52 protein-coding genes and 2 pseudogenes (2 of these 54 only partly in view) are annotated in these 56169 nt (G+C 63.6%); 34 read left to right on the top strand and 20 right to left on the bottom strand.

The annotated features are described in order from the left end of the window. Positions 1-106: the final stretch of an NADPH-dependent FMN reductase gene (locus ACW5IY_RS11670; protein WP_049433755.1), read on the top strand. It extends 494 nt beyond the left edge of the window; the window shows 106 of its 600 coding nt (coding positions 495-600); its start codon lies off the left edge, out of view; it ends in the stop codon at positions 104-106. A 19-nt stretch (positions 107-125) separates the two neighbouring features. On the opposite strand, the gene ACW5IY_RS11665 is transcribed toward ACW5IY_RS11670, so the two are convergent. Continuing rightward, positions 126-1772 carry a fatty acid--CoA ligase gene (locus ACW5IY_RS11665; RefSeq protein ID WP_049433754.1) on the bottom strand — a complete coding sequence of 549 codons (1647 nt, stop codon included), beginning with the start codon at positions 1770-1772 and terminating at the stop codon, positions 126-128. Positions 1773-1901: 129 nt separating this feature from the next. Here ACW5IY_RS11665 and ACW5IY_RS11660 point away from each other — a divergent pair, with 129 nt between their 5' ends. Then, positions 1902-2558: a response regulator transcription factor gene (locus ACW5IY_RS11660; RefSeq protein ID WP_049433753.1), complete on the top strand. Its 657-nt coding sequence runs from the start codon at positions 1902-1904 to the stop codon at positions 2556-2558. 22 nt (positions 2559-2580) lie between these two features. Here ACW5IY_RS11660 and ACW5IY_RS11655 read toward each other — a convergent pair whose 3' ends face one another. Genes ACW5IY_RS11655 through ACW5IY_RS11640 form a run of 4 tightly spaced genes read right to left on the bottom strand, consistent with a single transcriptional unit; the run spans position 2581 to position 9505 of the window. Then, on the bottom strand, positions 2581-5910 hold the full coding sequence (locus ACW5IY_RS11655) for a PAS-domain containing protein (RefSeq protein WP_049433752.1): 3330 nt from the start codon (positions 5908-5910) through the stop codon (positions 2581-2583). Positions 5911-5946: 36 nt separating this feature from the next. Then, positions 5947-6423, bottom strand: coding sequence for a MaoC family dehydratase (locus ACW5IY_RS11650; RefSeq protein WP_043395926.1), 477 nt, complete (start codon positions 6421-6423; stop codon positions 5947-5949). Beyond that, positions 6420-7298 carry an alpha/beta fold hydrolase gene (locus ACW5IY_RS11645; RefSeq protein ID WP_049433751.1) on the bottom strand — a complete coding sequence of 293 codons (879 nt, stop codon included), beginning with the start codon at positions 7296-7298 and terminating at the stop codon, positions 6420-6422. The genes ACW5IY_RS11650 and ACW5IY_RS11645 overlap by 4 nt, the downstream gene beginning before the upstream one ends. Positions 7299-7330: 32 nt before the next feature. Continuing rightward, positions 7331-9505, bottom strand: coding sequence for a TonB-dependent receptor (locus ACW5IY_RS11640; protein ID WP_049433750.1), 2175 nt, complete (start codon positions 9503-9505; stop codon positions 7331-7333). 221 nt (positions 9506-9726) lie between these two features. Here ACW5IY_RS11640 and ACW5IY_RS11635 point away from each other — a divergent pair, with 221 nt between their 5' ends. From ACW5IY_RS11635 to ACW5IY_RS11620, 4 genes are all read left to right on the top strand, one after another. Continuing rightward, positions 9727-10731 carry an extracellular catalytic domain type 1 short-chain-length polyhydroxyalkanoate depolymerase gene (locus ACW5IY_RS11635; RefSeq protein ID WP_049433749.1) on the top strand — a complete coding sequence of 335 codons (1005 nt, stop codon included), beginning with the start codon at positions 9727-9729 and terminating at the stop codon, positions 10729-10731. A gap of 136 nt (positions 10732-10867) precedes the next feature. Further along, positions 10868-11179 carry an excalibur calcium-binding domain-containing protein gene (locus tag ACW5IY_RS11630; RefSeq protein WP_100049917.1) on the top strand — a complete coding sequence of 104 codons (312 nt, stop codon included), beginning with the start codon at positions 10868-10870 and terminating at the stop codon, positions 11177-11179. Between the two features lie 134 nt (positions 11180-11313). Continuing rightward, positions 11314-12129 carry a S1 family peptidase gene (locus ACW5IY_RS11625; RefSeq protein ID WP_049433794.1) on the top strand — a complete coding sequence of 272 codons (816 nt, stop codon included), beginning with the start codon at positions 11314-11316 and terminating at the stop codon, positions 12127-12129. 78 nt (positions 12130-12207) lie between these two features. Then, entirely contained in the window at positions 12208-12777 is a 570-nt protein-coding gene (locus ACW5IY_RS11620; protein ID WP_100049918.1) for a hypothetical protein, read from the top strand. Here ACW5IY_RS11620 and ACW5IY_RS11615 read toward each other — a convergent pair. From ACW5IY_RS11615 to msuE, 3 genes are read right to left on the bottom strand one after another with little or no spacing between them, the layout of a single operon-like run. Further along, positions 12734-13768, bottom strand: a complete 1035-nt coding sequence (locus tag ACW5IY_RS11615) for a methionine synthase (RefSeq protein ID WP_049433748.1) — start codon at positions 13766-13768, stop codon at positions 12734-12736. The genes ACW5IY_RS11620 and ACW5IY_RS11615 overlap by 44 nt on opposite strands. A 39-nt stretch (positions 13769-13807) precedes the next feature. Then, the gene (locus ACW5IY_RS11610; RefSeq protein WP_049433747.1) at positions 13808-14785 is read right to left on the bottom strand and encodes a DUF1852 domain-containing protein; all 978 of its coding nucleotides are present in this window, start codon (positions 14783-14785) and stop codon (positions 13808-13810) included. Positions 14786-14841: 56 nt separating this feature from the next. After that, complete coding sequence (gene msuE, locus ACW5IY_RS11605) at positions 14842-15429, bottom strand: FMN reductase (RefSeq protein WP_019337727.1); 588 nt, start codon at positions 15427-15429, stop codon at positions 14842-14844. Between the two features lie 75 nt (positions 15430-15504). Between msuE and ACW5IY_RS11600 the strand changes: the two genes are divergently transcribed. The 3 genes from ACW5IY_RS11600 to ACW5IY_RS11590 all read left to right on the top strand — a co-directional run bounded on the left by ACW5IY_RS11600 (position 15505) and on the right by ACW5IY_RS11590 (position 17958). Then, positions 15505-16419 (top strand): LysR family transcriptional regulator, encoded by a 915-nt coding sequence (locus ACW5IY_RS11600; protein WP_010485658.1) that lies wholly within the window; start codon positions 15505-15507, stop codon positions 16417-16419. Further along, positions 16419-17303 carry a methylenetetrahydrofolate reductase gene (locus ACW5IY_RS11595; RefSeq protein WP_049433746.1) on the top strand — a complete coding sequence of 295 codons (885 nt, stop codon included), beginning with the start codon at positions 16419-16421 and terminating at the stop codon, positions 17301-17303. Before ACW5IY_RS11600 ends, ACW5IY_RS11595 begins: the two co-directional genes overlap by 1 nt. A 274-nt stretch (positions 17304-17577) precedes the next feature. Beyond that, on the top strand, positions 17578-17958 hold the full coding sequence (locus tag ACW5IY_RS11590) for a hypothetical protein (protein WP_049433745.1): 381 nt from the start codon (positions 17578-17580) through the stop codon (positions 17956-17958). 61 nt (positions 17959-18019) lie between these two features. On the opposite strand, the gene ACW5IY_RS11585 is transcribed toward ACW5IY_RS11590, so the two are convergent. Beyond that, complete coding sequence (locus ACW5IY_RS11585) at positions 18020-18922, bottom strand: LysR family transcriptional regulator (protein WP_010485668.1); 903 nt, start codon at positions 18920-18922, stop codon at positions 18020-18022. 109 nt (positions 18923-19031) lie between these two features. Between ACW5IY_RS11585 and ACW5IY_RS11580 the strand changes: the two genes are divergently transcribed. The 5 genes from ACW5IY_RS11580 (at position 19032) to ACW5IY_RS11560 (ending at position 24464) form a co-directional block, all read left to right on the top strand. After that, on the top strand, positions 19032-20153 hold the full coding sequence (locus tag ACW5IY_RS11580) for a 4-oxalomesaconate tautomerase (RefSeq protein ID WP_049433744.1): 1122 nt from the start codon (positions 19032-19034) through the stop codon (positions 20151-20153). 76 nt (positions 20154-20229) lie between these two features. Next, positions 20230-21288, top strand: coding sequence for an ABC transporter substrate-binding protein (locus ACW5IY_RS11575; RefSeq protein WP_049433743.1), 1059 nt, complete (start codon positions 20230-20232; stop codon positions 21286-21288). A 14-nt stretch (positions 21289-21302) separates the two neighbouring features. Then, entirely contained in the window at positions 21303-22136 is an 834-nt protein-coding gene (locus ACW5IY_RS11570) for an ABC transporter ATP-binding protein (RefSeq protein ID WP_049433742.1), read from the top strand. Next, positions 22120-22896, top strand: a complete 777-nt coding sequence (locus ACW5IY_RS11565; RefSeq protein WP_005409726.1) for an ABC transporter permease — start codon at positions 22120-22122, stop codon at positions 22894-22896. The genes ACW5IY_RS11570 and ACW5IY_RS11565 overlap by 17 nt, the downstream gene beginning before the upstream one ends. A 134-nt stretch (positions 22897-23030) precedes the next feature. Next, positions 23031-24464, top strand: a complete 1434-nt coding sequence (locus ACW5IY_RS11560) for an OprO/OprP family phosphate-selective porin (protein WP_049433741.1) — start codon at positions 23031-23033, stop codon at positions 24462-24464. A gap of 25 nt (positions 24465-24489) precedes the next feature. Here ACW5IY_RS11560 and ACW5IY_RS11555 read toward each other — a convergent pair whose 3' ends face one another. Further along, positions 24490-25737, bottom strand: a complete 1248-nt coding sequence (locus ACW5IY_RS11555) for an arsenic transporter (protein WP_049433740.1) — start codon at positions 25735-25737, stop codon at positions 24490-24492. Between the two features lie 266 nt (positions 25738-26003). Between ACW5IY_RS11555 and ACW5IY_RS11550 the strand changes: the two are divergent. From ACW5IY_RS11550 to ACW5IY_RS11540, 3 genes and pseudogenes are all read left to right on the top strand, one after another. Then, positions 26004-26216 (top strand): annotated as a pseudogene (locus tag ACW5IY_RS11550) (substrate-binding domain-containing protein); the annotation flags it as partial. A gap of 97 nt (positions 26217-26313) precedes the next feature. Further along, positions 26314-26943: a hypothetical protein gene (locus tag ACW5IY_RS11545; protein ID WP_049433738.1), complete on the top strand. Its 630-nt coding sequence runs from the start codon at positions 26314-26316 to the stop codon at positions 26941-26943. Positions 26944-26989: 46 nt separating this feature from the next. Further along, a complete protein-coding gene (locus ACW5IY_RS11540; RefSeq protein WP_239682878.1) occupies positions 26990-27436 on the top strand; it encodes a Rap1a/Tai family immunity protein in 447 nt (148 codons plus the stop codon). 124 nt (positions 27437-27560) lie between these two features. On the opposite strand, the gene ACW5IY_RS11535 is transcribed toward ACW5IY_RS11540, so the two are convergent. Then, positions 27561-27953 carry a response regulator gene (locus ACW5IY_RS11535; RefSeq protein ID WP_049433736.1) on the bottom strand — a complete coding sequence of 131 codons (393 nt, stop codon included), beginning with the start codon at positions 27951-27953 and terminating at the stop codon, positions 27561-27563. A gap of 330 nt (positions 27954-28283) precedes the next feature. Here ACW5IY_RS11535 and ACW5IY_RS11530 point away from each other — a divergent pair, with 330 nt between their 5' ends. Then, positions 28284-28508, top strand: coding sequence for a hypothetical protein (locus ACW5IY_RS11530; protein WP_049433793.1), 225 nt, complete (start codon positions 28284-28286; stop codon positions 28506-28508). Positions 28509-28528: 20 nt separating this feature from the next. Here the strand turns inward: ACW5IY_RS11530 and ACW5IY_RS11525 are convergent. Then, positions 28529-28701 (bottom strand): annotated as a pseudogene (locus tag ACW5IY_RS11525) (DUF892 family protein); the annotation flags it as partial. Between the two features lie 167 nt (positions 28702-28868). On the opposite strand from ACW5IY_RS11525, the gene ACW5IY_RS11520 reads away from it, so the two are divergent. Continuing rightward, positions 28869-31520: an excinuclease ABC subunit UvrA gene (locus ACW5IY_RS11520; RefSeq protein WP_049433735.1), complete on the top strand. Its 2652-nt coding sequence runs from the start codon at positions 28869-28871 to the stop codon at positions 31518-31520. A 79-nt stretch (positions 31521-31599) separates the two neighbouring features. Further along, positions 31600-31920, top strand: a complete 321-nt coding sequence (locus ACW5IY_RS11515; RefSeq protein WP_019336574.1) for a hypothetical protein — start codon at positions 31600-31602, stop codon at positions 31918-31920. On the opposite strand, the gene ACW5IY_RS11510 is transcribed toward ACW5IY_RS11515, so the two are convergent. Beyond that, on the bottom strand, positions 31917-32255 hold the full coding sequence (locus ACW5IY_RS11510; RefSeq protein ID WP_230080572.1) for a hypothetical protein: 339 nt from the start codon (positions 32253-32255) through the stop codon (positions 31917-31919). The two genes, ACW5IY_RS11515 and ACW5IY_RS11510, sit on opposite strands and share 4 nt — an antisense overlap. Positions 32256-32351: 96 nt before the next feature. Here ACW5IY_RS11510 and ACW5IY_RS11505 point away from each other — a divergent pair, with 96 nt between their 5' ends. Both ACW5IY_RS11505 and ACW5IY_RS11500 read left to right on the top strand, forming a co-directional pair. Next, complete coding sequence (locus ACW5IY_RS11505; RefSeq protein ID WP_019336575.1) at positions 32352-32567, top strand: hypothetical protein; 216 nt, start codon at positions 32352-32354, stop codon at positions 32565-32567. Between the two features lie 589 nt (positions 32568-33156). After that, positions 33157-33456, top strand: a complete 300-nt coding sequence (locus ACW5IY_RS11500; protein WP_019336576.1) for a hypothetical protein — start codon at positions 33157-33159, stop codon at positions 33454-33456. A 45-nt stretch (positions 33457-33501) separates the two neighbouring features. Here ACW5IY_RS11500 and ACW5IY_RS11495 read toward each other — a convergent pair whose 3' ends face one another. Both ACW5IY_RS11495 and ACW5IY_RS11490 read right to left on the bottom strand, forming a co-directional pair. Continuing rightward, on the bottom strand, positions 33502-33813 hold the full coding sequence (locus tag ACW5IY_RS11495; protein ID WP_099560612.1) for a hypothetical protein: 312 nt from the start codon (positions 33811-33813) through the stop codon (positions 33502-33504). A 237-nt stretch (positions 33814-34050) separates the two neighbouring features. After that, positions 34051-35004 (bottom strand): alpha/beta fold hydrolase, encoded by a 954-nt coding sequence (locus tag ACW5IY_RS11490; RefSeq protein ID WP_049433734.1) that lies wholly within the window; start codon positions 35002-35004, stop codon positions 34051-34053. Between the two features lie 168 nt (positions 35005-35172). On the opposite strand from ACW5IY_RS11490, the gene ACW5IY_RS11485 reads away from it, so the two are divergent. The 8 genes from ACW5IY_RS11485 to ACW5IY_RS11450 all read left to right on the top strand — a co-directional run bounded on the left by ACW5IY_RS11485 (position 35173) and on the right by ACW5IY_RS11450 (position 42834). Continuing rightward, complete coding sequence (locus ACW5IY_RS11485) at positions 35173-35742, top strand: TetR/AcrR family transcriptional regulator (RefSeq protein ID WP_049433733.1); 570 nt, start codon at positions 35173-35175, stop codon at positions 35740-35742. Between the two features lie 62 nt (positions 35743-35804). Beyond that, the gene (locus ACW5IY_RS11480; protein ID WP_049433732.1) at positions 35805-36281 is read left to right on the top strand and encodes a nuclear transport factor 2 family protein; all 477 of its coding nucleotides are present in this window, start codon (positions 35805-35807) and stop codon (positions 36279-36281) included. A gap of 80 nt (positions 36282-36361) precedes the next feature. Next, on the top strand, positions 36362-37093 hold the full coding sequence (locus ACW5IY_RS11475; RefSeq protein WP_049433731.1) for a hypothetical protein: 732 nt from the start codon (positions 36362-36364) through the stop codon (positions 37091-37093). Between the two features lie 269 nt (positions 37094-37362). Then, positions 37363-38010, top strand: coding sequence for an aldehyde dehydrogenase iron-sulfur subunit PaoA (paoA, locus tag ACW5IY_RS11470; RefSeq protein WP_019659694.1), 648 nt, complete (start codon positions 37363-37365; stop codon positions 38008-38010). Beyond that, a complete protein-coding gene (locus tag ACW5IY_RS11465) occupies positions 38007-38957 on the top strand; it encodes an FAD binding domain-containing protein (protein WP_049433730.1) in 951 nt (316 codons plus the stop codon). Before paoA ends, ACW5IY_RS11465 begins: the two co-directional genes overlap by 4 nt. Then, a complete protein-coding gene (gene paoC, locus ACW5IY_RS11460) occupies positions 38957-41161 on the top strand; it encodes an aldehyde oxidoreductase molybdenum-binding subunit PaoC (RefSeq protein ID WP_049433729.1) in 2205 nt (734 codons plus the stop codon). Before ACW5IY_RS11465 ends, paoC begins: the two co-directional genes overlap by 1 nt. Before the next feature lie 9 nt (positions 41162-41170). After that, positions 41171-42232 carry an XdhC/CoxI family protein gene (locus ACW5IY_RS11455; protein ID WP_049433728.1) on the top strand — a complete coding sequence of 354 codons (1062 nt, stop codon included), beginning with the start codon at positions 41171-41173 and terminating at the stop codon, positions 42230-42232. Beyond that, on the top strand, positions 42208-42834 hold the full coding sequence (locus ACW5IY_RS11450; protein ID WP_049433727.1) for a nucleotidyltransferase family protein: 627 nt from the start codon (positions 42208-42210) through the stop codon (positions 42832-42834). The genes ACW5IY_RS11455 and ACW5IY_RS11450 overlap by 25 nt, the downstream gene beginning before the upstream one ends. A 104-nt stretch (positions 42835-42938) precedes the next feature. Here ACW5IY_RS11450 and ACW5IY_RS11445 read toward each other — a convergent pair whose 3' ends face one another. The 3 genes from ACW5IY_RS11445 to ACW5IY_RS11435 all read right to left on the bottom strand — a co-directional run bounded on the left by ACW5IY_RS11445 (position 42939) and on the right by ACW5IY_RS11435 (position 45945). Then, positions 42939-43409: a hypothetical protein gene (locus tag ACW5IY_RS11445; protein WP_197638399.1), complete on the bottom strand. Its 471-nt coding sequence runs from the start codon at positions 43407-43409 to the stop codon at positions 42939-42941. Next, positions 43410-43766, bottom strand: a complete 357-nt coding sequence (locus ACW5IY_RS11440; RefSeq protein ID WP_044570193.1) for a hypothetical protein — start codon at positions 43764-43766, stop codon at positions 43410-43412. Between the two features lie 778 nt (positions 43767-44544). After that, positions 44545-45945, bottom strand: a complete 1401-nt coding sequence (locus ACW5IY_RS11435; protein WP_152906229.1) for a hypothetical protein — start codon at positions 45943-45945, stop codon at positions 44545-44547. A gap of 866 nt (positions 45946-46811) precedes the next feature. On the opposite strand from ACW5IY_RS11435, the gene ACW5IY_RS11430 reads away from it, so the two are divergent. From ACW5IY_RS11430 to ACW5IY_RS11420, 3 genes are all read left to right on the top strand, one after another. Beyond that, on the top strand, positions 46812-47579 hold the full coding sequence (locus tag ACW5IY_RS11430; protein ID WP_457326774.1) for a hypothetical protein: 768 nt from the start codon (positions 46812-46814) through the stop codon (positions 47577-47579). A gap of 1499 nt (positions 47580-49078) precedes the next feature. Then, positions 49079-51016 carry a Mu transposase C-terminal domain-containing protein gene (locus ACW5IY_RS11425; protein ID WP_160314056.1) on the top strand — a complete coding sequence of 646 codons (1938 nt, stop codon included), beginning with the start codon at positions 49079-49081 and terminating at the stop codon, positions 51014-51016. An 11-nt stretch (positions 51017-51027) separates the two neighbouring features. Further along, positions 51028-52038: an ATP-binding protein gene (locus ACW5IY_RS11420; RefSeq protein WP_160314055.1), complete on the top strand. Its 1011-nt coding sequence runs from the start codon at positions 51028-51030 to the stop codon at positions 52036-52038. 1888 nt (positions 52039-53926) lie between these two features. On the opposite strand, the gene ACW5IY_RS11415 is transcribed toward ACW5IY_RS11420, so the two are convergent. Both ACW5IY_RS11415 and ACW5IY_RS11410 read right to left on the bottom strand, forming a co-directional pair. Next, positions 53927-54622 (bottom strand): type 1 glutamine amidotransferase domain-containing protein, encoded by a 696-nt coding sequence (locus tag ACW5IY_RS11415; protein ID WP_049433721.1) that lies wholly within the window; start codon positions 54620-54622, stop codon positions 53927-53929. 174 nt (positions 54623-54796) lie between these two features. Beyond that, on the bottom strand, positions 54797-55627 hold the full coding sequence (locus ACW5IY_RS11410; RefSeq protein WP_049433720.1) for an alpha/beta fold hydrolase: 831 nt from the start codon (positions 55625-55627) through the stop codon (positions 54797-54799). A 115-nt stretch (positions 55628-55742) separates the two neighbouring features. On the opposite strand from ACW5IY_RS11410, the gene ACW5IY_RS11405 reads away from it, so the two are divergent. Next, positions 55743-56169: the 5' portion of a MerR family transcriptional regulator gene (locus ACW5IY_RS11405; protein ID WP_065428021.1), read on the top strand. It continues 80 nt past the right edge of the window; 427 of the gene's 507 nt are visible here — the first part of the coding sequence; the start codon lies at positions 55743-55745; the stop codon falls past the right edge of the window.

The following is a 56169-nucleotide window of genomic DNA, read 5'->3' as shown; positions in this document are numbered from 1 at the left end:
CGATGCGGACGATTTCGACGCGGCGACGCGCAAGCGCCTACAGCGCTTCCTGGAGGGATTCCAGGCCTGGGTCCAGCTGCTGCAGGGCAGGGCATCGCGCGGTTGAGCGGTGCCGGCAGAGGGTGTCAGCGCCCGCTGGTGCCAGCGCCCGGATCATGCAGCCCGCGCAGCTTCTTCTTGTTGATCTTGCCCACGCTGGTGCGCTCGATCGCATCCACGAAGCTGACACGCTCCGGAATCGCATAGCGTGAGACGTCTCCGGAACGGCTGCGCGCTGCGACAAGTTCGATGATCTCCGCCTCTGACACATCACGGCCGGGCAGCCTGACCACCAGTGGCAGGGGCCGTTCGCCCCATTTCGCATCGGCGATACCGATCACCGCGACTTCGCTGACCGCAGGGTGCAGCGCGATGATGTCTTCCAGCGCGAGCGACGAGATCCATTCGCCACCGGTCTTGATCACGTCCTTGATGCGATCGGTGACGCGCAGGTAGCCACCTTCGTCGATGTTGCCGATGTCGCCGGTGTGCAGGTAGCCGCCCACCCACAATGCTGCCGAAGCGTCGGGATCGTTCAGGTAACCCTGGGTCAGCCAGGGTGCTCGTGCCACCACTTCGCCGGTGGCGACGCCATCGTGGACGACATCGCCCATGTCCGGGTCGACAATCCGCAGGTCCACCAGCGGCACCGGAATGCCGGCCTTGGTGCGCAATGAAAGCACCTCGTCGGCATCGGTCACACTGTCCACGTCGATCTGGGCGATGGTGAGCAGAGGGCAGGTCTCGGACATGCCATAGCCGCCGAAGATGTCGACGCCCCGTGCCAGCGCACGCTGCGCCAGGGCACGGGGCAGGGCGGCACCGCCGATGATCACCTTCCAGCCCTCCAGGTCGGTCTGCGCCGCGTCCGGGTGCTCCAGCAGCATGTGCAGGATGGTTGGCACGCAGTGCGAGAAGGTCACCTTTTCGCGGGCGATCAACGCCAGCAGCTTCGCAGGCAGGTAACGCCCCGGATAGACCTGCTTGATGCCCATCGCGGTAGCCACGTAGGGCAGGCCCCACGCGTGCACATGGAACATCGGGGTCATGGGCATGTAGACATCGTCACGATGCAGGCCGCCCTGGCGGGATGCGCCGCCGAGCGCGGCCATCGCCGCCAGCGAATGCAGCACCAGCTGCCGGTGGCTGAAATAGACGCCCTTGGGCAACCCGGTGGTTCCGGTGGTGTAGAACACCGTGGCACGGGCATTCTCGTCGAAGTCCGGGAAGCGGATGACCGGCGTGGCATCGCGCAGGCCCGCTTCATACTCGGTGGCGAAGCCTGGCGGCAGCGCGCCATCGGCATCGTCCAGCAGAATGCGGGTGCGCAGGTCCGGCAGCTGCTCGTCGATGGCGTCCAGCAGCGGCAGGAACTCGCGGTTGGCCAGGATCACCCGCGCGCCGCTGTGGTTCAGCGTGTACGCGATCTGCTCGGGGGCCAGGCGCACGTTCACCATCATCAGCACCGCACCGATCATCGGCACCGCGAAGTAGGCCTCCAGGTAGCGGTTGCTGTCCCAGTCCATCACCGCCACCGTGTCGCCGTGGCCGACTCCCAGCGAGGTCAGCAGGCCGGCCAGCTGGCCGATGCGCGCGTGCAGGGTGCGGTAATCGAACCGTACCTGGTCGCCGTAGACGATTTCCTGTCCAGGGCTCACTGCCAGCGGCATCAGCAGCAGCTGCTTGATCAGCAGTGGATAGGCATGGGCATCGGGAGTGGGGGCGGATGACATGGCATTTCCTCGTGGGCGGCGTTGCGGTCGCCGGCCTTCTCCGCCCCACACTAGCAAGCCCTTCCCGCTGTACCAGCGTACCTAGGTACCTGTTCCCGCGCGCACCCGATTTGATAATCTCGCCAGGACATGCCCACCCTGCTCATCGCCGATGATCACCCCTTGTTCCGTGCGGCACTGCATCGCGCGGCGGAAGAGGCGGTCGCCGATCTGCAGATCAGCGAGGCTGATTCGCTGGACGGCGTGCTGGAGGTGATCGAGAACCAGTCGATCGACCTGATGCTGCTGGACCTGCACATGCCCGGCAACCATGGGCTGGCCGGGCTGGCCACGATCCGTGCCCTGCAGCCGGGCCTGGCGATCATCATCGTCTCCGCCAACGAGGAGCCGCAGGTCATCCGGCGTGCCATCGACCTCGGCGCCGCAGGCTACCTGCCCAAGAGCTCGGGCTTGAACGAACTGCAGTCCGCGCTGCAGTGCGTGCTGGAGGGTGAGCGCTGGGTTCCAGCGTTGCTGCGCGAGCCGGTGGCGCGGGTGGCACCGTTCAGCAGGGATGCCGACCTGGCCGCACGCCTGGCCAGCCTGTCGGCACATCAGTACAAGGTGCTGGGGCTGGTGGCCGAGGGCCTGCTCAACAAGCAGATCGCCGACCGGTTGGGCGTACAGCTGCGCACGGTCAAGGCGCACATGACACGCATCATGGAGCGGCTGGGCGTGCGCAACCGCGCGCAGGCCATCCGCGTGCTGCACGAAATGGGGTTGGCCGATCCGTCCCGGCAGATCTAAGAGCTTCCCGAGCCCTGATGGGTCAGGGCGTGGCAGTGGCCGCCAGCAGGTGGTTGATCGCCCAGCGCAGCGCCAACGGCTTGAATGGCTTGTTGAGCAGGGACAGCCCAACGCCGCGCACCGCCTCGCGCGTATCGCTGCCGGTATCCGCGCTGAGGATCACCGTCGGCCGCGGCCCATGCATGCCCACCATCCGCTTCCACAGCGCAACACCGGTATCGCCGTCATCCAGGTGGTAGTCGAACAGCCAAAGCGCCGCCTCGTGCGCTGAGGGTCCGATGTCATCGGCGTTGCCTGCCGCGATCACATCGCAACCCCAGGAATGCAGCAGCTGCCGCATCGCCGCCAGTGCGTCCGGGTCGTTGTCCACCACCAGTACGCGAATTCCCTTCAGGGCGCTGCTGCCGCCCGTCGGTGGTGAACTGCGCGGGGTCACAGGGGGTGCTGCGCGTTGCACGCTGATCGAGAAGGCCGAGCCATGCCCGGGTACGCTGCGCAGGTGCAAGGGTGCATGCAGCAGGTCGGCGATGCGGTGCGCGATGGTCAAACCCAGGCCCAGTCCTTGCCCGTTGCTGCGATCGACCCGGTGGAACTCCTCGAACACCACCGCCTGCTGCTCCGGAGCAATGCCGGGGCCGGTGTCCTGCACGCCGATCATCAGTGCCTGCCCCTGGCGCCGTACACCCAGCAAGACACCGCCATGGCGGGTGTAACGAATGGCGTTGGCCAGGAAGTTCTGCAGCACCCGGCGCAGCAGCAGCGGGTCGCTATGGACCCAGGCCTGGCTCCGCACGTGGCGGAACTGCAGGCCACGCGCCGCCGCAAGCACCGCGAACTCCTGCGCAAGCGGATCCAGCACGGTCGACAGCGCGAAGGGGCGCGGATCGGCCACCAGCCCACCGGCTTCCAGTCGCGAGATATCCAGCAGGCCGGACAGCAGGTCATCAGTGGAATCCAATGCGCCGCGGATCTGCCGCAGGAAACTGTCGAGGAACTCGGACTCGATGTGCTGCGACATCGCCTCGGTCAGCAGCTGGGCCGCATGCAGGGGCTGGATGAGGTCATGGCCGACCGCCGTCAGGAAGCGCGTTTTTGCCGCGTTCGCGCGCTCGGCCTCCTGTACCGCCTGCTGCAGCCGCGCGGTGCGGTCCTGTACTCGGCGTTCCAGATTTTCATTGCTGCGCTTGAGCGCATCCTCCGCGCGGCGGAACGCCGTGACATCCGTGAAGGTGGCTACATAGCCGCCGCCCGGCATCGGGTTGCCGCGGATCTCGACGATGGTGTCATCGGGGAAGATCCGTTCGGACAGGTGCGGCGTGCCACGGCGCATATGCGCGACGCGGCGCTGCAATGCCTTGGTGGGCGTGTCGCCGGGGCCATCGCCGATCTTCAGCTGCCCCAGTGCCCATGCCGTGAGGTTGACCACCGGCTGCCCGACCTGCAGCAGCTCAGGCGGGAACTTGAACAGCGCGGCGTAGCGGCTGTTCCAGGCTACCAGCTGCAATTGCGCATCGACCACGCTGATGCCCTGGCTCATGTTCTCCAGCGCGGCTTCCAGCAGGCGCTGGTTGAAGCGCAGCACCTGGGTGGCCTCGCCGACGGCGCGGGTCACCGCATCCAGCGGCGCGGCGCCGCCTTCGCGTGCGGCTTCGACCAGAAGTCGTGCCATGCCTGCGCCGACCACGGCAGTCAGTTCACGCTCGACGGCGGTGACCCGGTCGTTATCCAGCATCTGCCCGGCGTAGCCCTCCAGCAGCTGGCGCGCACGCTCCTGGCCAAGGAAGCGTCCGGCGGTCCTGCGCAGGGACGCCGCAGCCACCGCATCCCGCCTCCGCGGCAACGACGGACGCACGGCCCGCGACACCAGTGCCACGGCCAGCAGGTTGACCGCCAGGCTGGCACCCATGCTGATGGCGATATGCCCCGGCTGCACGCGCAGCGAGACCACCGACAACCAATGCAGCCCGTCGACGCCGACCGATGGCGTGGCGGCCGGGATCACCATCGGCAGCAGTACCAGCCACAGCCAGGCCAATGAGCCCAGCACGATGCCGGCCATGATGGCCGCGGAGGGCGTGCGCGGGCGATATACCGCCAGCAGCACTGCCGGTGCCAGCTGCGAGAGAGCGGTGAAGGACATCAGGCCGAAATCGCTGAGTGCCTCGGTGTCGCTCATCGCGCGGCTGTACAGCCACGCCATCAGGAACACGGCGAGGATGCCGGCACGGCGGAACGCCAGTACGCGGGGGCGCAGATCGGCATTGGCCACGCTGCCCTCGATGCCGCCGAGCAGGCGTGAACCGAACCCATGGTTGCCAAGCATGATCGACAGGGTCAGCCCGGACAGGATCATCATGCCGGTGGCCGCGCTCAGGCTGCCCAGATAGGCCAGCAGCGCCAGCAGATGATGGCCACCGGCCTTCGGCAGCGCCAGCACGTACAGGTCAGGTGATACCGAGGCCGGCAGCTGCGCGGCGCCGGCCAATGCCATCGGCACCGACGGCAGGCCGATCAGCAGCAGGTAGACCGGGAACATCCAGCGTGCCGTCTTCAGGTCCGAGGTCTGGCGAAGCTCGACCACGCCGACGTGGAACTGGTGCGGCAGGGTGAACGCGGAGATCGCCCCGAGCGCGACCATGGTGAGATAGTCCGGCACGATGGCCGGGGGCGGCAGCTGCACCATCTTCTCCAGCAGCGGTGTGCCGGCCGTGTGCACGGACAGCGCCGCATACAGGCCAATGGCCAACAGCGCCACCAGTTTCAACACCGATTCCAGGCCCAGCGCGACCACGATGCCGCGGTTGGGCTCGGTGGCCGAGGCCTTGCGTGCACCGAACAGCAGGGTGAACGCAGCCATCGTCAGCGCGAACCAGAACGACATGTCCAGCTTCGCACCGGCAGGCGCGAAGCGATCACCGAGCAGGGCGCCCAGTCCCTGGCTGACGGCTTTCAGCTGCAGTGCGATGTAGGGAATGATGCCGAACAGCGCCACCAGGGTGATGGTGAAGCCAAGACCACGATCGGCACGCAGTCGTGCAACGACCAGATCGGCGATGGTGGCACTGTTGTGCTGTTTGGCCAGCCGCCCCAGGCGGAGCAGGAACGGCAGGCCCAAGGCGAAGATCAGCGCCATCCCGGCCAGGGTCGGTGGAATCGGAAAGCCCCATTGCAGCCCCTGCGAGGCCGCGCCGTAGTAGGTCCACGCGGTGCAGTGCACGGCCAGCGACAGTGCATAGATGAGCGGCCATGCCCTCGAAAGCCGGTGCCCCCGGCGCTCGCCCCACAGCGCCACGCCAAACAGCAGTGCGGTCCATGCAATGCAGGCGAAGAGGACGATGGAGGGCGTCAACATCGCTCCAGTGTAGGGAGAGAAGCGGGGAGGGTGGTGCTAGGAGGCGATCACGATCAGTGACAGCTGCTCAGCGACCAGTGCCAGCTCGCCATCAGCAACCCGCTCGACGGCCTTGCGCTGGGTCAGCAGCCATTGGCCGGGCTGCCGCGCGTCCAGTGACACCAGCTGCGAGCGTACCCGCACCTCGGACCCGCTCGGCACCGGCGCCAGGAAGCGGACCTTGTTCAAGCCGTAGTTGAGCACGTGGGCGATGCCGGGGAAGCCAGCGAGGGCGGCCACATCGTCCTCCACCGTCAGCGAGAGCAGCAGGAAGCCGTGTGCGATGGTCTGCCCACCCGGCATCTGGGCCTGCGCCCGCGCTGGATCGACATGGATCCAGTTGTGGTCGCCGGTGGCGTCGGCAAAGGCATCGATACGCGTCTGGTCCACGCGGGTCACGCCACTCAGCCGCTCGCTGGCTGCCCACTGCTGCAACGCCTGCAGGGCGGGAGGCAGGTCGCTGTCCGCACTCACGCCACACGCTCCAGCAAGGTCAGGATCGCGTCACGTGCCTCTGGTTCGGACAGCATCGGAGCGTGCCCCACATCGGGCACTTCGACCAGACAGGTACTTTCCGAGGTGGCCGCCATCTGCCGCGCGACATCGGCTGGCAGGATGTCGGACAGCGCACCGCGTACCACCAGCACCGGCACCCGGGCGGTCAGTCCGCGAACCGCGCGCCACAGCACCGGACGCAACAGCCACAGCAGCCATGGCCGGGTGGTGCGGATCACCGCCGGGTCGTAGTCCAGTTCCAGCAGGCCATCGCTTCGTGGGCGGAAGGTGCGCACCGCCATCTGCCGCCAGTCGTCGGTGCTGAAGCGAGGGAACGCGGCCTTGCCGATGGATTCCACGTAGGCCGTGGCCTGCACCAGGTCCATCGGCGGGACCGGCTTGCCGGCGTACTTGCCGATCCGTGCCAGCGCCTCGCGTGGCACCTTGGGGCCGGCATCGTTGAGCACCGCGCCCGCGATCCGCTCGGGCGCGCGCGAGGCGAGGGTGATGGTCACCAGCACGCCCAGCGAGGTGCCGACGAACACCGCCTTGTCGATGTTCTGCGAGCGCAGCAACGCAACCATGTCATCCGCATAGGCACGTGGGTTGTAGCTGGACGGGTCATATGCGCGTTCCGATCCTGCACGACCACGCAGGTCGACCGCGATCACGCGCCAGCCCTCGGCGGTGAGTACATCGGCAAGCGCATCGAAATCGGCGCCATTGCGGGTCAGTCCTGGAATGCAGACCACTGTGCCACGCGCTGCCTGCCCCGCATCGGGTGCATGGTCGCGCGCATGCAGGCGCAATCCATCATTGCTGTTCCAGTACAGGTCGTCGTAAGACTGCGTCATGCAGAAGCTTCCTGAAGATCGTAACGGATGCGCTAGAAATCGTAACGGACGCTGAGGCTATATTGGCGCGGTGGGCCATAGAAGCCAATCAGCGTGCCGACCGCCGGGATGTTGTAGCCGGTGGTGCGGTATTCCTTGTCGGCCAGGTTGGTGCCCAGCAGCGAGAAGGTCCACGCATCGTCCAGGCGCCAGATGACGCCGGCATTGACCAGCCCGTAACCCTGCTGTCGGATCACCGGGCTGAGGTCAGTGGTCGGCCACACTTCGCTCTGGTAGCTGTAGCTCACCCGTGCCGACAGGTTGCTGCCGTTGGCCAGGTCGGTGCGGTATTCCACATTCAGCGCCCCCGAGAATTCCGGGGCATTGGTGAACTTCATCTGCCTGGCCACGTTGATGCCGCGGTCCATGTACTCGTCGTACTTGGTATCCAGCCATGCCAGGTTGCCGGAAATCAGCCAGTGCTGGCTGGGCAGGTACTGATACTCGACTTCCAGGCCTTTGACGGTACCGGCGCCGGCATTGGTGAAATCACCGAAGAATGAATCGTCGATGCCATCGCCGTTGGTATCCAGACCGGTGAACACCGACAGCTGGATGTCCTTGTACTTGTTGTAGAACGCCGACAGGTTCAGGAACAGGCGCTGGTCGAGGAAGGCCATCTTGCTGCCGACTTCGTAGCTGTCCACGGTCTCGTCATCGAACGGCTCCGCCGAGCGCGGTACCGCCACCGCGTTGGCGCGGATGTTGTAGCCACCGGACTTGAAGCCACGCGTCGCCAGGCCATAGACCATGATGTCCGGGGTGATCTGGTAGTCCAGCGAGACCTTGGGCGAGACGTTCTTGAAGTTGGTCTTCTTGTCGAAATCGGCGGTCACCGCCACCGGCCGGCTGAAGCCCGGGTCGGCGTAGAGGCGGTTCAGCACGATCGCGCGCTTGTCCTCGTCGGTGTAGCGGGCGCCGACATCGAGCTTCAGTCTGCTGGTCAGGTCGAAGGTCCAGTCCGCGTACAGCGCGATGCTGTCGGTCAGCACCTTGCCCTGGTTGTCGGCGAACTGCGCACTGAAGTAGTTGTTCTGGATCTGCCCGCCAGCTTCGCCGCTGAACTGGTACAGGCCGACCACGCCGCGCACCCGGCCGCCGGCATCGTAGTTCACCTGCACTTCGTTGCTGACCTGGTCGTCGTGGTAGGTGCCACCCACGTCGGCGAGCTTGACCGGCGCGGTATCGAAGTCGATGTTGGCCTCGCTGTCCGATTCACGCTTGGCGATCACGTACTTCAGTGCGATGTCTTCGTTCGGCCGCCAGTTCACCGTGGCCGAGGCGCCCTTGCTCTCCACGTTGTTGAGGTTGCGCATGCCCGAGCGGATGTCATAGCGGCTGTCCATCGGCGGGTAGGCGCGCAGGAACGGATTGGGCGCCAGCATCTTCGAGCCGCGCATGCCGGACTGATCGTCGATCCAGTCCAGTGCGAACTGCACGTCGAAGTCATCGCCCGCATACGCGCCCAGGTTCAGGCGTGCCGCGTTGATCTGCTTGTCGCTGACCGGCTGGCCGTTGAAGGTGTTCTCGCCAAACCCGTCGTGGTTCATGCTGGCCACCGCTACACGGGCGCGCAGGCCGCTGTCGGCACCGCCGATCGGGCCGCCGATGGCCGCCTTCGCATCCAGCTGGCTGTAGTTGCCCACGGTGATCTGGGCGAAGCCCTCGGCCTGGGTGGGCAGGCCGCGCGAGATGTACTTGATCGCGCCGCCGATGGTGTTCTTGCCATACAGCGTGCCCTGCGGGCCGCGCAGCACCTCGATGCGCGAGACATCGAACACATCCAGCAGCGCACCCTGCGGGCGCGCGATATAGACGTCATCCAGGTAGATGCCCACGCCCGGATCGGCGCCCCAGGTGGGATCGGACTGGCCGATGCCACGGATGTAGGCGGTGACCGTGCTGCTGGCGCCGCGGGCAGCGTAGATGGTGAGGTTGGGCACCTGCGCATCCAGGTCGCTGATGTCCTGGACATTCATCTTGTCCAGCGCCTCGGAGGTAAACGCAGTGACGGCAACCGGCACCTCCTGCAGGGTTTCCTCGCGCTTGCGTGCGGTGACCTTGATGCTGTCCAGGTTGATGGGTGATGCAGTCCTGTCCGCCGTCGGCGTGGCCTGGGGCGCTTCCTGGGCCAGTACCGGCCCGGAAGCCAGCAGCGCGCCGATCATGAGACTCAAACAATTCCGTTTCATTCGGTCCTCCCCCAGACAGGTGCTTGCAGATGGCCCATTGCCACCCCTGCAGCCAAGGCTAGCGGTGTCATCGGGCAGCGGCGAGTGGACCTAGGTCCAGTCGGCAGCGGCCGCCGGATGCGGATACTGGGCGCGCCCCCAGCCGGAAGCGCATCCCGGTACCCCTTCATCCACGACTCACCCATGAGGATCTGGCCATGAAATCCGGAATCGATTCGATCAAGGTTGTACTGCTGGTGCTGTGCAGTTGGCTGGCAATGGCGGGCAGTGCCCTTGCTGCAGGCCCGGCCGGGCATTGGGACATTGGCCTGTACGGCAATCTGTTCGGCGCCCGCGAATACCAGGTGTGGGTGCCCGCCGGCTACGACGACACACAACCGCTGCCTTTGCTGCTGGTGCTGCACGGCTGCGTGACCGGACCGAACCTGATGGGCGAGGCCTCGGGCTTCAACGATGTGGCCGACACCGAAGGCTTCATCGTGGTCTACCCCCGGCAGAACGTCACCTCCAATCCGGCCCGCTGCTGGAATTGGCAGCTGCCGATCAACCAGGCACGCGACAGTGGCGAGCCCTCGCTCCTGGCCGGCATCGTGGAGAAAGTGAAGGCGGCTTACAGCGTTGATCCGCATCACGTGTACGTCACCGGCATTTCGGCGGGCGGCGCGATGACCTCGATCATGCTGGCCTGCTATTCGGATGTGTTCGCCGCAGGTGCCATCCATTCCGGTGGCATGTTCAAGGGCGCGACCACGATTTCCGGTAGCGCCTACGCACTGTTGGCCGGCAGCATCTACTCGCCGGACAGCAACGGTCGCCTGGCATGGCAGTGTTCGGGCTCACCGACGCCGCGACCGCTGCCGGTGCTGGTGTTCCATGGCAGTGCCGACCTGACCGTCAACCCGGTGAACGGGCAGCAGGCCGTGCGCCAGTTCCTGCAGACCAATGACCTGGCCGACGACGGCATGGACAACGATTCGGTGAAGTACGTGCCGACCAGCACCTATCACGGCCAGGTGCCGGGTGGCCGCGCGTATACCGTCGACACCTATGCCTACGGCGGCAGGACGCTGGTCCAGCACTATGTGGTGCAGGGCATGGGGCATGCGTGGAGCGGCAGCCAGTCGGGCCTGCCATTCACCGATCCGAAGGGGCCGGATGCCACGCTGATCACCTGGTTGTTCCTGAGGGACCACCAGCGCTGAAGGGGCTTCTGTTGCAGCGTCGAGCTTGATCGACGGTCAAAGGCCCCATGCTAGCCTTCCCCCTGGCAGGATTGCCTGACAGGGGGAAGGCCTGGAAACCCGACACCGAAATTCCATCGTATTGGCTGCATCCGGCATGCTCGCACTGGCACTGTCCGCAAATGCGCTCGCGCATCCGGGCGGGCTCGACAAGCAGGGTTGCCACACCAACCGGAAAACGGGTGAGTGTCACTGCCATCGAGCCGCTCCAGCCGCCCCTCGATACGTCGACACTCCGCGCAGCAGTTTCGCCCCTGCCCCCGCGCGCGATTCCCGGGCATTTGCCAACTGCGCGGAGGCCCGCGCCGCCGGGGTTGCGCCGGTACGGCGTGGTGATCCGGGGTATGGCCCGCACCTCGATCGTGACAATGACGGCGTGGGCTGCGAACCCTATCGGGGCCGCAGGTAGGGCATGGTCCGCCTGGCTTCAACTCCCGTTTCCCCGGGTTCGTCGGCCATCGCCGGGAGTGGTCGCACGATCTCCCCGTATTGCAGGGATATCCCCTAGGCTGTTGTGATTGAACTGCAAGGATGAAAGCAATCATGAAGCGCTGGATTTTCCTGGCATTGGCCACGCTCCCGTTCGCCGCCGGTGCCGTGGTCATCCGCGATGATGTTGACGATGCCAGGTACCGGATCGACGCATCGGTGTTCCCGGCACTGGCAGACATGCCGGGCGAGGGGCACGGCGTCCTGATCGCACCGCAGTGGGTGCTGACCGCCGCGCATGCCGCGCCGATGGAGGGGATGGGCGCCACCATCACCATCGATGGGAAGGGCTACGGCGTCGAGCGTGTCTTCCTGCACCCCGGCTACCGGAGGATGCCCGAGGCACTGGGCAAGGAAGCGATGGCAACCGGGAGCGCGTCGAAAATCCACGCGTTTCTGGCGGCGTCGGATGACATCGCACTTATCAGACTTGCCGCCCCGGTGAGCGATGTGCCGCCGGTCGCACTCTACCGTGGCGCCGACGAGGTCACGCAGGTCGCCACCCTGATAGGGAAAGGCGCCACCGGCAACGGTGCCGTGGGCCTGGCGCCCGGCGGGCCGCATCGTACGGCGCTGCGGCGAGCCTGCAACGCGATCACCGGCGGCAACACGCGCTATCTCTGGTACCGGTTCGATCCACCTCCGCAGGGCCTGCCCCTTGAGGGCGTGCTCGGCAACGGCGACAGCGGCGGCCCGCTGCTGATCAGTAAGGAAGGCACCTGGCAGCTGGTGGGCCTCGGCTCCTGGATCACCGCCGTTCCCGAGCATGCGCTTGAGGCGGGCTTCTATGGCCAGGTGGTCTACAACGTCCGCGTGTCCCGCTACCTCAACTGGATCGAAACCATCATTGAGCGTGACGCGTCACGTTAATCGTGCATCCGGGCAGCCTTCCGCGCAGGTGTTCGCCCGGTCTCAAGTCATGCGACGGGTGTTCGTATCCTTCCCGCCATGGCTTCTTCGTTCAAATTTCCTGCGTGCGTGACCGCGTCCCGGCCATCCGGCTGGGTGCAGAGCGGCGAGCGCTGGGATCTGTGGTGGAACGGTCGTTCGGTGGCCAGTATCGTGCCGCATGCGGTGCTCGGGTTCCGCCTGTATCTGGACGCACGCAAGATGTCACAGGCCAAGGTCGTGTCCGCCGCCAGCGCCCGTCAGGCCAAGCGCTACGCCGAGCGCTGGTGTGCTGCACGGCTCTGCCCGCAGTTGCCTCTGCGCGATGCGGTGGCGCGGTTGGTGGCTGTTGCGCCCGGCGCGGGCGCCGTGCCCTCGCAGGCACTGACGCGGGAGCAGCGGCAGCAGGCCCGGCGCCTGGCTGAAGCCGGGGCAGGGGAGATGGGGCGGATCAAGGAAGCGCTGGCGCCGCGGCCACACATGATGGCCGCCAGGCCCGAGGTGCAGGGGCGAGGTGGAGCCTGGTCTGTGTCCGGCCAGATTCCATCCTCCCCGCACCGAAACGGGAATACATCCCCAACCAGAGCTACGCCGAAAGCTCCTCACGCACGATCCGGGCCCCTTCGCTGAGCGCACGCAGCTTGCCACGTGCCACTTCACGGGCCAGCGGCGCCATGCCGCAGTTGGTGCTCGGGTAAAGCTTGTCGGCATCCACGAACTGCAGAGCCTTGCGCAGGGTGTTGGCTACTTCATCGGCGGTCTCCACCGTGCTGGACGCCACGTCGATGGCGCCCACCATCACTTTCTTTCCGCGTACCAGTTCGATCAGGTCGATCGGCACGTGCGAGTTGTGGCATTCCAGCGAGATGATGTCGAGGTTGGAGGTCTGCAGCTTGGGGAACGATTCTTCATACTGGCGCCATTCCGATCCCAGCGTCTGCTTCCAGTCGGTGTTGGCCTTGATGCCGTAGCCGTAGCAGATGTGCACGGCGGTCTCGCACTTCAGTCCTTCGATCGCACGCTCCAGCGCGGCTACGCCCCAGTCGTTCACTTCGTCGAAGAATACGTTGAAGGCCGGCTCATCGAACTGGATGATGTCGACGCCAGCGGCTTCCAGCTCCTTCGCTTCCTCGTTGAGGATCTTCGCGAACTCCCAGGCCAGCTTCTCACGGCTCTTGTAGTGCGCGTCGTACAGGGTGTCGATCATCGTCATCGGGCCAGGCAGCGCCCACTTGATCGGCTGCGTGGTCTGCCGGCGCAGGAACTTCGCATCCTCCACGAACACCGGTTTCGGACGGCTCACTGCGCCGACCACGGTCGGCACGCTGGCATCGTAGCGGTTGCGGATGCGCACGGTCTCGCGCTTCTCGAAATCAACGCCGCTGAGGTGTTCGATGAAGGTGGTGACGAAGTGCTGCCGGGTCTGCTCGCCGTCGCTGACGATATCGATGCCGGCATGCTGCTGTTCCTGCAGGGACAGGCGCAGGGCATCCTGCTTGCCTTCAGTCAGGCCTTCGTCCTGCAGCTTCCAGGGCGACCAGAGCTTTTCGGGTTCTGCCAGCCAGGACGGCTTGGGCAGGCTGCCGGCGGTGGAGGTAGGGAGCAGTTTCTTCGTCGACATTGCGTCTTGTTTCCTGGGGGCGAATGGAAAATCGATGGATCAGCGGGCAGCCCACTGCTCAAGCACGGCGCGATACGGCTTGATGAAGTGTTCTTCGGTGAACTTGCCCTGCTTGACCGCCAGCTGGCTGCGCTCTTCGCGGTCGTAGACGATGCGGGTGGACGAATAGTCCTGGTGCTTCAGGCTGGGCTGGTAGACCTTGCCGGCCACAGAGTTGGCGTTGTAGATCTCCGGGCGGTAGATCTTCTGGAACGCTTCCATCGTGCTGATGGTGCCGATCAGTTCCAGATTCGAGTAATCCCCCAGCAGGTCGCCCTGGAAGTAGAAGGCAAGCGGCGCCACGCTGCCCGGTGGCATGAAGTAGCGCACCTGCAGGCCCATCTTGTCGAAATACTGGTCAGTGGGAGAGAACTCGCCCTGGCGGTATTCCACGCCCAGGATCGGATGGTGGTTCTCGGTGCGGTGGTAGGTCTTGCTGCTGGATACGCTGATGCAGATCACCGGCCCCTTGCTGAAGTTGGCACTGTAGGCGTCAGACTCCAGGAAGTGCTTGAACAGCTTGCCATGCAGGTCGCCAAAGCCTTCCGGAATGCCGAAGGTGGCCTTGCCCTCGTTGCTGGCCGGCAGCACCACGCTGAAATCGTAGTCGCGCACGTAGGACGAGAAGTTGTTGCCGACGATACCCTCGGTACGCGCACCGGTCTGCGTGTCGACAATGGTTGGGCGCAGGACCTCGATCAACGGGAACGGATCACGGCCATCGCTGCCGTCGATGTGCATCTCCACCGAGATGATGTCCAGCTCGACCGCATAGCGATCCGCGCTCGGGTTGTCCCAGTGCGCCAGATCGTTGAAGCGGTTGTTGATCATGCTGATCGTGTTGCGCAGGTTCTCCTGCCGGGATGCGCCGCGCGCCAGATTGGCGAAATTGGTGGTGATGCGCGTGCCATCGGCGGGCTGGTAGTCCTCGTTGAAGGGGATGCGCGTGATGCTGAAGGTGAAGGTGTCGGTCGTCATGGGCGGCGTTCCGTGTTGCGGGGTGGCATCCGGATGCGGGCGAGGGCATCCGGCATTCAAAGCGCTGCGGCGGTCTCAAGGGCGGTGGCACGATGGCGGGGCAGCGCCAGCAGCGGCATGGCCCGCCGTACCGCCAGTCGCGCCCGCTCGATCAGGGCGTCGCTGTGCACGCGGCCGTCGGCGAAATCGCGATCGGTGGCGTAGACACCCAATGGCAGGGTGCGCGCCTGGAAGAAGCTGAAGAGCGGGCGCAGCTGATGGTCGATCACCAGCGAGTGGCGCTCGCTGCCACCGGTGGCGGCCAGAAGGATGGGGGTGTCGACCAGTGCGTCCTGGTGGATGAAGTCGAAGAAGTGCTTGAACAGCCCCGTGTACGAACCGCGGTAGACCGGCGTTGCCACCACCAGTACGTCGGCCTGTTCAACAGCAACCAGCTGCCGCTCCACAGCGTCGGGCAACTGTGAGCGCCACAGTGCGCCGGCCAGCTGCGGCGCCAGCTCACCCAGTTCGATCAGGTGTTGCTCGCAATGGATGTCCTCGCCGATCAGGTCCAGCAGATGCTCGGCCAGCGTGGCGGCCCTGGAAGGGCGTTGCAATCCGCCGGAGACGGCGACGATTCGAAGGGGGTGGGCAGGTGAAAGCATGACCCGATCCTAGTCAGCGCCTTCCATGACGTAAAATGGTATTACTTCACCAATCCATGAGCGAGATTCATCGTCATGCTGGAACGGATCCACCTCAGCATCGTGCAGCAGGTTGAGCAGCAGGGCTCGCTCACCGCCGCGGCCGGCGTGCTCAACCTGACCCAGTCAGCCCTGAGCCACAGCATGAAAAAGCTGGAGCAGCAGCTCGGCACCGATGTGTGGCTGCGCGAAGGCCGCAGTCTGCGGCTGACCCAGGCCGGGCAATACCTGCTGGCAGTCGCCAACCGCGTGCTGCCGCAGCTGGACCTGGCCGAGGAGCGGCTGGGCCAGTTCGCACAGGGCGAGCGCGGCGCGCTGCGCATCGGCATGGAGTGCCATCCCTGCTATCAGTGGCTGTTGAAGATCGTCTCGCCGTACCTGGCGGCATGGCCGGACGTGGATGTGGACGTCAAGCAGAAGTTCCAGTTCGGCGGCATCGGCGCGCTGTTCGGCTATGAGATCGACCTGCTGGTCACCCCCGACCCATTGCTGAAGCCAGGCCTGAAGTTCATTCCCGTGTTCGACTACGAGCAGGTGCTGGTGGTGGCCAGCAACCACGCCCTGGCCAAGGTGGACTACGTAAAGCCGCGCCAGCTCGGCCAGGAAGTGCTGATCAGCTACCCGGTGCCGTTCGAGCGCCTGGACATCTACAACCAGTTCCTGCTGCCGGCCGGCATCACGCCACGGCGCCACAAGGCCATTGAAACCACCGACATCATGATGCAGATGGTGGCCAGCGGCCGCGGCGTGGCCGCCATGCCGCGCTGGCTGGTGGAGGAGTACGCTGCGCGCATGGACGTCGTGCCCGTCCGCCTGGGTGCCAAAGGCATCCCCAAGCAGATCTACCTGGGCGCGCGCGAGGCCGATACCGGTATCGACTACCTCCAGGCCTTCATCGAGCTGGCCCGTAACAGCTCGCCGCTTGCCGGCAATGTGGGCGGAGCGCGTTGATGTCGGCAGGCATGTCACTGCGGGCGGACGCCTTCCTCAACGCCTTTTCACTGGAAGTCAGCGCGAAAGCCATGCCTGCGCTGCGCGCCGAGGCGGCCCGCATACCGCGCGGCACAATCATCTCCATTCCCTGGCTGGCCAGCGAGGACGACGATGCACGCCTGGCCGCCGCATGCGCGGTGCGCGAGCTCGGCTTCGAGCCGATGCCGCATCTCTCCGCGCGGCGTATCGGGTCACACGCAGCGCTTGAGCGCTTCCTGGAACGTACCGCCGGCGAAGCCGGGGTCGCGCGTTGCCTGCTGATCGCGGGTGACCTGGCCACGCCCATCGGACCATTTGCAGACAGCGCGTCGATCATCGAGACCGGTCTTCTGGAGCGACACGGTATCAAGGTCGCCGCCATCGGCGGGCATCCGGAAGGCCACCCGGTAATGAGCAGTGACGAACGCTGGCAGGCGCTTCAACACAAATGCCAGCGCATCGAAGCACGCGGCATGGCCCCCTTGATCGTCACCCAGTTCGCGTTCGATGCCGATACCGTGCTGACCTGGCTGGATGCACTGCGCACGCGTGGCATCACCGTTCCGGTGCTGGTCGGTGTGCCGGGTCCGGCCAGCATCACCCGCTTGCTGCGTTATGCGGCGATGTGCGGCGTAGGCGCCAGTGCATCGATGCTCGCCCGGTATGGCATCTCGATCGGCCGCCTGCTCGGAACGGCGGGGCCGGAGGTTTTCGTCGATCGCCTGGTGAAGGGGTTGACCAGCGCGCATGGCCAGGTCAGTCCGCACCTGTTCCCGTTCGGCGGTGTTGCGCCCTCGCTGGAGTGGATCGAGCGGTACCGGCAGCGTGTTCGCGGTGCGCGCGGCGTAATCCACGAAGACTGACAGCTGTCACTGGTCGCCATTGGGGCGGAAGCGAATAGTGAGCGCCAAGGCGAGGGCCCCTCGCCACCTTCACCAAGGGACCGCTCATGTTCGTCGGCAAGTACTGCCGGTACCTGGCCTCGTTGCGGATGGATGCGGCAGGCAAGGGGCTGAAACCGCAGGCTCACTGACCTGGTAGTGCCGGCCGCTGGCCGGCTTCCCCATGCAGCGTTGCGCGGGGCTGGCGCAGGCGTCACGATGCCCGCCACTGGCCAACACCGGAAACGCTGACGTCATGAAGACCACATCCTGGTTCTGGATCAACGTGGCCAGTCACTTCGGCATTGTCGCAGCCCTGGCCTGGCTGCCCGCACGGTGGACGGGGCAACTTGTGGAAGCCCTGGCCGGAACTCAGCCGGCTATCGGCGACATCCGCCATTTGGCCTTCATAGGCTCCATGTTCGGCTTTTGCGTGACCGCACTGATCCTGATGGGGGCACTGACAGTCACCGGCGAACTGCTGGGTTTCTCCAGGCCCTATGCGCGACGGTCGGAGGCCCAGAACGAAGCGCAGGCCGTCCACCGGAAGGTACTGCTGACTGCATTCGCCACGCTCTCTTGGGTGGCCGTGGGATCGCTTGCCGGTATTGCGTCGATCTTCGCGGCCTCGTCATGAAGGGCGACCCTGTCAGCGCCCAGCGTGCCGGAACGGATGGGTGCGTGAACTGGGGGGCTGCTCACGCCTCCCCACGCCACTGGCTCATCAGCATCTGCAGGAATCGCTCCGCCGTGGGCGAGAGCAGGGCGCCGCGGCGGCGGACGATGCCGATCGTGCGTGACACCACCGGGTTGCCGATCGCGCGCGTCACCAGGGTGGGGTGATCCCCATCTGGCGTGGCCATCTTCGGCAGCACTGACACGCCGATGCCGGCCTCGACCATGCCCAGTGACGTCGACAGGTGCGTCACTTCATAGTGCCAGCTCAGCTTGAGGTTCTCGCGCGCGAGCGCTCCGTCCAGCAGCGTGCGGTTACCGCTGGTGCGATGCACGGTGATCAACTGGTGCTCGGCCAGGTCAGCCCATTCCACCTTGCGCTTGCGGGCCAGCGGATGATCGCGCCGGCAGGCGAGGACGAAGGGGTCCTCAGCCAGTACGTCGAAGTCGAGATTCGGATCGTTGGCGCCCATGAAGTTTATGCCGAACTCGACTTCGCCACGTTCCACTGCCTGCAGGCCCTCCGTGGCCGGGATATCCAGAATGCGGAAGCGCACGTTCGGGTGCGCTTCGTGGAAACGCGCCATCACGCTGGGCAGGAAATAGAACGCGGCCGTAGGCAGGCAGGCGATGGTGACGGTAGCGCCGCGGGTGTCTTCGCGGCCGCGCAGTGAGAACAGTGATCCATCGAATTCCTCCAGCATGCGACGCACCAGCGGCAGCAGGTTCTCACCGACGGCAGTGGTGCTGACGCTGCGCGTGGTGCGCTCCAGCAGCGGCGAACCCACGGCCTGCTCCAGCTTCTGGATCCGGCGGCTGAGTGCCGGCTGGGAGACATGCAGGATCTCCGCCGCCCGATGGAAGCTGCGCGTCTCCGATACCAGCAGGAACGCGCGTAGATCGAGAATTTCGCAATTGATGCTCATTAGGTATCAATCATCTAAAAATCAGCAATTCACAGATTAATTCGGGTCATGCCAGTATCGAATCACAGAGGGGTCATTCATCCCCTATACGCATCAATCTAGCACACGTATGTCCAACGATCTGCTCAGCATTCCCTGCGTGCTCATGCGCGGCGGCACCTCCAAGGGCCCATTCTTCCTGGCCAGCGACCTTCCGGCGAACACCGCCGAACGCGATCGCCTGCTGTTGGAAGTGATGGGGTCGGGTCATCCGCTGCAGATCGACGGCATCGGTGGTGGCAACGCGCTGACCAGCAAGGTGGCCATCATCGACAGATCCAGCCGGGCAGATGCCGACGTGGACTATCTGTTCGCCCAGGTAAGGGTGGAGCAGCAGGTGGTGGACACGTCCCCCAACTGCGGCAACATGCTGGCGGCGGTGGGCCCGTATGCCATCGAGCGGGGGCTGGTGCAGGCTCAGGATCCGCAGACCGAGGTGCGCATCCACAACGTCAACACCGGCAAGCTGATCATCGCGACGGTGGAAACGCCCGGCGGCAATGTGGTCTATCGCGGTGATACGCGCATTGCCGGCGCGCCGGGCTCGGCCGCGCCGGTCAGGCTTTCTTTCCTTGATGCGGCGGGCGCCCGCACTGGCAAGCTGCTGCCCAGCGGGCACGCGCAGGAATCCATCGATGGCGTCCCGGTCAGCCTGGTGGACTGCGCCATGCCGATGATGCTGGTGCGTGCCGAAGACCTGGGCGTACGTGGTGATGCTTCGCCCGCCGAACTGAACGCGGACGCGGCGTTCATGCGCCGGCTGGAAGCGCTGCGCATCGAGGCAGGTGCCCGCATGGGCATCGCCGACGCCGGCAACACCGTCATTCCCAAGCCAGTGCTGCTGTCGGCGCCGCAACAGGCGGGCGATCTGCAGGTGCGCTATTTCATGCCGCACCAATGCCACACCGCACTGGCCATTACCGGAGCGGTCGGCCTGGCCACCGCCGCCGTCACGCCGGGCACGCTGGCCCACACTTTGGTCGGATGCCTGTCCGTTCCCGGCAGCATTACCCTCGAACATCCGAGCGGGGCCCTGGAGGTGGGTCTCAGTCGCAGTTCGGACGATACGCCGGTGATTGCCAGCGTGGTCCGCACCGCACGCCGACTGTTCGACGGTCGGGTATATGCAACGTCGCCCGCGCATGCCACGGCCAGTACCACCCACGACCGCCAATGGACGTCAGCGGCATGATCTGAAACCGGCTGGGTCGGCACAGGCGTGCCTGCCCCGCCACCACAACGTAGATGCTTCACTCCTGGGAGGGATGATGTACAAGCAGTTCCTGATGGTCGCGCTGTGCGCGGCCGGCCTGGCCGCGGCCGGGTGCAGCAACAGCGGCCGCGCCGAAGGTGAGACCACAGGCAGCGCTGACAACGCACCGGTGCGCATCAGCGTCGGTTCTTACAACCTCAACAACCTGCCGTTCTTCATCGCCGACGCCAAGGGGTACTTCAAGGACGTCGGCCTGCAGGTGAAGACCGAGAACTTCGCCCAGGGCGGCTCCAAGGTACTGCAGGCGCTGGTGGCCAATTCCACCGATGTGGCCGTCGGCTTCTACGACCACACCATCCAGATGCAGGCCAAGGGCAAGGACGTGGTTGCCTTTGTGCTGCTTTCGCGCAATTCCGGGCTGGTGATGGCCGGCCGCGAAGATGCCACCTTCGATCCGGCCCGGCCGGAAACCATCAAGGGCCAGAAGGTCGGGATCACCGCGCCGGGCTCCTCGTCAGACTTCTTCGTCCGTCACTTTCTCGCCCAGCATGATATTCCGGCCGACAGCATCTCGCTGATCGGCGTCGGCTCCGGCGCCGCAGCGGTTGCTGCCCTGGAGCAGGGCAAGATCGACCTGCTGGTCAACTACGACCCGGCTGCCACCCTGATCACCGAGCGCAAGGTCGGCAAGATCCTCCTCGACGCGCGCAGCGACGACGGCGCCCGCCAGGTCTATGGCGGCTTGTACCCGACCTCGGTGATGTATGCCAACCAGAGCTTCCTGGACAAGCGCCCCGAAGCGGCCGAGAAGATCGCCCGTGCCGAGCAGATGGCATTGAAGTTCATCGCCGACAACAGTGCCGAAGAGATCGTTGCCGCGCTGCCGGACAGCTACGTCTCCGGCGACCGCGCCACCTATGCCCGCGCGGTGGAGAACGCCCGCGCGATCTTTACCCGGGACGGTCACTTCACGCCGGCCGACCTGGAAACCCCACTGAAGGTGCTGCGCGAGTTCAACACGGATGTGGCCAAGGCCAACATCGATCTGTCCAGGACCTACACCAATGCCTTCGTCGAGCGTGCCAACGCTGCGGCGCCGGCTGCCCAACCGTAAGCGGAGGTAACCCCATGGCCCTCAATGCCACCGTGCGCCAGTTCAATGGCGCACCGCAGCTGGAGCCTGCACAGACCATGGTCGCCCTCAACAAGGTGACCATGTCCTTCGGTGAATTCACCGCCGTTCGTGATGTCGACATCCAGGTGGGTGACGGCGAGTTCCTTGCCATCGTCGGCCCGACCGGCTGCGGCAAGAGCACCATCCTCAATTCCGTGGCGGGGCTGCTGAAGCCGTCTTCCGGGCAGGTCAGCATCGACGGCCGCGCCGTCAGCGGTGTGCAGGAGTCGGTCGGCTACCTGTTCCAGCAGGATGCGCTGCTGCCGTGGAAGACGGCTTACCAGAATGTTGAACTCGGCCTGCGCTTCCGCGGCGTGCCCGAAGCCGAACGCAAGGCCAAGGCCAACGCGTGGCTGGCCAAGGTCGGCCTGGCGGGTTTCGAGCATCGCTACCCTCACCAGCTGTCCGGTGGGCAGCGCAAGCGTGTGCAGATGGCGCAGGCGCTGATCGTCGAGCCGAAGGTGATCCTGATGGATGAACCGTTCTCGGCGCTGGACATCCATACCCGGCACCTGATGCAGAACGAGCTGCTGCGTCTTTGGCAGGAGGACCGGCGCTCGGTGATCCTGATCACCCACGATCTGGAAGAAGCGATCGCCCTGGGGGATCGCGTGGTGGTGCTGTCCTCCGGCCCAGCCAGCCGCGTGGTGCGCAGCTTCGACGTGGATCTGGAACGTCCGCGCAACGTGGCCGAGATCAAGCTGGATGACCGTTTCACCGACCTGTACCGCGACATCTGGGCCTGCCTGCGCGGCGAAGTGGAGAAGAGCTATGCACGCCAAGACTGACAAATTCATCCAGCTGGCCCTGGTAGTCGCCGTTTTCGGCGGCTGGGAAGGCGGGATCGCGCTGGGCGTGATCGATCCGTTCTTCTTCCCTTCGCCGACGGCGATCGTGCAGCAGGCCTGGACCTGGTTGTCCGATACCTCGTTCTACCAGCACGTCTACATCACCCTGACCGAAACCGCGCTGGGCTACATCATCGGCACCGGTCTGGGTGTCGCCGGCGGTGTCTGGCTGGGCCTGAGCCGCCGCTCGGCGCGCATCCTCGATCCCTTCATCAAAGGCTTCAACGCAATTCCGCGCGTGGTGCTGGCGCCGATTTTCGTGTTGTGGCTGGGGCTGGGCCTGTGGTCGAAGGTGGCGCTGGCGGTCACCCTGGTGTTCTTCACCACGTTCTTCAATGCCATGCAGGGCGTGCGCGAGGTGAATCCGGTGGTGCTGGCCAATGCCCGCATCCTGGGCGCAAGCCGCAGCGACCTGCTGCGCCATGTCTACTTCCCGGCAGCAGCCAGCTGGATCCTGTCCTCGCTGCGCACCTCGGTGGGCTTCGCGGTGGTCGGCGCGATCATCGGTGAGTACCTCGGGGCCTCGGCGGGCCTGGGTTACCTGATCGCGCAGGCCGAGGGCAACTTCAATGCCGTGGGCGTGTTCGCCGGCATCATCATCCTGGCCGCCTTTGTGCTGGTCATCGACGCCCTGCTGGACGTGGTCGAGAACAAGCTGATCACCTGGCGTCCCAACGCCCAGGCACAGGCCACCAGCTGAACCGGCCGCGCTGAGCCGGCCTGCCGCGCCGCCGGACCGATCCGGCGGCGCGCACTTCTTCCCCCGATCTTCCCCCGCACCACCGCAACAGGCCAGCGCCGGGCCAGGGGGCCGGCTGGCCGGAGAGAGAGCCCATGAATCATTCCACCGTGCTGCCGCTGGCAGCGCTGTCGGTCGCGCTCGGCCTGCTGTTGGCCAGCGGTCACGCAGGCGCCCAGTCCACTTCGCCCCCGCCCGCACCACTGAGCCAGGCCGAACTGTCACGCCTGGTGCAGCAGCAGGCGCTGCAGATCCAGCAATTGGAAGCGCGCCTCCGCGCTGTGGAGGGCGGGCAGGGCACTGCGGCCGCACCGCCCGCGCAACCCGCACCTGCGCTGGAGACTCGGTTGGCCGCACTGGAATCGGGGCAGCCCAAGCTGCCGAAGGTTTCCTGGGCCAAGGGCGCACCGGAGCTCAGCAGTGCCGACGGCAATACGGTGTTCCGTCCCCGCGGACGCCTGTTCGTCGATGCCTCCAGTACTGACGGTTCCGCGGTCGCCGACCGCAACGTTTCGGGAACGGAGATCCGTTCGGTGCGCTTGGGCGCAGAGGGACGCTACGGCACCCTGGGCTGGGTGGTGGAGGGCGACTTCGCCGACAACGCGGTGGCCTGGAAGTCGGTCTATGTCACGCTGGACCACACCCTGTTCGGCCTGCCGGCCGATCTCACGGTTGGCAATCGCTTGAATGATCGCGGTATCGATGGCTCCAGCAGCACCTCCAACACGCCATTCCAGGAGCGCAACGTGGTCGGCACGCTGATGCTGCCGCAGCGCGGCCTGTTTGGTGTCGGGCTGACCGAGCGCGTGTATGGAAAGGGGTGGCATGCCAGCGTGTCGGTGGCCGGCAACGATCTCAACAACGCCGGCACCGACAACGACAGCCAGACCTGGGCCACGCGCGTGCACTGGAACCCCGTGGCCAGCGACGCGGTCACGGTGCACCTGGGGGCCTGGGCGTTCCACGAGGAGATCGCCGCAGGCGCCAGCGGCGTTGTTCGCAGTTCGGCCATCGCGGGGCATTTCAACGATCTGGTCAAGATCGCGCCGGGCACACTGCTGGGCGCCGAGCGCAGCACGGCTTACGGTGCCGAACTGGCCGGCTTCTTCGGGCAGGCGTGGGCGACCGGCGAATGGGGCACCCGCAGCCTGCGGGGGAGCGACGCCAGCGGCCGTTACGATCGTGACCACGAGGCCTGGGCGATCTCGGCCGGCTGGTTCCTGGCTGGCGCACGCCCGTCCTACACGGGAAAGACCGGTACCTGGGGGCGCGTGAAGGTGGCCGACCCGGTGACACGTGGCGGTCGCGGTGCATGGGAGCTGAAGGGCCGCTATGAAGACGTGGACTATGCCGAGTTGCCCAGTGGCGGCACCGGCCACGCATGGACGCTGGGCGCGAACTGGTACCTCAACGATTTCAGCCGCGTGATGTTCGAAGCCGTCCGTTGGCAGACCCGCCACCGCAGTGGCAGTGCAGCTGGCAGGGATGAAGGCACTACCTTCAATACCCGCCTGCAGCTGGCATTCTGACATCGATACGCCGCCCGCGCGCCGATCAGAGCAGCAGCAGCGCTCCGATCAGCGCGGGCGGCATCACCAGCGCGCCGACGCGCAGGAAGTCGAGCGCGCTGACATGCTCGCCCTCGCGACGCAGCGCCACCAGCCACAGCATCGTGGCCAACGAGCCGGTCACCGACAGGTTCGGGCCCAGGTCCACGCCAACCAGCAATGCGGCACGGGTATGTGCCGGCAGCTCTGCCATCTGGCCCAGCGAACCGGCCGCCAGGCCGACCGGCAGATTGTTGGCCAGGTTGCTGAGAAATGCGGCCGCACCACCCGCCAGCCAGCTGGCCTGCTGCGGCGACGCCTTCGCCAGCGCCTGCAGGGCGCCGGCTGCACTCTGGATCACGCCGGTCTGCGCTACCGCTTCCACCAGCACGAACAGCCCGGCCACCAGCGGCAGCACGCCCCAGGATACGTGGCGCAGCAGCGGCAGCGGGCTGCGGCGCTGACGAACCACCACCGCCGCCACGCTCAGTGCACCGGCGCAGAACGTGGCCAGGCCCAGCGGTCCGCTAAGTGCAGAGGTCACCAGCAGAACGCTGCCGGTGAACAGCACACCCAGCGCACTCAGGCGCCCGCCCTCGGTCAGCGGGCGATGCTGCGGCGCGGCCACCAGCGGCTGTGCGATCTCGCGCCGGTGCACCCAGCGCAGCACAAGATAGGTGGCACCGATCGCCGCCAGCGAGGGCAGTGCGAACTGCGCCAGCCATTGCAGCAGCGGCGGCATGTGCTGCCCGTACACCACCAGGTTGGCGGGGTTGGAGATGGGCAGCACGAAGCTGGCCGCATTGGCGATGAAGGCACAGACGAACAGGTAGGGCAGGGGATTGGCGCGGGCCGCCTTGCAGGCCGCGTAGACCGCCGGGGTCAACACCACGGCGGTCGCATCATTGGAAAGAAACACCGTTACCAGCGTGCCGACCAGGAACACCAGGTCGAACAGGCGCCGCCCCGAGCCGCCTGCATGCCGCACCGCATACATCGCCAGCCAGTCGAACAGCCCTTCGCGGCGGGCGAGCTCGGCCAGCACCATCATGCCGACCAGGAAAAGGTAGACGTCGCGGCCTTCGGCGACTGCGTGCCAGGTAGTGCCGAACGACACGGTGCCGCTGAGCGGAAGCAACGCGGCCGCGCCGAGCGCCCACACGTACTCCGGGATGCGGAACGGGCGGAACAGCAGGCCGACAGTGGCAACGGCCACCGCAATCCAGATGATGAGCGAAGAATGGGAAGCGAGCATGGAGTAGGGGCGTGCGCGGTGCCATCCATCGACCCCGCCGCCAATTCTCCGGCGTATGTGATCGGCGTGCAGGCGCCCGCTGCGATCAGTGCAAGTGCCGGGGTTGCGGCATCATACCGTGCCGACTGCCCAGCGAATGCCCTGGCGCGGCGCGGTCCGTGACGGCCGCGCCAAGGCATTCAACACGGCGCCTACTGCGTCGCGCACTCCACCTTGCGATCGAACTCGGTGCCCAGTACGAGAGAGGTGATCGCAAGCGTTGTGCCCTTCCAGACGCGTTGGCACTGGCCGGCTTCGACAACGAACGCTGGACCGAGCTGGTCGAGCCGGGCATCACCGTGCTTGAGCAACCGGTTGAGGAGATGGGGCGGGCCGCGATGTCGATGCTGCTTGAACGCCTGCGCACGCCGGAGCTGCCGGTGCGCCGACTTGTGATGACGGGCCGGTGCGTGGCCAGAAGGTCGACGGCTGCGCGATAGCTCGACGCCCGATTGCGGCGACCCTGAGAGCGCCGTCCGGGTGTTGGCGGGCCAGCCGTTGTCTGTTACAAGCCATCTGTACACGCAGACACGATGGATGATCGCCTTGTCAGAGCCTTATTCAGCGCTGCTCCGCCTGCAGTTGTGCCACGAAGATCTCTCCAGATGGCTGGCGGCGCCCGTGCCCGCAGCATCCCGATGGTCCGACTGGCGATGCATCGCCGGGCAGTGGCACCTGGGCAACGGCGAATACCTGGCCTCTTCAAGCGACGAGGCGTTGGATCACCTGCTCGCGGACTGCCAGGCGCTGCTGGCTCGCTACCCCGACAATCGCGCCGCATTGAACGCCTTCCTGGCATCTGCACAGGCTGAAAATATCCGGGTTGCCGCCTATGACCGCAACAGCACGCATTTTGTTGCAGGATCGCTGACCTATTCGGAAAGCCTCTACGATCTCATCGCGTTTCTCGCTGTGGCACGAGGCGCCGCCGACTTCCTGAAGGCGGGCGACCCGGGCGTGGCACTGATCCACGACTACCTATGGGCCGAGGAAGGTGAGCGGGAGACCGTTGCCGCGATTGCGCTGGTCGGCCAGGGGGACTCCAGCTTCCTGCCTTCCACGGACCTGGATACCGCGACCGCGCCCTTCGAGACATTGGTGGAGGCCATGCTGGAAGCCCAGGAAGACCCGGAGTTTCATCCGCGCAACCAGCTCGATCGGCTTTGACCAACGCCGCGTGGAACCCACAGAGACGACCGCCAAGGGCCCCGACATGAAAGGACATCACGCCCCCCACGTGCGCCGCCGCATGCGTCGGCTCTTCGCATTTGGCCTCTGCGCCCTGGCTGGACACGCCTTCGCCGGAACAACGCAACCGGCACGCACCTGGCTTGTCAGTGGAGTCGAACTCATCACCCTGCTGCAGGGCAAAGGCGCTGATGGGTTCTGCGACGGCGAGCAGTGCCGGAACCTGTCCAGCGCTCGCGCCAGCGCCTATATCCAGGGCGTTGCCGATGCCAGCCGCGGCCAGTGGTGTGGGCAGGGCCAGATCCTTCCACATGAGCTGGTGGATCGTGTTTCTTCCCATCTCCGGCAACTGCCCCGCGAGCGATTGCAGCAGGATGCGTCTCCTCTGGTTGTCGAAGGGCTGCGGGCGGCGTTTCCTTGTGGTCGCGGCACGACACCGCATAGCAGTGCCGAGCCCGGCAAAGAAGGATGACACAGGCCGCCACCCGCTTGGCGGCTGTACGAGTGCTCTACACGCGCGCGGCATGATGCGCTCATGGCAGCCGGCATCCCCGCGGGCCACACTGCATGTTCCGTCTGTAGCCGGAGCGGTGCAATCAGTGCGCGGGCGGCTCGGTACGCGCGTCCCCCACCACGCGTCGAACCGTCTCCCGCAACTGATCGATGTGGAAGGGTTTGGCCACGAAAGCTGCGCGGCGGTGGCGCTGCGGCACCAGCTGGTTGTAGACGGCAGAGACGAACAGATAGGGGATGCCGAGCTCCGCCAGGCGATCAGCCACGGGAAACACCACGCCGTCACGGAGTTCGACATCCAGCACGGCGCCGTCGAATCGCTGGGTGTCCAACAGTCCCAGCGCGTCGAACACGCTGTACGCGTGTGTCACCTGGTCGCCTGCGTCTTCAAATGCGTGTTCCATCAGTGCTGCCAGGTCGAGCTGGTCTTCCACCAGCAGCAGGTTGCATCTGCGCTGGTTCAATCCGGATTGCATGTGTGTAGCCTGTGCCGCGACGGGAACCCCAGTCTGTGCTGTGCTGCATCAACGTGATGCGTGCGGGTTGTCAGCCCGATGCGAAGCCCTTGAAGCGCGCTGGCAGCACCGTGGAGGCGGCGTGTAGGACCGGCTGGAGTGCGTTGACAGCGTCTTGGCACGTGCCATGGATACTGCCGCCGTCCCCACACTGGAGCTCCTGTCATGCCGCTATCCGGAACCGACGCTGCCTCTCGCTCTCCGCGTGTGCTGCGTGTCGAATGCATGCTACTGGACTGCGGCGGCGCTGCAATCGTAGTGGAGCTGGATCGCACGCCTGAACGGACGTGGATGAAGTCGCTGAGGCGAGTCCTGCAGGCTGACGACGCCCTGGAGGGCGCGAAGGCCAAGTTCGATGGGCGTTTCGTGTATGTCGTGGGGGTTGAGGGAGGCGGTCATCGCGCGCAACATCGGGTAGCCCAGGCACTGATGGCGACGGAAGGTGCATTCGCCTCGGGTGCCGGCCTCCAGCGCCCGAGCGCCGGCACGGCACTGTCCGGCACGATGACGACCTGACTGCAGACCGGGCCCGGCCCAGCGTTGCTGGTGGATGGCGGTCCGCCCATCGTCCTGCTGCGATGCATGTTCTCGTCGGCCGCCTTTTCTTCTTCCAGCGTCTCCAGCAGCAGCGGCAGGGCGTCCTGTAGCCCGGCTGCTTGGCCATCGCAGCAATGGTGCCGTAGGACGCAATCCCGCAATGCCCGGCCTTCGTGCTGCTGAAGAAACGCTGCGCACACTCCTTACGAAAGGCGCGAGTACACGCCTGGTGCGCATTCCGAGCACGCCTTCAGTTCACACCCTTCACCCCCCAGCGGCGAGAATGTCCCACTGGACGCAGCCATGCGCGTCCGGCCCACTGCCTTCAGGAACACCGAGATGTCCAACACCCCCTTTGGCGAGTCGTCATGTGCTGCCGCAGCCAGCGGCTGCATCGAGGTCCGCGGCGCACGCGAGCACAACCTCAAGGATGTCGACGTCTCCATACCGCGAAATGCACTGGTGGTGTTCTCCGGGGTATCCGGTTCCGGCAAGTCATCGCTGGCGTTCGGTACGGTCTTCGCCGAGGCGCAGCGGCGCTACTTTGAATCCGTTGCGCCCTACGCGCGGCGCCTGATCGACCAGGTCGGCGTGCCCGACGTGGATGCGATCGACGGACTGCCGCCGGCGGTCGCACTGCAGCAGCAGCGCGGTGCCAGCAACGCGCGCTCATCGGTGGGCAGCGTGACCACGCTGTCCAGCCTGGTGCGCATGATGTACTCGCGCGCAGGCGCCTACCCGGCCCACCAGCCCATGCTGTACGCCGAGGACTTTTCGCCCAACACCCCGCAGGGCGCCTGCAGTACCTGCCACGGCCTGGGCCACGTCTACGAGGTGACCGAAGCGCTGATGGTGCCGGACCCGTCGCTGAGCATCCGCGAGCGCGCCATTGCGTCCTGGCCACCGGCATGGCACGGGCAGAACCTGCGCGACATCCTGGTCACGCTGGGCTACGACATCGATGTGCCGTGGAAGAAGCTGCCGAAGAAGGATCGCGACTGGATCCTGTTCACCGAGGAAACGCCAACCGTGCCGGTCTATGCCGGCTTCACGCCGGCCGAGACCCGTAGCGCACTCAAGCGCAAGCAGGAGCCCAGCTACATGGGCACCTATACCGGCGCGCGCCGTTACGTGCTGCACACCTTTGCCAACACCCAGAGCGCCTTGATGCGCAAGCGTGTTTCGCGCTACATGGAAGGCAAGCTGTGCCCGGCCTGCCACGGAAAGCGCCTGAAACCGGAGGCGCTTTCGGTCACCTTTGCCGGCGTGGATATCGGCGAGTTCATGCGGCTGCCGCTGGATCAACTGGCGGACCTGCTGGAGCCCATCGCGCAGGGTGATTTCGGCGCACACAACAAGGGCGCACGCGCCAGCAGGAGTGCAACAACCCGCGATCGTGCCCGACGGGCGGCAAGTGGCCGCGCGACGCACGAGGGCGCCCCTGACGTGCGGCTGACCTCTGCCCTGTCGGAGGAAAAACGCCTGGCAGCCCAGCGGCTGGCGGGCGGGGTCATGGCGCGTGTACGGCAACTGCGCGAGCTTGGCCTGGGCTATCTTTCGCTGGATCGCGCCACGCCCACGCTGTCCGCCGGCGAACTGCAGCGCCTGCGGCTGGCCACCCAGCTCAGCTCGTTGCTGTTTGGCGTGCTGTACGTGCTCGACGAGCCCTCGGCCGGCCTGCATCCGGCTGACAGCCAGGCGCTGTACGACGCGCTGGACCGGCTGCGCGACGGCGGCAACTCGGTGTTCGTTGTCGAGCACGATCTGGAACTGATGCGCCGCGCGCAGTGGCTGGTGGACGTGGGACCGGAGGCCGGCGAGCGGGGAGGGCGCGTGCTTTACAGCGGCGAACCCGATGGCCTGCGCCAGGTAAAGGATTCGCGCACGGCCCGGTATCTGTTCGACCAGGTGCCTGCGCCTGCCAGCCGGCAGCGCAGTGCCAACAGCTGGCTCGAACTGAAGGGCATCCATCGCCACAACCTGCAGGGCGTGGACGCGCAGGTGCCGCTGGGGCTGCTGACAGCAGTGACCGGCATTTCCGGATCGGGCAAGTCCAGCCTGATGGCACAAGCGCTGCCCGAGCTGATGCTGCTGCACCTGGGGCACGAGCCCGTGGACGACAGCGCCGACAGCACGCCCCCGGATGGGCCGACCGTGATGGAAGCGACGCGGGGCCAGCTGGCCGGCGATGTGGACGCCATTCAACGCGTGGTGCAGGTCGACCAGAAGCCCATCGGCCGCACGCCACGATCCAATCTGGCCACCTACACCGGCCTGTTCGACCACGTGCGCAAGCTGTTCGCCGCAACGCCAGACGCGCGCCGCCGTCGCTTCGATGCGGGACGCTTCTCGTTCAACGTGGCCAAGGGCCGGTGCGAGACCTGCGAAGGCGAGGGCTTCGTCAGTGTCGAACTGCTGTTCATGCCAAGCGTCTATGCGCCGTGCCCGACGTGCCATGGCGCCCGCTACAACGAGGCCACGCTGAAGGTGTTGTGGAACGACCGCAACATCGCCGAGGTCCTGCAGATGACGGTCGACCAGGCGCACGCGTTCTTCGCCGAAGAAGACGCCATTGCCCGCCCGCTGCAGTTGCTGCAGGAAATAGGTCTGGGCTACCTGCGGCTGGGGCAGCCGGCCACGGAGCTTTCAGGCGGTGAAGCACAGCGCATCAAGCTGGCGACCGAGCTGCAGCGCAGCCAGCGCGGGCGCACGCTGTATGTGCTGGATGAGCCCACCACCGGCCTGCATGCATCTGACGCGGACAGGTTGCTGGCGCAGCTGCAACGACTGGTGGAGGCAGGCAACACCGTGGTGATGATCGAACACGACATGCGTTCGGTCGCACAGGCAGATTGGGTGATTGATGTCGGGCCAGGTGCAGGCGGTGCGGGCGGCACCATCGTGGCGAAGGGCACGCCGCAACAGGTGGCCCGCGCCAAGGGCAGCAGGACGGCGCCGTTTCTTGCGCGCGAGCTGGGACAGGCCAGCTGACGCCATCTCATCTGGGGCTGGACGCATTCTGTTGTACTGTGGGAGTACTCGCAGCGCCCATCAGCGAGAGGATGGTCAGGTGAACGCTTCCATGCTCCCAAGAATCGTCGGCTTCGATGTCCCGTTGTTGCATGAGCGTGTAGACGCATCCACCGACGAAGCCATCACCGCGCTGCTGGATCTGGCGCCCGGCGCTCGCTGGACAGAGATGTTCCTCATCAAGTGCAGGGCCCTGGCGTCCCAGCTCCAGCTGGCGGATGTTCGCATTGAAGGCGCCAGGATCTACTTCTACGGATCCATCAGCGATTCTCGTGGACTTGCCGACGCGGTGATGTCCATTGTCCACGTACTGAATGATGAGTTGATGCGCGAGCGGAATCACGCAGCCAGCCGCGCCTAAGCGCAGCCAAGCAGGGACCAGCACCGATCGGCAATCTCCGCTGCGCCAGGATGGCCGCGCAGGCTCGATCGCTTCGCAAGCCTGTCCTGCAGATCGTCGATCCATGCCGACCGGGTGCCGTGCGGATCTCTCACATAGATATCGCAGGCAAGCCGGACAACCGGCGCTACTTCATATCGGAAGCTCATCGCGGGCAGGGTGCCCAGGTTGAACGCGGCCTTCCAGTGGGCCAGTTCACGCTCTACGTCCACAATGTGCTTGCTTCTTCCATGGATCATGGTGTTCCCCACGTTCGGAGCCTCACTGTACACGCTTGTTGCCGGGAGCCTGTTCATGACAGTCGTTCATCCAGCGCGCTTCCCGGTACGCTCCCGTAACGGCGCCAGGCCCACTGTCAATTGGCAGCAGACTTGCTGCGACGGAGAATCGAAATGAACAGCGTCCCCGAACAGAACAGGAACGACCGCTCCAGCGCTTCCGCTGAAACAGAACAGCCCGCGCAGCAGGGGCAGGTCGAGGGGAGCGAGCCTGGCGGGAAGGAGCCCGGCAAGCAAGGGCAGCAACAGCAGCAGGACAACAAGGATCGCGAGAGCCCGAAGCCAGCGGACGAAAAGAAGGGCGGTCTCGGCGGCGATACGCGCCGCTGAGGAACAGGAGGAGCCGCGCGCCGCGCGGCTGCTTCCGCGGTAGACAGGGAGCGGGCATGTCCTCGCAAAGCCAGGCGATCAGCCTGATGACCAAGATCATGTACCAATGTCGTCCGGAGAGAACCACGACGATGGCGCAATGCCGTTGCTGCCACGCACCCAGCCCTGGCGGGATGGAATGCGCACGATGCCTGACCGGAAGGCTCGGCGACATGATTCACAATCGCGGCGCAGCATTCAGCTGGCTTGAATCATTCCGCAGGGTCCAGCAGGACGAAGCACACGTATTCGAATGCGCAAAGCGCGTCGACGCGACATCTCCCTAGGCGTCGCATCCGGACCTGACATTGCGCAAGCGTATGCTCGGGTCATTCAGGAGCAACGCGATGAATTTTACGATCTGCATCTACGATAGAACGGGCACGGGCCTCCGTCTGCCCGCGGGATGGTGGATCGACCTTCAGTCCGATCTGCCTGCACTGGTGAAGGGTGCTGCGCGCATCGACCTTCCGCGATCTTCGAAAGACGAGCATCCACGATTGGATCCTGAGGTTCTCAGGGATCTTTTCCGGCGCATTGGAGGCTCGCAGTGGCTAAGTTGAATCCAGCCCCGTCCCTGGGAGTCCGCTGGCTGTTCTTTCGTCTTCGCAACGGGCAGTCCATCAGTCCTGCCCGGTTGATGTCTGTGTGGTCCGAGGCAGCTGAATCCAGCGACTGCGCCGTGCGCCGCGAAATCATCGACGGCGCCGGCTATGTCTATGCCCTGTACGCGCCCAACAGCCTGCTTTCACCCAGGCGCGTGGAGCTACGCATGAGAACGCTGCTGGAGGAAGCCGGCTACGCCTTCACGATGGGCAGCCTGGCGGGCCGGCACCCGGGCGACGGTTGAGGCGCGTAGCTGGCGCTGCGTCCGCAAGCGCCCGGAACGCGCTCGTCATTCCGGAGTGTCTGGTTCCAGAGGTTCGTCAGGCTTTGGATCAAAGAGCGCCAGCATCCGTTCACGGCGGCATTGTTCGAGCCAGTGGTGCCATATCTCCACCTCGTCCATCAGCCCCGTGGCACCGCATGCGGGGCAAGTGAGCGTCGTGCCCAATGGGCTTGTCTGAATGCCGGCGTTCTCGCTCATTGACGAGCGCAGGCCGCAACTCTTGCAGGTAGATCGCAACTGATCAAGGCGAACGATTGCGCCATTGCGCGCAAGAAGGGGCTGGATCGCGTGGATCCGGAAGGCATTGGGAGGATGCATGGCCGTGTCGTCTAAGGCTGGACACGGGAGCAAAGGATTCTGCGCCGGAGAAGAGCCGTGAGGGCGCAGTGTCCTCCGTTGGAGGTTAACCCTTCATCAAAGTGCGGAACGCGCTCCATCGTTGGCCTGAAATCCCACGGCCGCAATCGTGCGCTGACGTGGCAGCCGGCGCTCATCCGGCGCCGGCCCTGTTTCTGGGCAGGAAGGGCTCCGCCATCACAACGGAGCCCCGGCCACTCACTTTTCCTGCAGGAACGTCAGCAGATCCTGGTTGACCTTGTCCTTGTGGGTGTCGGTCAGGCCATGCGGCGCACCCGGGTAGACGATCAACCTGGCGCCCTTGATGAGCTTTGCCGATTGGCGGCCTGAGATATCGATCGGCACGATCTGGTCGTCGTCACCGTGGATCACCAGCGTGGGCACATCGAACTTCTTCAGGTCCGCGCGGAAATCGGTGGCCGAGAACGCGGCGATCGAATCGTAGGTGTTCTTGTGGCCGCCCTGCATGCCCTGCGCCCACCACGCATCGATCAGCCCCTGCGACACCTTCGCGCCCGGGCGGTTGAAGCCGTAGAACGGGCCCGACGGGATGTCCTTGTAGAGCTGCGCGCGGTTATCCATCTGTGCCTTGCGGATGCCATCGAACACTTCGATCGGCAGGCCGTTCGGGTTGTCGGCGGTCTTCAGCATGAACGGCGGTACCGAGCTGATCAGCACGGCCTTCTTCACCCGCCCGGTGCCATGCCGGCCGATGTAGCGGGCCACTTCGCCGCCACCGGTGGAGAAGCCCACCAGGGTCACATCGTGCAGGTCCAGCGTATTGATCACCGTGGCCAGGTCATCGGCGTAATGATCCATGTCGTTGCCGTCCCACGGCTGGCTGGAACGACCGTGGCCACGACGGTCATGCGCGATCACGCGGTAGCCATGATCGGCCAGGAAGAGCATCTGCGATTCCCAGCTGTCCGAGTTCAGCGGCCAGCCGTGGCTGAAGGTCACGACCGGACCGTCTTTCGGGCCCCAGTCCTTGTAGTACAGCTGCACGCCATCGGCGGTGGTGATGTAGCTGGCGGTGCGCGCGATGCTGGTGACTGCAGCCGGCTTGGCCGGTTCGGCGGCCTGCGCGGACAGGCTGGCCTGGACCGAGAGGGCGAGGGCGGCAACGGCCAGGGTACGGGCGAAGGTGTTCATGCGGGAACTCTCATGGGTGGGTGGTGAGGCGTACTTTGCGCCCGTAATCAGGCGTCCGGGTGATGTACTGTCCGTATTTCTTGATAGATCGTCTTGCACGCATGTGCGCGTGCGGACCACTTGCCATCGCCTGTTGACAGGGTAGAACGACCGTTCTACCTTTTGGCCATGAGCAAGGCCATCACCGATACCCACCAGAAGATCCTGGCCACGGCCGAGGCGCTGATCTACCAGAACGGGATCCACGCCACCGGCATGGACCTCCTGGTGAAGACCTCCGGCGTGGCGCGGAAGAGCATTTACCGCCACTTCGAGAACAAGGACGACGTGGCCGCTGCCGCGCTGAGGGCGCGCGATGTGCGTTGGCTGGCCTGGTTCCGGCAGGAGTGCGACAAGGCTGATACCCCGGAAGCACGCATCCTCGGCATGTTCACCGTGCTCAAGGGGTGGTTCCAGTCCGAGGGCTATCGCGGTTGTGCGTTCATCAATACCGCGGGCGAGGTCGGCGACCCTGCCGATCCGATCCGGGAGATCGCGCGGAACCACAAGCAGAAGCTGCTCGATTACACGCTGGAACTTACCGGGCAACTGGAGGTGGAGCAGCCGGCGGACCTGGCCCGTCAGCTGCTGGTCCTGATGGAAGGCGCCATCACCCTGTCGCGCGTGATGGGTGATTACGACGCCGCAGACACCGCGAAGGATGTCGCGAAGCTGTTATTGGAACAAGCCAAGCGTTAGCGCCTGGGTACCCCAGATCCGTTGAAGCAACCCGTGTATCCATTTCGATTGGAGGTTTCCCCATGTCCGCTGAACAGACCCGTCCACCGCTTCCTCCGTTCACCCTTGAATCGGCCACGCAGAAGGTGCGCCTTGCCGAGGATGGCTGGAACTCCCGCGATGCCGACAAGGTGTCGCTTGCCTATTCGCTCGACACCCAGTGGCGTAACCGCGCCGAGTTCACCAACGGCCGGGAAGAAGCCCGGCAGTTCCTGGCACGCAAATGGAACAAGGAGCTCGACTACCGCCTGATCAAGGAGCTCTGGGCCTTTACCGAAAACCGTATTGCTGTCCGTTACGCCTACGAATGGCACGACGATTCCGGCAACTGGTTCCGTTCCTATGGCAACGAAAACTGGGAGTTCGGAGAGGACGGCCTGATGCAGCGCCGCTTCTCGAGCATCAACGACTTACCGATCAAGGAAAGCGACCGCAAATTCCATTGGCCGCTGGGGCGTCGCCCGGATGATCACCCGGGGTTGTCGGAGCTGGGTATGTGATTTCCGCTTGGGCGCCATCCCAAGCGCGCTCAGGTACGATGGGGTGGCCGGCGTCTGCGCCGGCCGGGGCAGGGGGCGCAATGGACATGCAGGCAGGGGGCGGATTCGATCCGCCGGCAAAGACCGATTCGCAGGAACTGACATTCCACTGGCTCTACCAGCGGGTGCAGGGACTGGTTGAGCACAGCATCTACCCCAAGGCGGGCAGGGTGGAGACGTGGGCGTTTCGCATCGGCTTGGGTGCGGCGATCATCGGCATTCTCATGGGTCAGCTTCCGGATCGATGGCTGCCTCTTGGCGTAGTGCTCCAGGTGGTTGTTGCCTGCCTGGCAATCGAAATAGGAGGGTTCATTGTCGGTGGCGTCCTGGCCGCCCGCAGGGGCATTCGCCAGTTCAGCCAGCCGCGGCTCTCGCACGCCCGGGAGATGGATGAAGACTTCGCTCACTGGCAAGCGGTGGTGACCGAGCTTCGCGGATTCCCGCGCGTCCAGCGCGAGCGGCGACTCAAGTTCGTCAGCACCTTGCGCACAAACATGATGGAGCGCATGGGCATGATGTATGGCGGCCTGCAGCGGCTGGGACCATTCCCACTGTTGATTGCCCTCTACCTGCAGTTCCGCGGATGGAAATGGGGCGACTGGGCGGGCGCTTTCGATGTTGGCCCGCTGGGTGCACTACTGATCTTCGCCATGGTGCTGCTGTACCTGCTGGGCTGGATGCTGATCGGCCTTCGCACCAGGCTTGATACCTACGTTGCCTTGTTGGAGGGCTCCATCCACGAACCCGAGCCCTCCCAGCAAACGCCTTTGTAGCGTCGGGCCATCATGTTCCTCATGCTGAGGGACAAACAGGACTGTGAGTCATCCAGTGAGGCATACGCATGGCTCAAGAGTGCCGCGCTGTGGCTGGATGCAGCCGATTTCTTCGGGCGTGCTGCATCATGTTCGTACATTTCGCCGACTTCACAGGTCTGTACCCCGCAGATGGGCATAGTGGCCCTTCGGTAGTGTGAGCGCGTCCATCCAGCCACGGGGATTTCCCCGAACGCCAGGAGGTCACTGTGCCAAGTTGTGATGAAGGAATGAAGTTGACGCGTCGCCAGGTGATCGCCGGCGGCGTCACGACCGTGGCGATGTCCGCCGCACCGGGGGCATCATCGCTCGCCGCCGAACTGGCGACGCCCCCGCCGCCCAGGCCGCCGGTCATCAGCACGGTGGCATTGACCGTCAACGGCAAGCGGCGGGAACTTGAACTGGACACCCGGACCACGCTGCTCGATGCCCTGCGCGAACATCTGAAGCTGACCGGAACGAAAAAAGGCTGCGACCACGGTCAATGCGGTGCCTGTACCGTGCTGGTCAACGGTGAGCGCATCAATGCCTGCCTCAGCCTGGCGGTGCAGCACCAGGGCGATGCCATCACCACCATCGAAGGCCTCGGAACCCCCGATGACCTGCATCCGATGCAGGCCGCCTTCATCAAGCATGATGGCTACCAGTGCGGGTATTGCACGCCGGGGCAGATCTGCTCGGCGGTGGCGGTACTGGACGAGATCAAGCGGGGTGTCCCCAGCCATGTACAGGCGGACGTCAGCGCACGGCCCCGGGCCACCAACATGGAAATGCGCGAACGCATGAGCGGCAACCTCTGCCGCTGCGGCGCCTATTCCAACATTGCCGAGGCGATGGCAGAGGTCGCTGGCGTGACCTCTGCAGGGAGACGCTCATGAGGGCCTTCAGTTACGAACGCGCGAAATCTCCGGCCGAGGCCGCCAAGGCCGTCGCCGGTACCGAGGGCGCGAAGTTCCTGGCCGGAGGGACCAACCTGCTCGACCTGATGAAGCTGGAGGTCGAGACGCCAGCGCACCTGGTCGATGTGCAGGACATCGGCCTGGACAGGATCGAACCCACCGACGAGGGCGGCCTACGCATCGGCACGCTTGTCACCAATACCGCGCTGGCCTCGCATGAGCGCGTGCGCCGCGACTACGCGGTGCTGACCCGCGCGATCGTGGCAGGCGCCTCCGGGCAGTTGCGCAACAAAGCCACCACCGGCGGCAACCTGCTGCAGCGCACGCGCTGCCCGTATTTCTACGACCCCAATCTGCCCTGCAACAAGCGCCTGCCCGGTTCCGGCTGCGGCGCACTCGAGGGGTTCTCCCGGCAGATGGGCGTGATCGGCACCTCGGACAGCTGCATCGCGACCTATCCGGGCGACATGGCGGTGGCCCTGCGGGTGCTGGACGCCTCGATCCAGACCGTCAGGGGTGACGGCAGTACGCGCAGCATCCCGATTGCCGATTTCCATCGCTCCCCCGGCGACAGGCCGCAGCAGGACAACGTGCTGCAGCGCGGTGAGCTGATCACCCACGTCACGCTGCCGGAGCCCCTGGGCGGTCGGCACGTGTACCACAAGGTACGGGACCGCGCGTCCTATGCGTTCGCACTGGTGTCGGTCGCCGCGGTCGTGCAGCGTGACGGCTCGGCGCGGTTCGCCTTCGGTGGGGTCGCGCCGAAGCCGTGGCGCGTCGAGGCAGCCGAACCCCTGCTGCGCGACGGCGTGAAGGCCGCGACCCGGCAGGTGTTCGCCGGTGCCCGTCCGACGCCGGAGAACGCGTTCAAGATCGCGCTCGCAGAGCGCACCCTCGCAGCGGTGCTGGTGGAAGGAGAGCGCTGATGCCCCTTGAATTCAACGCCCCCGCCGGCGACAACCTGTTCGACAAGGCCAAGGTCGTCGGCAAGTCGACGCCGCGCATCGACGGTCCACGCAAGACCACCGGCACCGCTCCCTATGCCTACGAGCGCCATGACGTGGCGCCGAACCAGGCCTACGGCTACATCGTCGGCGCGGGCATCGGCAAAGGGCGCATCATTTCGATGGATGCGTCCCGCGCACGTGCCGCGCCCGGCGTACTGGCGGTCATCACCGCACCGGAAACCAAGCCGGTCGGCACATCGAACTGGAACAATGCGCCGCTGTTCGGCGGACCCGAAGTGGCCCACTACCACCAGGCCATCGCCTGCGTGGTGGCAGAGACCTTCGAGCAGGCCCGCGCCGCCGCAGCGCTGATCCGCACCCGCTACGAGCGCAGCAAGGGCCGCTTCGATTTCCCGGCCCTGGCACCGTCCGCGCCGCTGGCAAAGGGGCGTGACGGCAAGCCCGACCGGCAGGCGCTGGGCGATTTCGACACTGCCTACGCGAGCGCCGCGGTCAAGCTCGACGAGACTTACCACACCTCCGACGAAAGTCATTCGATGATGGAGCCGCACGCCACCATCGCCGCCTGGGAGGGTGACACGCTCACGCTGTGGACGGCGAACCAGATGATCGACTGGGCCAGGCAGGGCATGGCGGCGATCCTCGGCATCGATCCTGCCAAGGTGCGTGTGGACTCGCCCTATATCGGCGGCGGCTTCGGCGGCAAGCTGTTCATCCGTGCCGACGCGGTGCTGGCCGCGCTGGCGGCCAAGCAGGTCGGGCGGCCGGTGAAGATCGCGCTGCAACGCCCGTTGATGCCCAACAACACCACGCACCGGCACGCCACCCTCCAGCGCGTACGGATCGGCTGCGGAAAGGATGGCCGGATCTCTGCCATCGCCCATGAGAACTGGTCGGGCAACATCAACGGCGAGGATGGCGAAAACGGCACCCTGCAGACGCCCAAGCTCTATGCAGGCGCCAACCGCCTGGTGGCCAACTACATCGCCACGCTCGACATGCCCGAAGGCAATGCGATGCGCGCACCGGGCGAAGCACCGGGCCACATGGCGCTGGAAGTGGCGATGGACGAAATGGCCGAGAAGCTGGGCCTCGACCCGATCGCGTTCCGCATCCTCAACGAGCCCGAGGTCGTGCCCGGCGATCCGTCCAAGAAGTTCTCCGACCGCAACCTGGTGCGCTGCCTGCGCGAAGGCGCGGAGCGCTTCAACTGGAACAAGCGCAACCCCAGGCCGGCGCAGGTTAGGGAAGGGGACTGGCTGGTCGGCATGGGCGTGTCCGCGGGCTATCGCGGCGCACCGACGATGAAGTCGGCGGCGCGGGTCCGGCTTGACGGCCAGGGCGGAGTGATTGTCGAGACCGACATGACCGACATCGGCACCGGCTCCTACACGATCATCGCGCAGACGGCAGCCGAGACCATGGGCGTGCCGCTGGACCGGGTCCAGGTGACCCTCGGCGACTCCCGTCATCCCGCCTCCGCCGGTTCCGGCGGCCAGTGGGGCGCGGCAAGCTCCACCGCAGGCGTGTACGCGGCGTGCGTCAGCCTGCGCCGCAAGGTGGGCGAGAAACTGGGCTTCGACGGCGACACCGCAGACTTCGCCAATGGCCTCATCCAGGCGGGTGGGCGGACCATCAAGCTGACGGAGGCGGGCACACTGTCGGCGGAGGACGGCATTGCCTTCGGCGACTTCAAGCAAGGCTACGACGTCGGCACCTATGCAGGGCATTTCTGCGAGGTTGCCGTGCATGCCTACACTGGAGAGACGCGCATCCGCCGCATGCTTGCCGTATGCGATGGCGGCCGGATCCTCAATCCGCTGTCTGCACGCAGCCAGGTCATCGGCGGGATGGTGATGGGTGCGGGCGCGACCCTGATGGAGGAGCTGGTGGTCGACAAACGGCTGGGCTTGTTCATCAACCACGACCTGGCCGGCTACGAGGTTCCCGTGCATGCCGACATCCCGTACCAGGAAGTGGTCTTCCTCGACACGCTGGATCCGGTGATCTCGCCGATGAAGGCCAAGGGTGTGGGTGAACTGGGCATCTGTGGGGTCGGCGCCGCGATCGCCAATGCGGTCTACAACGCAACCGGCGTGCGCGTGCGCAACTATCCCATTACCCTGGACAAGCTGCTGCCCGGCTTGCCCGACGTGGGCTGACCCTTGCGCATGGACCGACCCGTAGCCTCGACCACTCTGGAGGCCTCCGTCGCGGGCGGAGGGGAGCCCGGCGATCTTGCCGAGGACCTGTCCGCAGCGCCGGGCTTCCTCGCCGAAGGTAGCCCGCGCGGCGTACTCGAGACGGCCTTGACGCGCGTGCGCGCGGGGGAGCACGCCGTGCTCGCGCTGGTGCTGGAAACCGATGGCTCCACCTACGCCGGTGCCGGCGACATGGTGCTGTTCTGCAACGGCAGCCAGGTCGGCTGGCTGAGCGGCGGATGCTTGGAGCCGGAGCTCGCGCGACGCGCGGAGCAGGTGAGCGCGGCAGGGCGGGTCGACTGGATCGAGATCGACACCCGCAGTGACGACGACCTGTTGAGCGGGTCCGCGCTCGGCTGCCGCGGCCGGCTTCGGATTGCGCTCCTGCCATTGCGTGCCATGTCCGGCATCGACGCCGTCATCGAGGCTTGGCTGCGCGAGGGCGTGTCACTCCGGCGCGACCTTCGCACGTCGGGCCAGGTCGTTTTCCGTGCCGGCCATCGCGAGCAGGCGTGGCAGCTGGATCCGATGCATGGTGCGCAGCCCTTTGGCGAGGGCGCATGGCATTTGCCGTTGCCCCGTCTTCCGCGGGCTCTGGTGTTGGGGGGCGGTCCCGAAACGCCCTTCCTGGTTCCGTTGCTGCGGAGCCTGGGGTGGCGGGTCAGCGTGGCCGAACGGAGAGCGCGCTGGGCCTCAGCCGGGCAGTGCGCGGATGCGCATCTTCAGACCAGCCCGGCCGAGGCCCTTCATGGCGACCCGTGCGACGCGGCACTGGTGATGCATCACGATTTCGAACTGGACCGGGAGGCGCTGGTGGCCCTGGCTGATACCAAAGTTGCGTTCATTGGACTGCTGGGTCCGCGGCGAAGGCGCGAGGACCTGTTCAAGCTGCTGACACCGGATCAGCGCCACCGCCTGTCCCCGAGACTTCGATCACCGGTCGGCCTGAACATCGGCGGGCGAGGGCCAGAGGCGATTTCGCTCAGCATCGCCGCGCAGCTGCAGCAATGGCGAAGCGCGCACGGCACGTGACTGACGCGCAAGCGGTCGTCGTGCTGGCTGCCGGCGGGAGCACCCGACTTGGCCAGCCCAAGCAGCTTCTAACCCGGCAGGGCGAAACCCTGGTACATCGCGTGGTGCAGTTGGCGCTGGAGCTCGCGCCAGCGCAGGTGCTGGTCGTGGTGGGCGCGAACGCACAGGCCGTGACATCCAGCATTACCGGGCTGGACGCCACTCCGGTAACCAACCGCGACTGGGAACGCGGCCTGGCGAGCAGTCTGCAGGTTGCCGGCGCACACCTGCTGCCCACCGTGACTGAGGTGATGATCGTGGCATGCGACCAGCCCGCAATCGAGCGCTCCCATCTGCAGGCGCTGCTTTCGGGTGCCCGCGCCTCGGCGTCAGGGTGCGCGGGTACCCGTCATGGACACGCGCTTGGCATTCCTGCAGTGGTGCCGCGCGCATGGTTCAATCAGGTGGGTGCAAGCGGTGACCGCGGCTTCGGAGCGCGCCTGCGGCAACTTCCTGTCGATACGGTGCATGTCCTACAGGCACCGGAACTAGGCCTGGATATCGATACGCCAGAAGATCTTGCGCGTGCGCGCGATGCGGGCTGGATCGATGCCGGGAGGTGACTTGCATGATCACTGGGCCAATGCCTGTCGCGCAGGTGACGAGCGGCAGGGCTGGAGCCCGAACCCTTGCTGCCCGCAGCCCTGTAGGGTCGGGCCATGCTCGACTACGGCACGCCACATCGCGCCCCATCAGGCACATCACTGGCAAGAATCTGCAGCACCCGATCCAACAGAACAGGTTCCGGCACGCCAGCCAGTACCTGCTCCAGGTAATCCAACGGCTCCAACTGCCATTGAAGGAGCGCCCGCAACCACACAACGGCGGGCGCCCGCTGCTTCGCGTCCAGTGAGGCCTGCAACAGCAGATGGTGCGAGCGCCTCTCCAGCCACAGCACTGGAACGCCTCCACAGTGAATCTGGAATCCGGCGTTTTGATGCCGCTCGACGAACTGGAAGCCCTGTCGTGGTCGAGCCTCCACGAACTGCACGGCTTGGCGCCGCAGTTGTGAGAATCGATGGTCGGTGATGCTTTGGAACGCGACAGGCGAGTGCACCGGCGGCGCCGGCCACAGCGTCTGTGCCGCAACCACCACCACAAGACAGAGCGCGGTGGCCGCCCAGCGCCACCAGGCCACTCAACCCTCCGGATGCAGTCGGGTACTGGCGTGTGCGGTAAGGCCGATTCCGGCCATGATCAGCCCCTCCATCACGCGCGGGCCAACGTACTGCTCCAGCTCGCCGTTCTCGCGGGCACGCTGTGCGGCCAGCAGGATCTCCAGCACCACCCGAAGACCCGCCAGCGAGCAGTCGGTGTCCGCCAGGGCGATGCGTCGGCCTGGCATCTGATGGCGTTCTGGCCAGGGCTGGCCATCGGAGGCGGCGCCGGCGCCGATGCTGTGCAGCAGGGCGATGAGGGTGTTCGGGTCCAGCGCAGGGCCATTCGCAGGCACGTCGTGGATGGGGTGCGGGGCAGGGGAGTGGGGCTGGGTCATGGCTGGGCTCCTTGCGTGCATGCAGAAGCCGCCACCGATAAAGGTGGCGGACGATGCGTGGCTCGAAATCCGGTACGCGACTAGGCCCGGTGGGCACGAGGCCCCCACGCACCGCCCGCCATAGCCGGCCGACGGATTGCCAGCCGGCACCACAAAGCGTGGTGCCGACTGGCAAGCGCAAACTACAGTCGCGTTACCGGGATTTCGAGCCCCGACCACCGATGTATTGGCGGCGCGAAAAGGAATACGCCCGGTTGCGTGCGATGCCAATGCAGTAAGGCCGATGACGTCACCACTTTCAACATTTTCAGAGTCGTTGCATATGGCGCAATGATGCTGGAGCGTTGCGCCGCAAGGCTGTCGGCGATGTCGGTGGTGCAAGACTGAAGAGTGTCGGCATCTGCCCGGCGATGCTGTGAGCGAGGCGAATGCGACAGGGCGAGCTAGATTGTAACCAGCTCCGCAAGGGGCGCACATTGAGATCGTGGAGGATTAGGCGACGCTGCCCCTAGATGACTGACGTCGAGGAATCCGTTTCCAATATTGGCATGCATCCCGGCTCATCCTTCTGGGTACTGAAGCGTCACTGCTTAGCGAGGCTGGCATCAAGCCTTCAAACTCCAGCCACAGCACAGGGGCGGCGCCAATGCGGGATAGGTCTTGGCGCCACAAATCCACAGCTCAATCCGGATCACACTACCGAGCTGCAAGCAAAGTACCAGCTGATAAACTAGTTGTTATACCCCATTCGCCTTGAGGGAAATCCTGCATGCTTTGGCTATGCGCATACCCACTCGTCCTTCCAAATTCCCGCCGCCCTGAGGTCCGAGATCTCCCTCACCTTCCCGTCACTGTCAAGCTCATCCCTAAATTTCATGAGAATAAAGTCCTGCGTGACCCCTGAGGAATCTGACTGCTCCGATGCGATTCCGACAATTTCTTTGATTCCGGATAGCCTAAGGCGACTTGCCCTGCAGAGTCCAACAAGTGAGTTTCTGCGAAACTCCCGATATAGATCGTAATCCATGTCATCTGGCCGCTTCAGGACCATAAGCACGTAAGCTCGATCTGGCCGGTGGGGAAGTGACACTATCGCAGACAATCTATCCCCATCAAATTTTCGCATTAGAATTGACTGATGCGCCTTGGCGAGCTCCTTTCTAGAAAGGCGAGACTCTTCAGCCATTGCTCGCAATACCGCCTCATGCGCGGCGATGTCGGTCACCGAGCCCCACTTCGCAACAACGCCCGCTGTGTTCCGTGAGATATGCGTCGTTTGATGCTCTATAAGCTTATCCCACTCGTAGCTAATCTCTAAACTCTTCTTATGTATCTTGTATTCATTTGACGCGCAAAGCTGGATCCAGCGCCCCTCTTGCCCCACCACCAAGCCGCGCCTTTCAAATGAGCCGTCCTCAGGGAGTGGCGCAAATGAAAATCCCATGAGATTTGGCATTGGGTTCAAAATATAATCCGCAAGAAGGTCTTCCTCCCCGGTAAAGAAGAAACTAAACCCCTCGCTGGATAAATACGCCTCCTTTTTTTCGAGATATTCAATGAAGTCGGTAGCACTATCAAGCTCATTGAGTACGACATCAAGTGTAAGCTCATCCAGGACATGAACAAACCTCCTCCCTTTTAAGGGCCATCCAACCATGAATGGATTCTTTTCATGCTCCCGCCCCTCAATTGCGGTATTGATGACAAGACTGCTTGAGCTACCATGACCAAAGTACTTCTTGCATGCATCTGCCGAGCCTCGAGTAACAGCCACTAAGTGGACCTTGCGCACTTCCATCGGCGGAATTGGGATCGGCAGCGGCTGTTTGCATTCCGCATCAAGATAAATTCTGTCTGGAAACCTATCAATAAATGAAGCGGCACCCCTTAGTTGATTTACCGATTTCTCTACTGCGCTTCGATACCAGCGTGGCCACGCGACTTCCATCCCGCCACTTGGGAACTTGCAATTTTTGTCAGAAAAAATAACAACACTATTTCCAAACACAACGAGAAAGTCGCAAAGCTCTCTTCCGCCACTTTCATTGGTGTAAGGATTTGAGTAACTCCAGAAGTTGAGAAATGCGCGGCGAGCGAGTACGGACAGATATCTCTCCGAGTCGGTAGCGCCGCAGGAATCACCCTTCTGCCAGATTTTATTACTGCCTCCATCTTCCATTGATCTTCTCTTGGCCAATTGAATCAACTTACGCTCAATAGCATAAACCAGGGCTCTCGCTAAAGCCTATCGCATCTTGACTTTTAGATACAGCGCCTCTCCTATTGGAAGAATAACGATTGCATGATATGTCTTCAGCAGACAAAGACAGACATCAAGCTTGACGACGGAATACGCCTGCCAAGATGCGCGCCCAAATGAAGTAATAGCGTCTTGAAGTGCGATTACGATATATATATCTTCATCATGCTGCAATCTCATCCTTTGCGAGAATGGGCGCGGGCATGCCGGCGGCACGGCCCCTCACCCGCGAAGAATACGTGCAAAAACACAAACCACGTGTGGAGTTCCAGCCGTGGTCTGCCCCCGCCTTCGATGATCGAACTGTGCAATCGCAGCCGGAGCTGTATTGCATGGCCTCCGGCACCACTGAGCAGGACACCACCTGTACGTGCGTAACGGAGCAGGGCACCAAGGCGAAGATATCGATACCTGTGTGCGTGGCGATCGCACGCGATGGCCCGGCCTACAACCCGTATCGCGCACCACGCCAGGAATCGGAGTCGAGTCAGGATCACCCAGCTCGCAGCATCGCTCAGTCCGCGCCATCTGGCACGCCTGACAAGCCACCACATGCACTGGTTGAGGTCGGGAAACGCCCCATGGGGACGTTCCCTGAGACTCCACCTTACCCCGCCAGCTTCTGATTATTGTGACGCATCACGACCATGCGAGTGTCATTCCGATTAGCTGGGCGCCCAAGTTGCACAATCCCTTAGGCTGTACACTTCCGCGCAAACGGAGGGGAGGCATCCATGTTTGAAGATGCAATTAGGGGCATTAGGGAATACATTTCCGATAGGTTTATGAGTCCGCTTGGCGCTTCGATCACGGCATCGTGGTGTGCATGGAACTACAAGTTCCTGCTGGTGATCTTCTCTGGCGATGCGGCCATCAGAAAGATCCACCTAATAAAGCTGATCTATCAAGACGAGTTCTATGCGTGGGGGCATCTGCTGGTAGGGCCAGTGGCGACTACTCTGATCTATGTTTTTCTGTACCCCTATCCATCGAACTGGGTGTATAGCTACTCCTTGCGACGACGAATGGAAGCATTGACTTTGAAACGAACGGTAGAAAATCAGACCGTTCTCACCCAAGAGGAATCACAGGCGCTACGCAAAAAATTCACGGACATTGAGCTGCAAAACACTGCTGAGACACTAAGACTGAGCAACACAATTGACAGTCTTCGAGAGCAACTCCGACTGTCGATAGAAGAGAAGAACGCAATTACGGAAGAGTTGAACTCTGCGCGCTCGCAGTTGCCAGTCGAATCTTCACAGACCGACGCCCCCACCGAGATGGACCAGTCCAAAGCCAGGTACCCAGGAGGGCTGTCCAAGATCCAATGGGAGCTTATTGACAGCGTAGGCCGATATGATGGCGCCATGCCTCTTGGAGCGCTGTCCAGCAAGCTAAATATCGGCAATCAGGCTGCCTGGTACACGGCGAAACAGCTGTCCTCCTTAGGGTTTGTTGATGCTCGCACCAGCCATGATCAACCAGGCCGCGAGATCAGGCACGTTAGCCTCACCTCAGACGGATTGAAACTCTTTATGAGCTCCCTCTAATAGCACAGAAGCTTTTGGCATCGCAGCGAACCTACGCCGATGTAGCCCGTAGTGAGCACATAGGGCAAGCCCAGTTTGCCGGGGTGTAGGGGCAGCGCCCCTACGGAAGCGCTTTACACGCGCTGACGCGGTTTCGGCCCACGACTCATGTAGACCACATTGGAGGTCTCGGCGCCGGGGCCGGGGTCACGCACGCCGAACGATCGTTCTCGGCGTATTCTGAGCGCTTCGGCTAGGTAGATGACGCTAGATTTCGCCGCGGTCGAAGCATTCCGTGTAGCTGCGGCCCGGGGATTTGCCTCAGCCATCATCAGCCGCCATTCCCGCGCTATGTTGCAGGTCAGGAACCATCAGGTCATGTCGCAGGGCTCCAGTTGGTGACCCTCAGGGGTGAACATATGCCCAGCTTGGAATCCGAAACCGGGCCAAGGGCCGGTCAGGTCCATGCTGCAATCTCATCCTTGTCGGGGGAGCCAGCAGGGAGGCAAGAGCCAAGTGATGGAGCACGTATTGCTGTTACCTCTAAGTCTTTGCGTTTCAACAGTCTATAGATGCAGATCTCCCATCCCTAACAAGCTGAATAGGTGGGCACCAAGGGGTATATGTGTTACTCCTCCGCTGACTGCAGGAATTTCTGTTACTAGTTCAGCGTGGAAATCTGACGGGGCTCGAGGATCGGTTGCGCCCCCGGCCTTTCGGGAGTAGCGTCCAAAGCATGTCAGCGACGCTCCCTGACGCTGCGCTCGGCAGCGACTCAGGCCCATGTTGACCATGACGCACCACCGAGCCCGAATGCATCTCTGTAGGTGCCCAGACCGCTGTTGCCGCAGAGGGGTCTATTTGGAGCACGCGAATGAGTGTTACGACCAAGGCCAGGCAACGCCGACTAGGTGTGCGACAAGCTCGGACAAGCAACTCGGCAAACCTCTGGACGCTGCAGTCTCCTACAGCTGAGTGCTCGGTGACGCTGAGTGGTGACCTGAGGATGAAGCTCTTCTTTTATTGCGAAGGTGACGCAAGCGTCCGTGACGCAGAGTATCGCGAGTCACTGATACAGGCACATCTAGACAGTGGCTCAATCTGCCTCGATGCGCTGACTACGCTGATGGATGGCTCTATTCAGGCGCGGATGATCGACGATGGATCGGATAGGGCCAGGCGAAATATCGAAGCGCTGAGCGCGAATTGTGTCTATTCAGTCTCTGCTTTCAGTACACGTGACCTGGGTCAGGCGAAGATGAGGATCCGCAACTGGCAATCGGCAATCTCTGCTTTTCACCGGTGCCGTGGCTCCGACCTTACTTCTCTGGCAAGGGAGGTCGAATCGGTAGTTAGGCGACGCGGGAAGGTGACCTTAGGAGAGGTCATACGAGGCCTTAACCAAGGGCGCCCAGCGGTGGTGGTAGGAGCTGCGGTTCTTGCGCTGCGCGCTAGATCCATTGGCTCGGATATGGATGTACATCCATGGTCTGTGCACACAAGGCTGCTCAGGTGTGAACATGACCACTCCAATTAAGTTCAACCGGAGAACGCTTCCGGCAGATCTTGCGAACTATCGTGAATGGCCGGCTTGTGAAACCAGTCTGTTGGACCCGGCTGATCTGGCGCTGTTTGAGCAAAGACGGAAAGCCCTGGTTGCGTACTTAGATGGCCTCCGAACTGCCGAGATCGCCTCGCGGTTCGGGATAGAGCGTACTGAGCTCTTGCGGTACCTCAATCGATGCGTCGCGGTCTTGGGCGATGGCCGCATTGCGGGTTGGGCCGGCCTCATCAAGGGATTTCGCACACAAGCGCCAACACGATTCAAGCCCGTAAGCGCGATGCCAAAACAATCATTCGGCGGCTATACGGGCGCTCTGTCAGCATTGCTTGATTCGCAGCCCGGCGTGCAGCTCGCCCTAGACAAGTACCTCGCCTCTGGCCTCACTCCAGACGGGGCGAAGCGAGGGCGTATCACCTACAAGGAGGCACATCAGATCTTTCTTGAGCTCTGTCGTCGTGCCGGATTGGGCAAGAATGAATGGCCGTTTTGTGTCGGCCGATATGGCAGAGAGGCAATCTGGGTGTACGTGAAGCAATTCTTCACTGCGAACCACGAGAAGGTTGCATCCCTGCAGTACGGCGAAGAGTGCAGGCAGCGTTCGAGGAGGCCGGGCGGACAACCCGAAGGGCCCATTGCCCTGGCCCCATTTGAGATAGTAGAGGCTGACGAGCATACGGCCGACATCATCTTTGCCGTGGGCGTGAGTACTCCAAAGGGAATCAAGTACGTTCCCAGCCGTCGTATGACGCTTATCGTCATCGCCGATAGGTTCACCAACTTCATTCTGGGCTGGGACATCGTTGTCCGCCGGACAATTTCCAGCTCCGATTTCCTCAGGTGCATCGATCATGCTTCCGCCGGACAGTGCCTCTCGAACGAGCTGCAACGTGCACTGAAAGCCACTCTCTCAGTAGAGGCTGACGCTCCAGAATTGCGCCTTGGATTTGGCACCCTCTTTGTAGACAACGCGCTCGCACACCTATCAGACACAGTAGCCGACAGGGTCAGGGCGGAGACTGGCGCTGCAATCTCCTTCGGAGCGATTAGGCGACCGAGACGCCGATCGCTTGTCGAGCGAGTGTTTGGTTGGATTGCATCGAATGTTTTTCATCAGTCACCATCGACCACGGGAAACAGCACAACGGACACCAGGCGCAACCAGCCAGAATGTCAGGCGGTCAGGCATCGGGTGACCCTTGAAAAGCTGATGGAAGAAACGTCTAAGGCCGTTGCGCGCTGGAACTCAACGCCCACAGAGGCCAACTACGGCAGCAGTCCCACTGACCAAATGCTTGAGTACTACGCACCTGGTTCAGGGTGTCTGGCCCCACTGGGGCCGCCTCGCCCCACCCTGACACCTCCGCTTCGAGTTGAAGTGGCGCCCGCCACCGTTCGCGGGTCTCAGAAGAAGGGCAGACTGCCTCGCGTTAGCTATGCAAGCGTGGAGTACGGCTCGCCTATCTTGGCCACGCGCTGGGATCTGATCGGGCAGGCGGTCACGCTCCATGCAGATCCCTACGACATCTCCCATGTCCATGCATACACACGCGATGGAAGGGAGCTCGGTGAGCTCGTACCGCTGAGTTCGCGGTGGCAGCATCAACACTCTCTGGAGATCCGAAGGCTGCTCAGATCCAAGATAGAAGGCGCTCGGGACGAGCCCTTTGCCGACATCGTTGGCTCGGAGCTTCAAGAACTAGCTCAGAAAGCCTTGGATGCTTGCGCAAGAGTGCCGCGAACCACGCACGCTGCGACTGTCCTGGCCGAGGAGGGGAGGAAGGGATACGCGCCGGACATGTCACCTACGCGCGCAGTGAGGCGTATCGATACGCAGACACTGGCGTCCCGTGTTCGTAAGTCTAGAAACATTGACTTTTCCATCATCGGGAAATGATGAGGTCGATTATGGAGATCCACGAGAGCATTGCCGCCATCCAAGCAACCTACCCATCTTTACGGGACCGGCATCCATTGCTCATGGCTTCGGCCGTACTTCCCACCGCTCCAGTCAAAGAAGTGGCCCGCCTGGTCTTTGACCGGGCACAGCGATTTCGCTCCTCAATTGCATTCTGGGCGCATCCGCTGTGCGGAAAGTCCTCTTGCATCTCCGCTCTGCAGAAGCTGGCCCCTATTCAGTGCCCGGGAGCGGCCTTTGTGATCTACGAGCCTTCATCCAAAGACGTGGCGGCTGAAGGTGCCCTAATCGAAGATCTGCTCTCCGTCATCGACTATGAGCCTCGTGTGCTCCGATCCCTCGCAGGCAAGCGCGACCAGTTGCTAAGAGCTCTCTATGCAATGTCAGTTGCTGGCAGACATCTTTTCTTGGTAGTTGACGAAGCGCAGAACCTGCACGTCAAGGACTTGGGCTGGTTGAAACGCATCGTCAACTGGCTAAACACACATGAGGTAAAGGTTACAGTGGTCCTCTTCGGCCAGAGCCAGTTGTGCACGATGCATCAGCAATTCATGGCCGAGATGCCAGATTTAACCATCAGGTTCATGGCGGAGCTGGTCGAGTTCAGAAGTCTGCAAGATGTAGAGGATCTACGCGTGGTTCTTAAGTCGTGTGACGACGAGACCGAGTACCCCCGGGGATCAGGTTGGTCATATACCCAGTACCTGTGGCCCAACGCCCATACCAGTGGGTTTCGCTTAGCCCGTTGTGCCTCAGATTTGTACGACGCGTTTCGGTCTCAGTCCGCGGGCGCGGTTGATCGCGAGGGAATCAGCATGCAATGGGTTGCTGAGACCCTAATGTTGGTGGGTCAGGACGGTGAGGACAGCGATGTTGAAGGGATGACGATTCCGCGGGAAACCTGGGAACGCGCCATCGTTGATTCAGGCTACCGGAGCAGGACCCCCGCTGCGTTGGCCGCGACTACGACAGGAAGGAGTCGGGCACAGAGGTCGCCATGATCGCTTGGAGCCAAAGTCTGATAGATGCCTACTGTTCCTCGTGGACCATCATCCAAACACTGGAGTGGCTCAACTGCATTGATCTGAAGTGGATGCCAGTGCGCCGAGACTGGCGAGTGCCGCTAGTTCGGTCGAAAGCCCATCTATCAGAGGGTAGAGCTACCGACAATGGGCTCGCCGATGAGGCGCGGCAGCTCTTTGATGTTCACTCCGCCCTGAGTGAGAGGTGCCGATGGTTGGAAGATGAAGCGCTTCGTTTCTGTCCAACCTGCGTCCAATCTGGGCGCCACTATCAGTACCAACAGGATGAGCGATTTTTGCGTTGCGCCCTACATCGGACGCGCCTAGAGATAGGCTGCCCCCACTGTGGCGTCGCGCTGGACACGAGAGGCTCTCTGGTACATGGCTTCACATGCGATGCTTGTGGAAAGACACTGCTGAAATGCCCGACACCAGGGATGTTGAGCCCTGGCAAGAGCGTTTTATATGCGCGCAAACTTGATGAATTGCACCAATGGCTTAAAGATGCCAACAACTCTCTCCTCGGATACCAAAGAGCGTGCAGCGGGTATACGTCCATATGCTGGGACGGCGATCGAGCAGATAGCCACGCAGGCGAGTATTGGTACGCACTCATTCATTCCCCGAATCCTATGGTGCGCAACGCGCTGGCACCGACTTCCGCCTCCTTCAGGCAGTATCCAGCAACCCCGCTTGTGATTCCGCTCCCTGCTGACGACTGTGAAGCGGCTATCAGGCCCTACCAAGACGTTCTCAGGTGCGTCGCGCGTCAGATCAGACGCACCTATCTCAGGGGCCACTCCCGCTGTCGCATTCATGCAATGAGGTCAGTGGGTGGTGGCCGTGCTCGGACTTTTAGCTGGCGTCCCGTCACGCTCAAGCCGCATTTGTGCTGCGCCGGTCAAGCGTACGCGCTATGGCTTCTTCAGCGGCGCCAGGAACTAAGCTCGCTGAAATTTGATATGGGAGTACATCCACGGTCCGAGGTTCCGATGCGACTGCCGGATCTGCACGCAGCGGCAGCTAGCTACATCAGCTCTTTTGAGGCATGGGTTGCGAACCTTGCACGACTACAATCGCTGGTTCCTCGCTCCAACAGACAGTCGATGCTGTGTGACCCGTTCAGCTATTCCCCGCACTGGGCGCTGCACCAACCCGGTACGACTTGGAGTTGCCCGACGCATCTGCGCTTAGGCGTACGGAAGGATATCGGCCTCTGCGACAAGGGTCGCGTTCAAAGGGAAGAGTACGATCTGGTCAGGGCTATGGGGCGGCACAGCGAACGGCTTCTGGAAAGGCTCCTTAGGTCAAAGCGAAGGCGCTGGGCCGCTGCTCCGGACATCCCTCTGTGAAGACGTCGCAGGCACTCGAAGCTAAAGCATCGGTCCTTGCATGACAACGACCTCGTCGGACGCACCCATCGCGCACCATTGCGACAGCACCTATCGGCTATTGCGATCGTGCTTGTGCCAGCACCCTGATCTCGATCGTCTGAAGTAGCGTAGGAATGCCGAGGCGCTTCAAGCTCAATTCGACTACGAATTGTAGTTTGCTCAGCGTTTCATCGATTTCGCTGCGGCGACTACGCTTCGTCTCCTACCGAAGCCACTGATTGCGCCTGGATCAGCCGATGCGTTCAACTTATCACGCCACCGATTCGCAAGCCGGTTTCGGCCAGGCTCCGTTCCTCGTCTTATCGATAAGGGGGCGTTATCAGGGGTAGGACGGACCGGCTTCTTGGGAAGGAAAGGAGCTCAGTCCGAGGTCGTACTGGGGTGGTCCATCCAAGGGAATGGTCGACATGAGATTTGCTCCCAAGGCTTCGACTCCTGCACCGAAGCCGGCCAATGCAGAACAGGCTTAAAAACTAGTTGTTCCGATCTAGCGCGGCCACTACTGCCTTGGCTGTCACCTTGGCCGATTGCGGATTCTGCCCCGTAACAAGTCTTCCATCGACTACCACTTTCGGAACGAACGGTAGAACTGCCTTTTCGTAGAGCGCACCTCTACGAGACATCTCCTCTTGGGCGTTGTAAGGCATCTCCTTGGAAACACCCGCCAGGATTTCCTCTGTCCAGGAAAACCCGGTGATTCGCCGCCCCTTGACGAGGAGTTCGCCCCCGCTGAGCCGGGTGTTGAGAAGGCCGCAGTATCCATGACAGACCGCCGAAACAATGCCGCCTCGTTCATAGATGATGCGAGTGATCTCCTGGAGTGGATACGACTCTGGGAAGTCCCACATCACCGCGTGCCCGCCGGTGAAGTAGATCGCATCGAAGATCAATGGATCCACCTGGGCTGGGCTGAGGGTGCCCTCCAGAAGGGACATCCGATTGGGACGCTCCAGCCAGTTTCGAGCGGAGCGATCCAGTAGAGGCCACTTGAGCGCGCGCGGCTCCAGTGGCGAAAGACCGCCCTGAGGGCTCACCAGAACTTGTTCGTAGCCGTGGTGAGCAAACACGTCGTAGGCGTGCGTCAGTTCCGACAACCAAAGCCCTGTCTTGTGCGCAGGGTCCTCAAAGTGGGAAATATTTGTAACGACGTTCAGTACTCGCTTGGTCATCGCTCATCCTCGAAGCGCGCCAGCCATCATGTCGGTTGCAGGCACCAGAAGTGCAATGTCGCATGCAGTGACTGGGAGGAAAGATTGGGCAGGTGCACCCTTCAAGCGACAGCCGTGCGTACACGGCTGTCACGTATGCAATCTGACTGCACGGGTGTTCGACACCCCAGCGCTTCAGCTGTTCACGAAATCAAGGAGGTCCTGGTTCACCTGATCGGCATGCGTGGTCGGAATGCCGTGCGGCGCACCCTTGTAGGTGTTGAGCTTTCCGTTCTTCACCAGCTTGGCAGACAGCAGCCCGGAGTCGGCATATGGCACAACCTGGTCGTCATCCCCGTGGATTACCAGTACGGGGATCGTGATTCTCTTCAGGTCCTCAGTGAAATCGGTCTGCGAGAATGCGACGATGCCATCGTAGTGCGCCTTGGCCCCGCCCATCATCCCTTGCCTCCACCAGTTCCAGATCACGGCATCAGAGGGTTCGGCGCCAGGACGGTTGTATCCGTAGAACGGCCCTGCAGGGACGTCGTAGTAGAACTTTGCACGGTTGGCGGCGAGCTGAGCCTGGAAGTCGTCGAAGACTTCCTTGGGGGTGCCTTCGGGATTTCCGGCAGTCTTGACCATCAGCGGTGGGACGGCGCTGATCAGGACCGCCTTGGACACTTTGTCTTCCCCATGCCGGGCAATGTAGCGGACCACCTCGCCGCCACCCGTTGAGTGGCCGACATGCATGGCACCTTGAACGCCAAGGTGGGTCACCACGGCAGCCACATCATCGGCATAGTGATCCATGTCGTGTCCGTCCCATACCTGCGTGGATCGACCATGCCCGCGCCGATCATGGGCCACCACACGGAAGCCCTTGTTCACGAAGAAGAGCATCTGCGCGTCCCAGTCATCGCTGGACAGAGGCCAGCCATGATGAAAGTAGATGACCTTGCCGTTCTTCGGGCCCCAGTCTTTGTAGTAGATCTCGACGCCGTCGCTTGTCGTTACGTAGCTCATCTCGCTCTCCAAGTTAGGTATGACTGTGAGTTCGCGAGTGCGAACTGGGCGATGGCCGGCCAAGGGCTGCCCGTCCACACCGCGAACGCTGCCACGCTGGCGGTCAAATGAGTGTATGTTTAAAGCTGACTTTAAGGTCAAGGGGGCGAAAGTGAAGATCGGAGAGTTGGCCACGGCGACGGGCCTCAGCACTTCGCGGATTCGGTTCTACGAGGCAGAAGGGCTTATCGGCATTGCCCCTCGGGGCAACAATGGCTACCGCGTTTACTCGCCCGAGACCGCCGGCGTGCTGCAGATCATCGATAGCGCGCAGCGCGCTGGATTCTCGTTGGATCAGATCCGGCATTTCCTGCCGGCTGGCCAGGCAAAGTGGGACCACGAGGGCTTGGTCGAATCACTGACCGCGAGAGTAGGGGAGATTCGACAATTGATCCGGCAGCTCCGGCAGAGCGAGGCACGCCTGATCAGCATCATCGACGGTGTCAGTCAGCGTCCCGACGGCATCTCGTGTACCGATAACATGGCAAGACTGATGAAGCTCC

This window comes from Stenotrophomonas sp. C-A, from assembly GCF_054030835.1.
This window is presented reverse-complemented; position numbering and strand designations above follow the sequence as displayed.

Bases quoted from the DNA above. Each gene is read 5' to 3' on its own strand.
- ACW5IY_RS11665 (WP_049433754.1), bottom strand. From the start codon at position 1,772: ATGTCATCCGCCCCCACTCCCGATGCCCATGCCTATCCACTGCTGATC.
- ACW5IY_RS11660 (WP_049433753.1), top strand. From the start codon at position 1,902: ATGCCCACCCTGCTCATCGCCGATGATCACCCCTTGTTCCGTGCGGCA.
- ACW5IY_RS11655 (WP_049433752.1), bottom strand. From the start codon at position 5,910: ATGTTGACGCCCTCCATCGTCCTCTTCGCCTGCATTGCATGGACCGCA.
- ACW5IY_RS11645 (WP_049433751.1), bottom strand. From the start codon at position 7,298: ATGACGCAGTCTTACGACGACCTGTACTGGAACAGCAATGATGGATTG.
- ACW5IY_RS11640 (WP_049433750.1), bottom strand. From the start codon at position 9,505: ATGATCGGCGCGCTGCTGGCTTCCGGGCCGGTACTGGCCCAGGAAGCG.
- ACW5IY_RS11635 (WP_049433749.1), top strand. From the start codon at position 9,727: ATGAAATCCGGAATCGATTCGATCAAGGTTGTACTGCTGGTGCTGTGC.
- ACW5IY_RS11630 (WP_100049917.1), top strand. From the start codon at position 10,868: ATGCTCGCACTGGCACTGTCCGCAAATGCGCTCGCGCATCCGGGCGGG.
- ACW5IY_RS11625 (WP_049433794.1), top strand. From the start codon at position 11,314: ATGAAGCGCTGGATTTTCCTGGCATTGGCCACGCTCCCGTTCGCCGCC.
- ACW5IY_RS11620 (WP_100049918.1), top strand. From the start codon at position 12,208: ATGGCTTCTTCGTTCAAATTTCCTGCGTGCGTGACCGCGTCCCGGCCA.
- ACW5IY_RS11615 (WP_049433748.1), bottom strand. From the start codon at position 13,768: ATGTCGACGAAGAAACTGCTCCCTACCTCCACCGCCGGCAGCCTGCCC.
- ACW5IY_RS11610 (WP_049433747.1), bottom strand. From the start codon at position 14,785: ATGACGACCGACACCTTCACCTTCAGCATCACGCGCATCCCCTTCAAC.
- msuE (WP_019337727.1), bottom strand. From the start codon at position 15,429: ATGCTTTCACCTGCCCACCCCCTTCGAATCGTCGCCGTCTCCGGCGGA.
- ACW5IY_RS11600 (WP_010485658.1), top strand. From the start codon at position 15,505: ATGCTGGAACGGATCCACCTCAGCATCGTGCAGCAGGTTGAGCAGCAG.
- ACW5IY_RS11595 (WP_049433746.1), top strand. From the start codon at position 16,419: ATGTCGGCAGGCATGTCACTGCGGGCGGACGCCTTCCTCAACGCCTTT.
- ACW5IY_RS11590 (WP_049433745.1), top strand. From the start codon at position 17,578: ATGAAGACCACATCCTGGTTCTGGATCAACGTGGCCAGTCACTTCGGC.
- ACW5IY_RS11585 (WP_010485668.1), bottom strand. From the start codon at position 18,922: ATGAGCATCAATTGCGAAATTCTCGATCTACGCGCGTTCCTGCTGGTA.
- ACW5IY_RS11580 (WP_049433744.1), top strand. From the start codon at position 19,032: ATGTCCAACGATCTGCTCAGCATTCCCTGCGTGCTCATGCGCGGCGGC.
- ACW5IY_RS11575 (WP_049433743.1), top strand. From the start codon at position 20,230: ATGTACAAGCAGTTCCTGATGGTCGCGCTGTGCGCGGCCGGCCTGGCC.
- ACW5IY_RS11570 (WP_049433742.1), top strand. From the start codon at position 21,303: ATGGCCCTCAATGCCACCGTGCGCCAGTTCAATGGCGCACCGCAGCTG.
- ACW5IY_RS11565 (WP_005409726.1), top strand. From the start codon at position 22,120: ATGCACGCCAAGACTGACAAATTCATCCAGCTGGCCCTGGTAGTCGCC.
- ACW5IY_RS11560 (WP_049433741.1), top strand. From the start codon at position 23,031: ATGAATCATTCCACCGTGCTGCCGCTGGCAGCGCTGTCGGTCGCGCTC.
- ACW5IY_RS11555 (WP_049433740.1), bottom strand. From the start codon at position 25,737: ATGCTCGCTTCCCATTCTTCGCTCATCATCTGGATTGCGGTGGCCGTT.
- ACW5IY_RS11545 (WP_049433738.1), top strand. From the start codon at position 26,314: ATGATCGCCTTGTCAGAGCCTTATTCAGCGCTGCTCCGCCTGCAGTTG.
- ACW5IY_RS11540 (WP_239682878.1), top strand. From the start codon at position 26,990: ATGAAAGGACATCACGCCCCCCACGTGCGCCGCCGCATGCGTCGGCTC.
- ACW5IY_RS11535 (WP_049433736.1), bottom strand. From the start codon at position 27,953: ATGCAATCCGGATTGAACCAGCGCAGATGCAACCTGCTGCTGGTGGAA.
- ACW5IY_RS11530 (WP_049433793.1), top strand. From the start codon at position 28,284: ATGAAGTCGCTGAGGCGAGTCCTGCAGGCTGACGACGCCCTGGAGGGC.
- ACW5IY_RS11520 (WP_049433735.1), top strand. From the start codon at position 28,869: ATGTCCAACACCCCCTTTGGCGAGTCGTCATGTGCTGCCGCAGCCAGC.
- ACW5IY_RS11510 (WP_230080572.1), bottom strand. From the start codon at position 32,255: ATGAACAGGCTCCCGGCAACAAGCGTGTACAGTGAGGCTCCGAACGTG.
- ACW5IY_RS11505 (WP_019336575.1), top strand. From the start codon at position 32,352: ATGAACAGCGTCCCCGAACAGAACAGGAACGACCGCTCCAGCGCTTCC.
- ACW5IY_RS11495 (WP_099560612.1), bottom strand. From the start codon at position 33,813: ATGCATCCTCCCAATGCCTTCCGGATCCACGCGATCCAGCCCCTTCTT.
- ACW5IY_RS11490 (WP_049433734.1), bottom strand. From the start codon at position 35,004: ATGAACACCTTCGCCCGTACCCTGGCCGTTGCCGCCCTCGCCCTCTCG.
- ACW5IY_RS11485 (WP_049433733.1), top strand. From the start codon at position 35,173: ATGAGCAAGGCCATCACCGATACCCACCAGAAGATCCTGGCCACGGCC.
- ACW5IY_RS11480 (WP_049433732.1), top strand. From the start codon at position 35,805: ATGTCCGCTGAACAGACCCGTCCACCGCTTCCTCCGTTCACCCTTGAA.
- ACW5IY_RS11475 (WP_049433731.1), top strand. From the start codon at position 36,362: ATGGACATGCAGGCAGGGGGCGGATTCGATCCGCCGGCAAAGACCGAT.
- paoA (WP_019659694.1), top strand. From the start codon at position 37,363: ATGAAGTTGACGCGTCGCCAGGTGATCGCCGGCGGCGTCACGACCGTG.
- ACW5IY_RS11465 (WP_049433730.1), top strand. From the start codon at position 38,007: ATGAGGGCCTTCAGTTACGAACGCGCGAAATCTCCGGCCGAGGCCGCC.
- paoC (WP_049433729.1), top strand. From the start codon at position 38,957: ATGCCCCTTGAATTCAACGCCCCCGCCGGCGACAACCTGTTCGACAAG.
- ACW5IY_RS11455 (WP_049433728.1), top strand. From the start codon at position 41,171: ATGGACCGACCCGTAGCCTCGACCACTCTGGAGGCCTCCGTCGCGGGC.
- ACW5IY_RS11450 (WP_049433727.1), top strand. From the start codon at position 42,208: ATGGCGAAGCGCGCACGGCACGTGACTGACGCGCAAGCGGTCGTCGTG.
- ACW5IY_RS11440 (WP_044570193.1), bottom strand. From the start codon at position 43,766: ATGACCCAGCCCCACTCCCCTGCCCCGCACCCCATCCACGACGTGCCT.
- ACW5IY_RS11435 (WP_152906229.1), bottom strand. From the start codon at position 45,945: ATGGAAGATGGAGGCAGTAATAAAATCTGGCAGAAGGGTGATTCCTGC.
- ACW5IY_RS11430 (WP_457326774.1), top strand. From the start codon at position 46,812: ATGAGTCCGCTTGGCGCTTCGATCACGGCATCGTGGTGTGCATGGAAC.
- ACW5IY_RS11425 (WP_160314056.1), top strand. From the start codon at position 49,079: ATGACCACTCCAATTAAGTTCAACCGGAGAACGCTTCCGGCAGATCTT.
- ACW5IY_RS11420 (WP_160314055.1), top strand. From the start codon at position 51,028: ATGGAGATCCACGAGAGCATTGCCGCCATCCAAGCAACCTACCCATCT.
- ACW5IY_RS11415 (WP_049433721.1), bottom strand. From the start codon at position 54,622: ATGACCAAGCGAGTACTGAACGTCGTTACAAATATTTCCCACTTTGAG.
- ACW5IY_RS11410 (WP_049433720.1), bottom strand. From the start codon at position 55,627: ATGAGCTACGTAACGACAAGCGACGGCGTCGAGATCTACTACAAAGAC.